Annotated in this window: 53 protein-coding genes, 1 tRNA gene and 1 pseudogene (2 of these 55 cut by a window edge); 26 read left to right on the forward strand and 29 right to left on the reverse strand. The window is 56.9% G+C overall.

The genetic code is table 11. From position 1 onward, the window contains the following. Both G359_RS00540 and G359_RS00545 read left to right on the forward strand, forming a co-directional pair. Positions 1-382, forward strand: the 3' end of a protein-coding gene (locus G359_RS00540) for a hypothetical protein (RefSeq protein WP_045834542.1). Its footprint begins 455 nt before the window's first position; 382 of the gene's 837 nt are visible here — the last part of the coding sequence; the start codon falls outside the window, past its left edge; the stop codon is at positions 380-382. An 86-nt stretch (positions 383-468) separates the two neighbouring features. Then, positions 469-807, forward strand: a complete 339-nt coding sequence (locus G359_RS00545) for a hypothetical protein (protein ID WP_045834543.1) — start codon at positions 469-471, stop codon at positions 805-807. 45 nt (positions 808-852) lie between these two features. Here the strand turns inward: G359_RS00545 and G359_RS20280 are convergent, their stop codons facing one another. Next, a complete protein-coding gene (locus tag G359_RS20280; RefSeq protein WP_156150630.1) occupies positions 853-1017 on the reverse strand; it encodes a hypothetical protein in 165 nt (54 codons plus the stop codon). A gap of 236 nt (positions 1018-1253) precedes the next feature. Between G359_RS20280 and G359_RS00555 the strand changes: the two genes are divergently transcribed. The 9 genes and pseudogenes from G359_RS00555 to G359_RS00600 all read left to right on the forward strand — a co-directional run bounded on the left by G359_RS00555 (position 1254) and on the right by G359_RS00600 (position 10689). Beyond that, positions 1254-1694, forward strand: coding sequence for a YeeE/YedE family protein (locus G359_RS00555; RefSeq protein ID WP_045834545.1), 441 nt, complete (start codon positions 1254-1256; stop codon positions 1692-1694). Continuing rightward, the gene (locus G359_RS00560) at positions 1694-2125 is read left to right on the forward strand and encodes a YeeE/YedE family protein (protein WP_045834546.1); all 432 of its coding nucleotides are present in this window, start codon (positions 1694-1696) and stop codon (positions 2123-2125) included. The genes G359_RS00555 and G359_RS00560 overlap by 1 nt, the downstream gene beginning before the upstream one ends. Before the next feature lie 328 nt (positions 2126-2453). After that, positions 2454-3035, forward strand: a complete 582-nt coding sequence (locus tag G359_RS00565) for a carboxymuconolactone decarboxylase family protein (RefSeq protein ID WP_045834547.1) — start codon at positions 2454-2456, stop codon at positions 3033-3035. Further along, entirely contained in the window at positions 3035-4135 is a 1101-nt protein-coding gene (locus tag G359_RS00570) for an acyl-CoA dehydrogenase family protein (protein ID WP_045834548.1), read from the forward strand. Before G359_RS00565 ends, G359_RS00570 begins: the two co-directional genes overlap by 1 nt. Next, the gene (locus tag G359_RS00575; protein ID WP_045834549.1) at positions 4132-4911 is read left to right on the forward strand and encodes an ABC transporter ATP-binding protein; all 780 of its coding nucleotides are present in this window, start codon (positions 4132-4134) and stop codon (positions 4909-4911) included. Before G359_RS00570 ends, G359_RS00575 begins: the two co-directional genes overlap by 4 nt. A 23-nt stretch (positions 4912-4934) precedes the next feature. Then, positions 4935-6119, forward strand: coding sequence for an ABC transporter substrate-binding protein (locus G359_RS00580; protein WP_045834550.1), 1185 nt, complete (start codon positions 4935-4937; stop codon positions 6117-6119). Continuing rightward, positions 6116-6943: an ABC transporter permease gene (locus G359_RS00585; RefSeq protein ID WP_082072747.1), complete on the forward strand. Its 828-nt coding sequence runs from the start codon at positions 6116-6118 to the stop codon at positions 6941-6943. Before G359_RS00580 ends, G359_RS00585 begins: the two co-directional genes overlap by 4 nt. 500 nt (positions 6944-7443) lie before the next feature. Next, positions 7444-8225, forward strand: a pseudogene (locus tag G359_RS00590) (alpha/beta fold hydrolase). Between the two features lie 1090 nt (positions 8226-9315). Beyond that, positions 9316-10689, forward strand: a complete 1374-nt coding sequence (locus G359_RS00600) for a porin (protein ID WP_045834552.1) — start codon at positions 9316-9318, stop codon at positions 10687-10689. A gap of 121 nt (positions 10690-10810) precedes the next feature. On the opposite strand, the gene G359_RS00605 is transcribed toward G359_RS00600, so the two are convergent. Next, complete coding sequence (locus tag G359_RS00605; RefSeq protein ID WP_045834553.1) at positions 10811-11098, reverse strand: hypothetical protein; 288 nt, start codon at positions 11096-11098, stop codon at positions 10811-10813. A gap of 334 nt (positions 11099-11432) precedes the next feature. Between G359_RS00605 and G359_RS00610 the strand changes: the two genes are divergently transcribed. After that, positions 11433-12437, forward strand: a complete 1005-nt coding sequence (locus G359_RS00610; protein WP_082073030.1) for a LysR substrate-binding domain-containing protein — start codon at positions 11433-11435, stop codon at positions 12435-12437. Positions 12438-12494: 57 nt separating this feature from the next. Here the strand turns inward: G359_RS00610 and G359_RS00615 are convergent, their stop codons facing one another. The 10 genes from G359_RS00615 to G359_RS21075 all read right to left on the reverse strand — a co-directional run bounded on the left by G359_RS00615 (position 12495) and on the right by G359_RS21075 (position 23336). Next, positions 12495-13448 carry a HEAT repeat domain-containing protein gene (locus G359_RS00615; protein WP_045834554.1) on the reverse strand — a complete coding sequence of 318 codons (954 nt, stop codon included), beginning with the start codon at positions 13446-13448 and terminating at the stop codon, positions 12495-12497. Between the two features lie 22 nt (positions 13449-13470). Further along, positions 13471-13704, reverse strand: a complete 234-nt coding sequence (locus G359_RS00620) for a 4Fe-4S dicluster domain-containing protein (protein WP_045834555.1) — start codon at positions 13702-13704, stop codon at positions 13471-13473. Positions 13705-13735: 31 nt separating this feature from the next. Next, positions 13736-15478, reverse strand: coding sequence for a fumarate reductase/succinate dehydrogenase flavoprotein subunit (locus G359_RS00625; RefSeq protein WP_045834556.1), 1743 nt, complete (start codon positions 15476-15478; stop codon positions 13736-13738). A gap of 148 nt (positions 15479-15626) precedes the next feature. Further along, the gene (locus G359_RS00630) at positions 15627-16484 is read right to left on the reverse strand and encodes an ABC transporter ATP-binding protein (protein ID WP_045834557.1); all 858 of its coding nucleotides are present in this window, start codon (positions 16482-16484) and stop codon (positions 15627-15629) included. After that, a complete protein-coding gene (locus G359_RS00635) occupies positions 16481-17278 on the reverse strand; it encodes an ABC transporter permease (RefSeq protein WP_082072748.1) in 798 nt (265 codons plus the stop codon). The genes G359_RS00630 and G359_RS00635 overlap by 4 nt, the downstream gene beginning before the upstream one ends. 11 nt (positions 17279-17289) lie before the next feature. Beyond that, positions 17290-18702: an ABC transporter substrate-binding protein gene (locus G359_RS00640; protein ID WP_045834559.1), complete on the reverse strand. Its 1413-nt coding sequence runs from the start codon at positions 18700-18702 to the stop codon at positions 17290-17292. 217 nt (positions 18703-18919) lie between these two features. Further along, the gene (locus G359_RS00645; protein ID WP_245279884.1) at positions 18920-19273 is read right to left on the reverse strand and encodes a hypothetical protein; all 354 of its coding nucleotides are present in this window, start codon (positions 19271-19273) and stop codon (positions 18920-18922) included. A gap of 31 nt (positions 19274-19304) precedes the next feature. Further along, the gene (locus G359_RS00650; protein ID WP_045834560.1) at positions 19305-21803 is read right to left on the reverse strand and encodes an EAL domain-containing protein; all 2499 of its coding nucleotides are present in this window, start codon (positions 21801-21803) and stop codon (positions 19305-19307) included. Between the two features lie 238 nt (positions 21804-22041). Then, positions 22042-22428: a hypothetical protein gene (locus tag G359_RS00655; RefSeq protein WP_156150631.1), complete on the reverse strand. Its 387-nt coding sequence runs from the start codon at positions 22426-22428 to the stop codon at positions 22042-22044. Between the two features lie 152 nt (positions 22429-22580). After that, entirely contained in the window at positions 22581-23336 is a 756-nt protein-coding gene (locus G359_RS21075; RefSeq protein ID WP_052699125.1) for a glycosyltransferase family 25 protein, read from the reverse strand. 435 nt (positions 23337-23771) lie between these two features. Here G359_RS21075 and G359_RS00665 point away from each other — a divergent pair, with 435 nt between their 5' ends. Both G359_RS00665 and G359_RS00670 read left to right on the forward strand, forming a co-directional pair. Further along, entirely contained in the window at positions 23772-26135 is a 2364-nt protein-coding gene (locus G359_RS00665) for an ATP-binding protein (protein WP_045834562.1), read from the forward strand. Between the two features lie 28 nt (positions 26136-26163). Further along, a complete protein-coding gene (locus G359_RS00670) occupies positions 26164-26832 on the forward strand; it encodes a response regulator (RefSeq protein WP_045834563.1) in 669 nt (222 codons plus the stop codon). 27 nt (positions 26833-26859) lie between these two features. Here the strand turns inward: G359_RS00670 and G359_RS00675 are convergent, their stop codons facing one another. Next, positions 26860-27291, reverse strand: coding sequence for a DNA-binding transcriptional response regulator (locus G359_RS00675; RefSeq protein ID WP_045834564.1), 432 nt, complete (start codon positions 27289-27291; stop codon positions 26860-26862). A gap of 238 nt (positions 27292-27529) precedes the next feature. On the opposite strand from G359_RS00675, the gene G359_RS00680 reads away from it, so the two are divergent. After that, positions 27530-28246 (forward strand): DUF1345 domain-containing protein, encoded by a 717-nt coding sequence (locus G359_RS00680; RefSeq protein ID WP_052699126.1) that lies wholly within the window; start codon positions 27530-27532, stop codon positions 28244-28246. 30 nt (positions 28247-28276) lie between these two features. On the opposite strand, the gene G359_RS00685 is transcribed toward G359_RS00680, so the two are convergent. After that, complete coding sequence (locus tag G359_RS00685) at positions 28277-29392, reverse strand: beta-ketoacyl-ACP synthase III (RefSeq protein WP_045837484.1); 1116 nt, start codon at positions 29390-29392, stop codon at positions 28277-28279. 346 nt (positions 29393-29738) lie between these two features. Between G359_RS00685 and G359_RS00690 the strand changes: the two genes are divergently transcribed. After that, positions 29739-30608 (forward strand): alpha/beta hydrolase, encoded by an 870-nt coding sequence (locus G359_RS00690; protein ID WP_045834565.1) that lies wholly within the window; start codon positions 29739-29741, stop codon positions 30606-30608. A 249-nt stretch (positions 30609-30857) separates the two neighbouring features. Here the strand turns inward: G359_RS00690 and G359_RS00695 are convergent, their stop codons facing one another. Next, positions 30858-31742, reverse strand: a complete 885-nt coding sequence (locus G359_RS00695) for an SDR family NAD(P)-dependent oxidoreductase (RefSeq protein WP_052699127.1) — start codon at positions 31740-31742, stop codon at positions 30858-30860. Positions 31743-32043: 301 nt separating this feature from the next. Between G359_RS00695 and G359_RS00700 the strand changes: the two genes are divergently transcribed. Then, entirely contained in the window at positions 32044-34335 is a 2292-nt protein-coding gene (locus G359_RS00700) for an ABC transporter substrate-binding protein (RefSeq protein WP_245279885.1), read from the forward strand. Between the two features lie 19 nt (positions 34336-34354). Here the strand turns inward: G359_RS00700 and G359_RS00705 are convergent, their stop codons facing one another. Continuing rightward, on the reverse strand, positions 34355-35278 hold the full coding sequence (locus tag G359_RS00705) for a LysR family transcriptional regulator (RefSeq protein WP_045834567.1): 924 nt from the start codon (positions 35276-35278) through the stop codon (positions 34355-34357). A gap of 272 nt (positions 35279-35550) precedes the next feature. Between G359_RS00705 and G359_RS00710 the strand changes: the two genes are divergently transcribed. The 4 genes from G359_RS00710 (at position 35551) to G359_RS19845 (ending at position 40785) form a co-directional block, all read left to right on the forward strand. Next, positions 35551-38739, forward strand: coding sequence for an efflux RND transporter permease subunit (locus G359_RS00710; RefSeq protein ID WP_045834568.1), 3189 nt, complete (start codon positions 35551-35553; stop codon positions 38737-38739). Beyond that, positions 38729-39943: an efflux RND transporter periplasmic adaptor subunit gene (locus tag G359_RS00715; protein WP_045834569.1), complete on the forward strand. Its 1215-nt coding sequence runs from the start codon at positions 38729-38731 to the stop codon at positions 39941-39943. The genes G359_RS00710 and G359_RS00715 overlap by 11 nt, the downstream gene beginning before the upstream one ends. A 97-nt stretch (positions 39944-40040) precedes the next feature. Continuing rightward, positions 40041-40364 carry a hypothetical protein gene (locus G359_RS00720; protein WP_156150632.1) on the forward strand — a complete coding sequence of 108 codons (324 nt, stop codon included), beginning with the start codon at positions 40041-40043 and terminating at the stop codon, positions 40362-40364. A 148-nt stretch (positions 40365-40512) separates the two neighbouring features. Then, positions 40513-40785, forward strand: a complete 273-nt coding sequence (locus tag G359_RS19845; protein WP_156150633.1) for a hypothetical protein — start codon at positions 40513-40515, stop codon at positions 40783-40785. Between the two features lie 58 nt (positions 40786-40843). Here the strand turns inward: G359_RS19845 and G359_RS00725 are convergent, their stop codons facing one another. Next, positions 40844-41191, reverse strand: coding sequence for a hypothetical protein (locus G359_RS00725; RefSeq protein ID WP_045834571.1), 348 nt, complete (start codon positions 41189-41191; stop codon positions 40844-40846). A gap of 133 nt (positions 41192-41324) precedes the next feature. Further along, a complete protein-coding gene (locus tag G359_RS00730; RefSeq protein ID WP_045834572.1) occupies positions 41325-41828 on the reverse strand; it encodes a hypothetical protein in 504 nt (167 codons plus the stop codon). A gap of 372 nt (positions 41829-42200) precedes the next feature. On the opposite strand from G359_RS00730, the gene G359_RS00735 reads away from it, so the two are divergent. Then, positions 42201-42386, forward strand: coding sequence for a hypothetical protein (locus G359_RS00735; RefSeq protein ID WP_045834573.1), 186 nt, complete (start codon positions 42201-42203; stop codon positions 42384-42386). A 420-nt stretch (positions 42387-42806) separates the two neighbouring features. Then, complete coding sequence (locus G359_RS00740) at positions 42807-43046, forward strand: hypothetical protein (protein ID WP_052699128.1); 240 nt, start codon at positions 42807-42809, stop codon at positions 43044-43046. 122 nt (positions 43047-43168) lie between these two features. Here the strand turns inward: G359_RS00740 and G359_RS00745 are convergent, their stop codons facing one another. The 3 genes from G359_RS00745 to G359_RS00755 form a co-directional block, all read right to left on the reverse strand. Continuing rightward, on the reverse strand, positions 43169-43441 hold the full coding sequence (locus G359_RS00745) for an NfeD family protein (protein WP_156150634.1): 273 nt from the start codon (positions 43439-43441) through the stop codon (positions 43169-43171). Continuing rightward, a complete protein-coding gene (locus G359_RS00750; protein WP_045834575.1) occupies positions 43438-44301 on the reverse strand; it encodes an SPFH domain-containing protein in 864 nt (287 codons plus the stop codon). Before G359_RS00750 ends, G359_RS00745 begins: the two co-directional genes overlap by 4 nt. A 723-nt stretch (positions 44302-45024) precedes the next feature. Beyond that, the gene (locus G359_RS00755; protein WP_045834576.1) at positions 45025-45279 is read right to left on the reverse strand and encodes a hypothetical protein; all 255 of its coding nucleotides are present in this window, start codon (positions 45277-45279) and stop codon (positions 45025-45027) included. Positions 45280-45838: 559 nt separating this feature from the next. On the opposite strand from G359_RS00755, the gene G359_RS19535 reads away from it, so the two are divergent. After that, on the forward strand, positions 45839-47131 hold the full coding sequence (locus tag G359_RS19535) for a tyrosine-type recombinase/integrase (protein ID WP_052699129.1): 1293 nt from the start codon (positions 45839-45841) through the stop codon (positions 47129-47131). Positions 47132-47136: 5 nt separating this feature from the next. Here G359_RS19535 and G359_RS00770 read toward each other — a convergent pair whose 3' ends face one another. Then, on the reverse strand, positions 47137-47544 hold the full coding sequence (locus G359_RS00770; protein ID WP_156150635.1) for a hypothetical protein: 408 nt from the start codon (positions 47542-47544) through the stop codon (positions 47137-47139). Positions 47545-48435: 891 nt separating this feature from the next. On the opposite strand from G359_RS00770, the gene G359_RS00775 reads away from it, so the two are divergent. Then, on the forward strand, positions 48436-49401 hold the full coding sequence (locus G359_RS00775) for a hypothetical protein (RefSeq protein ID WP_045834578.1): 966 nt from the start codon (positions 48436-48438) through the stop codon (positions 49399-49401). A 347-nt stretch (positions 49402-49748) separates the two neighbouring features. On the opposite strand, the gene G359_RS19540 is transcribed toward G359_RS00775, so the two are convergent. The 5 genes from G359_RS19540 to G359_RS00800 form a co-directional block, all read right to left on the reverse strand. After that, positions 49749-50678 (reverse strand): restriction endonuclease, encoded by a 930-nt coding sequence (locus tag G359_RS19540; RefSeq protein ID WP_197077512.1) that lies wholly within the window; start codon positions 50676-50678, stop codon positions 49749-49751. A gap of 140 nt (positions 50679-50818) precedes the next feature. Further along, positions 50819-51757, reverse strand: coding sequence for an MrcB family domain-containing protein (locus G359_RS00785; protein WP_052699131.1), 939 nt, complete (start codon positions 51755-51757; stop codon positions 50819-50821). A gap of 297 nt (positions 51758-52054) precedes the next feature. Continuing rightward, complete coding sequence (locus G359_RS00790) at positions 52055-52648, reverse strand: hypothetical protein (RefSeq protein WP_045834579.1); 594 nt, start codon at positions 52646-52648, stop codon at positions 52055-52057. Positions 52649-52650: 2 nt separating this feature from the next. Next, the gene (locus G359_RS00795; protein WP_045834580.1) at positions 52651-53709 is read right to left on the reverse strand and encodes a hypothetical protein; all 1059 of its coding nucleotides are present in this window, start codon (positions 53707-53709) and stop codon (positions 52651-52653) included. A 439-nt stretch (positions 53710-54148) separates the two neighbouring features. Continuing rightward, positions 54149-54224, reverse strand: a tRNA-Thr gene (locus G359_RS00800). 593 nt (positions 54225-54817) lie between these two features. Here G359_RS00800 and G359_RS00805 point away from each other — a divergent pair. Continuing rightward, entirely contained in the window at positions 54818-55552 is a 735-nt protein-coding gene (locus G359_RS00805; protein WP_045834581.1) for an outer membrane protein, read from the forward strand. Positions 55553-55572: 20 nt separating this feature from the next. Here the strand turns inward: G359_RS00805 and G359_RS00810 are convergent, their stop codons facing one another. Both G359_RS00810 and G359_RS00815 read right to left on the reverse strand, forming a co-directional pair. Continuing rightward, the gene (locus tag G359_RS00810) at positions 55573-57261 is read right to left on the reverse strand and encodes a heme biosynthesis protein HemY (protein ID WP_045834582.1); all 1689 of its coding nucleotides are present in this window, start codon (positions 57259-57261) and stop codon (positions 55573-55575) included. 20 nt (positions 57262-57281) lie between these two features. Further along, a protein-coding gene (locus tag G359_RS00815) for a COG4223 family protein (RefSeq protein ID WP_045837490.1) crosses the window boundary here: on the reverse strand, positions 57282-57671 show its 3' end. 1326 nt of this gene lie beyond the right edge of the window; 390 of the gene's 1716 nt are visible here — the last part of the coding sequence; its start codon lies off the right edge, out of view — the gene reads right to left on this strand; the stop codon is at positions 57282-57284.

A 57671-nucleotide genomic window follows, 5' to 3' on the forward strand; every position in this document is an offset into this window, starting at 1 on the left:
CGACGCCGATGTGCCGTTGACTCGTTCCGTCACGCGTCATCAGAAGGCCTATCAAAGGCATATGGACGAAATGAATGAGCTGTCGGCGCGGATGAGAGCCAAGCATCTCCGAATTTGCCGTGCGCTGGAACAGCTCGATACAGTTTCTGATGAGCTGTCTAGACGCATATTTTCGGAGCTGGTGCTCGCTGGCGCTCTCTACGAGCGTGTCGAAGAGTTGGAAGACCCAATCGAGTTCGCCTTAGATCAGTATGAAATCGCCAACACAAAGCTGTTCGAAGAAAAAAATGCAGCGAAAGAACAGAGAACAGCAATGATCGGACACTTTCTGGAAGCGGGAATCATTGTGCTGCTGCTTCTTCAGTTACCCTTTTTCAAATGATGTCTCGATCAGTCAAAAGCCTGCAGGCCGCCGTATCGCCAACAAAACAATAACCGGAAACGACAAATCGAGTGGGAGTTTTGCAGATGGTCATCAAGACTAGATTGCTCGGCTACGCGCTCGCCGTCACCTCAACGATCATGCTCTCGGCTCTCAATGATCAGATCCGACACGTCGTCGTTGCTGACGCACTTGCCGGCTGTCGCGACGATAATCGGAGTTGGGATGAATTGTCCTATGGGGCGCGACGGGCCTGGATGATGCTTGGCTATAATCGCAGCGTTTGGGATTCAAATGGATCGTCACGTTTGGAGACAGCAAATTGGTCTCAGCTATCTCCAAGACAAAGGCAGGCAGCCGCCGCACTCGGCTATACGCAGCAATCTTGGGATAACGACTGCGGAGCTGATATAGACACCGACTGAGCCCTCTTGTGGATCCATGCCGGGCCGGCGTTGATCGGAGAGCAGTCATCGATCTTCGTGATCGATGATGACGGACGACCACGCGATGAAGTGGTTCTGGTCCGGCACGATCGGTGGCTCATCATTCGAAATGCACTTCTCGCCACCCTTCGCGGAATTGGCCGTGGTGTTTGCGCCGCGAACGCATTTTCGGAAATTCCATTGAAACATCGAGCATCCCAGCCGAACCTCAGCAGGGAGCCGCTCAAGGTGACGGCCGGCCTCAAACAACTGTTCGTGGATAATTCCGCGCCCTTGAAGTAGAAAGAGCTCGGATCCTCGAGGCGACCGCGGACCTAATAGCTATCGAGCTGAAATCGATCTCGAAGCATTGGGGTGCAGCAAGCACTGCTTCCTTTGAAGATCGCCTTGCTGGTTGTCAGAAACGAGCATGAAGGGTTTCGAAATTGGCTATAGAGACTGAATTTACGCCTCTGGCGTCGAGTGCGGGCGGCGCGCTAATTGGCGTCTCCGCGGTGCTCCTCATGTATTCCAACGGGCGCATCGCAGGCATCAGCGGCATTGTAAAAAGGCTGATAGCGCCGGCAGCCGACAGCAAGCCCGAGCAGGCCTTGGCGTTTATCGTCGGGCTAATCTTAGCCCCCTTCGTTTGGACAGCGACGACCGGCAATGCGGTCGCGCAATCGGTATCGACAAATATTCCGCTTGCGGCAATCGCCGGGCTTCTTGTCGGGTTCGGTGCCGCCCTTGGCGGAGGCTGTACGAGCGGCCACGGCGTCTGCGGACTTTCGCGCTTCTCGAAGCGCTCCCTTGCAGCGACGATCGTGTTCATGACCGTAGGCGCACTCACCGTGTTCGTCGCACGCCACATCGTCGGAGGCGCCTGATGGGCATTCTCGTCAATCTCGCTGCGGGGCTACTTTTCGGCGTTGGACTTGTCATTTCGGGGATGGCCAATCCCGCAAAGGTGCTGAATTTTCTGGACGTCGCGGGAAGCTGGGACCCTAGTTTGGCCTTCGTAATGCTCGGCGCAATCGCCGTAACAGCCACGGGCTACCGGTACGTGCTTCAGCGCTCCAAGCCTCTTCTCGACCAGAGTTTTCATTTGCCTGTCCAGAACGAAATCGATCGCCCTCTCGTCATCGGCTCTGCGATCTTCGGGCTCGGCTGGGGGCTGATAGGCTTCTGCCCAGGTCCTGCGATTGCATCACTGGGACTCGCCGCAACTGGCACACTTGTGTTTGTTCCAACGATGCTGATCGGAATCGCTGCAGCAGCGATTGCCGGCAAGCGACCATCGAAAACCGAGAAAGCGTAACACCGGAAAAGCGCGGCTTCGTTCACGTCGACATTGTCGCCCATCTCCGGTTTTGACGCGAACCCGATGCCGCGCAGATCGCCGATGAGACTGGAGAACAGTCGCGGACAAGATGGTCCTGCATCAAAATCGAGATGGTTTGGCGGCTCTCCACTCCCAGTCAAAGCATTTCAATCCATCGGCCTCGCGCCAAGGGGTTAGATGACTGGAACGATCAAAATATAAGTTTCTGCTTTCCATTTCACATTTCCATCGTTGTCGAAATTGGCAGCAGTGACTAGTCAGCCAATCGTAATGATCCTTGCGCGAACGTTTCCAAGGAGTGTCGATGGCGCGACTTCCTCTCCGAACTCTTGATGATGCGCCTGATGCAGCTCAGCCGGCTCTGGCGGCGGCGGAGAAGGCAAACGGCTTTCTTCCCAACCTATTGCGACTTCTCGCGAATGCGCCGGTTGCCCTCGAAACGTATCTGACGGTTTCCAAAATCAACGCGCGCGCGAGCCTCAATCATGCGGAACGCGAGGCCGTGCAGATCACAGCCGCGGCCATACACGGTTGCGGATTCTGTGTAGCCGGTCATACGGCAATCGCAAAAAAGCAGGTGAAACTCGATGAGGGAACGGTCTCAGCGCTCCGCAATCTGAGACCGCTCGCAGACGGCAAGCTCGATGCCGTCGCCACATTCACCAAGGCTGTCATCACCCGTCGCGGCGCGGTTTCTGATGCTGAGCTTGCGAGTTTCCGCGCGGCTGGATTCGATGATGCCGCGGCTCTTGAGGTCGTGCTCGGAGTCAGTCTCGCGACCTTGTGCAATTTTGCTAATAATCTTGGACAGCCTGCGCTCAATCCCGAGCTTGAACCTTACCGTTGGGACGGAGCAGAGGTGTCGACAGCGCCTGCCAGCGTGTAATGGGCTCCGCGACACACCTCCAAGAGCAGCGCCAAAGTGGCCCTAGTTCGCTTGCAGCGTGGCTCGATAAGACCGCCGACGGCCTCGATACCGGGCATGAATCTCCCGACCAGGTTTTAACGGCCCTCGCCGACGCAGGTCTCGCACGCATCGGCGTTCCGAAGGAATTCGGCGGTGACGGCGGCGAACTCGTCGACGCCGTTGCAGCGATTACCGACGTCTCATCGCGATCCCTTGCTGCCGGTTTCGTGTTGTGGGGACACCGCACCTACATCGAGTATCTGTTGCAAAGTCCGAACGCAGCACTGCGCGAACGCTTGCTGCCCGACCTACTGAAAGGGTCTCTCGCCGGGGCAACGGGTCTTTCAAACGCAATGAAATTCCTGGAAGGGCTGGAGGAGCTTCAATTCGCAGCCCGACCTGTCGGCGACCGGCTGGTCCTCGGCGGCAAGCTGCCTTGGGTCACAAATCTCCGCTCTGACGCATTTCATGTCGCTGTCGCCGTGTCGCGTAACGATGGCCCACCCTTCATCGCCTCTCTGTCGTCCGATGACGATGGCCTTAAACGTTCAGACGATCTCGACCTCATCGGGCTGCGCTCAACCAATACTGCAGCGATCACAGCACATGACGTCGAAATCGGGCCCGATCGCGTGCTGCATCAGGATGCGGCCGCCTGGCTGCCCACGGTTCGACCCGCGTTTCTCGGCCTTCAATGCGGAATGTCTCTTGGCCTTGCCCAGCGCGCCATCGAAGAAGTGCGGAAGGCGACGGGAAGCGGCCGCGCTAGTCTCGCGGAAGCGCGCTCAGACCTTTTGACCGCTCTTGAACGCACGGAACAGGCGCTCTTCAACGGCCTCCAGCGGAACATATTTCACAGTGATGCGGCAGGGCTTTTCAGGATCAGAATCGCGCTTGCCGATACTGCCGCAACTGCCGTCGGCCTCGAACTCCAGGCCAGCGGCGGAAAAGCCTATATCAACGCCGAAGGTAACGGCTTCAGACGCCGATGGCGGGAAGCAGCGTTCATTCCGATCATCACACCAAGTCTCGTTCAGCTGAAGGCGGCCTTGGCGCGTCACGCGGCTGCTCCGACATGACTGCAGCCCAAGAACCCATTCTTTCGGCCTCAGGCTTATCGCTGCGCTATTCCGGCGCCGCGCATCCTGTTCTCGCAAACTTCGATCTCGCGTTGCGGCCGCGCGAGATCGTCACCGTCATTGGCCCAAGCGGAGCCGGCAAATCGAGCCTGTTGCGTGTACTCGGCGGAATAGAGGTGCCAACGTCCGGAGAAGTGCGGATGAACGGCGCACCGTTGCGCCATGTGCATCCCCGCGTTGCTATCGCATTTCAGAATCCAGGCCTCCTTCCGTGGCTTTCGCTTGAACGCAACGTCGCGTTCGGTCTCGACTTCAAGAGACAACCGAAACTCAACGCACTTGAACGTAGAGCGCGGGTAGATCGCGCCATCGCGGAAGTCGGGCTTGCACGCGCGAGACGCCTCCATCCCGCGGCTCTTTCAGGAGGCATGGCGCAACGCACTTCGCTCGCCCGCTGCCTCGCACGCCAACCGGAAGTTCTGCTGCTCGATGAGCCGTTTGGCGCGCTCGACGAGATCACGCGCGCCGACATGCAGCAGCTCCTCCTGAAGCTCGTCGACACCTTCGGAACGGCGGTCGTGCTCATAACGCACGACATAGACGAAGCCTTGCTTGTATCCGACCGCATCATCCTCCTTGGAGGATCGCCCGCTCGCGAGACGGGCCAGTGGCAGATCGATGTACCGCATCCGCGCGCCGACAGGCTGACGGAACTCGGTCAGATCCGCATCGAAATCGTGAAGGCACTGCGGCTGGCGACAGTCCGAAGTCATTGAACGTTAGCTTGGGGAGAAGATCCATGAACGAGGACTATTTCTCACGTCGCGACATACTAAGACTTTCTGCATTGCTGACCGCAGCCGGTGCGCTGCCGTTTCTCGATGCCTTCAACGGGCGCGCGCTGGCGGCCGATGAACCTTTGAAGATCGGCTATCTCCCGATCACGGATGCGACCCCCTTGCTCGTCGCACATGCTAATGGCCTCTTCGAAGCCGAAGGCATCAACGCCGAAAAGCCGGTGCTGTTCAGGAGCTGGGCACAGCTCGCTGAGGCTTTCATCGCGGGCCAAGTCAACACCGTGCACGTGCTGTCGCCGATTGCGGTCTGGGCGCGTTACAGCAGCAAGGTGCCAGCCAAAATCGTTGCCTGGAACCACACGGGGGGTTCAGCGCTGACTGTCGGCAAAGACATCCAATCCGTGAAGGATTTGGGTGGGAAGACGGTAGCCATTCCGTTCTGGTATTCGATCCACAACGTCGTCTTGCAGGAACTTCTGCGGGCAAACGGATTGACCCCCGTTACGAAGAAGGCGGCCCTCGCACCGAATGAGGTCGGACTCGTCATCCTGGCGCCGTCCGACATGGTGCCGGCGCTCGCGGCGAAGCAGATTGCCGGCTACACCGTTGCAGAACCCTTCAACGCCGCCGGCGAAGCTCTTGGCGTCGGCAAAGTCCTGCGCTTCACCAGTGACGTCTGGAAAGATCATGCCTGCTGCGTCGTGCTTCTGCACGAGCGCAATCTGAAGGAACGTCCCGAGTGGTCGCAGAAGGTCGTAAACGCCATCGTCAAGGCGCAGATCTGGACACGCGCCAATAGGTTGGAGACCGCAAAACTTCTATCGAAGGACGGCGCGAACAAATACACGCCCCACGCGGTTCCAGTATTGGAAAAAGTTCTGGCCCCGACTCAAGCCGACATTACTGGCTATCTCGCATCAGGTGCGATCGTCCACAAGGACTGGACCGATCAGCGGATCGATTTTCAGCCCTATCCCTATCCGAGCTACACGGAAGAACTCATCCGCTTCCTCAAGAAGACGCAGATCGAGGGCGACAGGAGCTTCCTGGACAACCTCGATCCGGCCTTCGCCGCAAAGGATCTTGTCGACGACAGCTTCGTGAAGACCGCGATCAACGCAAACGGTGGCCTCGCGGCCTTCGGCTTGCCAGACGGTTTCGAACGTAAGGAAGTGATCGTCACTTGAGCGACGCGGTTAGCAAACTTACCTTGTCCCACACCGATCCCTCTCGCGAAGGCGTAAAGCCTTCGCGCAGCAATCTTGTAAAGGCGAGACCGTTCCTCGGTGTGATTGGTCTCGCGATCCTCATCGGAGCCTGGTGGGCCTCGATCCACTTTCTGGCCGAGCCTGACGGGCTTGCCGAGCGTTTCTCTCCCTCGGCTACTTTTGCCAGCCTCGTTGCTCTGCTTACGAATTCCGATCTCCTCATTCACATCGAAGTCAGTCTCAAACGCATCTCTGTCGGATTGGGCCTGGCGCTCCTGATCGGCGTTCCCGTGGGTCTCATCGTCGGAATAAGCCGGACAGCGGAATCCGCCACTTCGATCTCCTTCCAGTTCCTGCGAATGATTTCACCGCTGTCGTGGATGCCTATCGCCGTCATGGCGCTCGGAGTCGGCGATTACCCAATCTATTTCCTTCTAACGTTCGCGGCAGTATGGCCCATACTGCTGAACACGTCGGCTGGCGTGCGCAGCCTCGATCCGGCGTGGCTCCAGCTTTCCAAGAGTCTTGCTGCCACTCCAACGGAGACCTTGCTTCACGTCATTCTTCCGGGTGTCCTCGGTCATGTCTTGACCGGAATTCGCCTCGCGATCGGCATCCTATGGATCGTGCTCGTACCCTGTGAAATGCTCGGCGTCTCCGCCGGTCTCGGCTACTTCATTCTCGATACTCGCGACCGCCTCGCCTATTCAGAGCTGACGGCCGTCGTCCTAGTCATCGGCTTTCTGGGCTTCCTACTGGATTGGGCAGCCCGCTCGCTGCACCGGGTCTGGTCGCCCGGATGAACAGCGGATCGCGCGCGTGGCGTCGATCAGCACCAGCCAGCCCCCGCGCGAGGGGAGCTTCGTACAATTCTCCACTCATCCCTCGCCTTCCCTTCCAGATGGATCTCCATGACGATCAGTCGTTATCGTCTAGGAAACGTTCGTCTTGCCAGTCTCGTCCGACTTCCAAAAGGTGTGCGTCATTTGCAGAGGTCCGACTTCTGGAAAAGCCGGAAGTAATATTGCCCAGAGATTAAGCGCAATTTTTCATCATATGGCGCACCCAGACATTGCAATTTGCGCTGGAGCGCACCGAGCGATTCCATCTAGAGCGCTTCTTCACTCAGCCTTTCGTATGATACTTCGAGCCAAACGTACGATACCTGCCCCAAGGGTCATTTCTTAAGTCACCTTGGGTTCGTTCGTTTTCACTCTGGAGGAATTCTATGAGCACTGTCACGACAAAAGACGGCGTCGAAATTTACTACAAGGATTGGGGTCCCAAGGATGCTCAGCCAATCATGTTCCATCATGGCTGGCCGCTATCGAGTGACGATTGGGACGCTCAATTGCTGTTCTTCGTTGCAAACGGCTTTCGTGTTGTTGCTCACGACCGTCGCGGCCATGGCCGCTCGAGCCAGGTCAGCGACGGCCATGACATGGATCATTATGCGGCAGACGCATCCGCCGTTGCCGAACATCTCGATCTGCGCAACGCCGTTCACATCGGTCATTCGACCGGCGGCGGCGAAGTTGCTCGCTATGTCGCCCGCTACGGACAGCCTCAGGGGCGCGTAGCCAAAGCCGTCCTCGTTAGCGCCGTTCCGCCGTTGATGGTAAAGACGCCTGCGAATCCTGGCGGCACGCCGATCGAAGTGTTCGACGGCTTCCGCCAAGCGCTCGCTGCCAATCGTGCGCAATTTTTCCTCGACGTTGCTTCGGGCCCCTTCTACGGCTTCAACCGTCCAGGCGCGAAGGTCTCGCAAGGCGTGATCGAAAATTGGTGGCGCCAAGGCATGATTGGTGGCGCCAAGGCATGATCGGAGGCGCCAAAGCGCACTATGAGGGCATCAAGGCCTTCTCAGAGACTGACCAGACGGAAGACCTCAAGTCGATCGACGTTCCGACGCTCGTCATGCACGGTGACGATGACCAGATCGTTCCGATTGACGATTCTTCGCTGCTTTCGGTGAAGCTATTGAAGAACGGCACGCTGAAGGTCTATCCGGGCTTCTCGCATGGCATGCTCACGGTCAATGCGGACGTGATCAATCAGGATCTGCTGGCCTTCGTGAAGGGCTAAACGATCGGCGGCTGACTTTAGGAGGGCGGCTCGTCTGCCCTCCTCGTTTTCAATCACCCTCGTAGCTCGCACCACGGCGCATGTTCGCGCCCCTGTCTATCAGACCCGCCGCTTAAAATTTGACCATTCGTTCTTCAGCCATGCTGTGCCCTTGGGGACGATGCTGCTGAATGCTGCAAATTTGCCCCTGAGTACACATCAGCCTGACACCATATTCACGCGCCGGGAAGCCGTATGGCCGCCGAGCAGAGGACCAAATTTCCGACCCTAAAGTTTCGGAGTTTCCCGCACACCGACGGGATCGCGACGGACTGTTCACCGATGGAGAACGCTCGGCCATTTCTTATCGAGCGTGCCCCCGTCTCGCCGAGAGCTTTATTACCGGCGCATTATTTGGGGTCGGCGACACGCTTGCACGAGCCTGCCTCAGCAATTGCTGCCGCAGCCGGAATTCTGCTGGTGCTGCTGGCACTGTCGGTCGAGTAGACGCAATCTTGGATGACTCGGAAATTCCACGGATCTGAGATGGGCCTTCTTGCCTTGAGCGACTCCCCCTTCGTTCATGCGGAGACCGATGAGTCGGAAAATGCGAAGCGAGCTTTTATCGTCGAGAGCAGATTTCACGTGTGCTTTTTGTGGCGGCGCCGCCACAACATTCTACTCAAATGCGCAACAGCATTCTCAGTGCACGGCAGACACCAACAACGCGTTGCGACCGAAAGCGATTTGCAATGCATGAAATCGAAACAAGATTTCCAACATAAGGATCGGCGGCGACGTTAAGCCAGAAAAACGCCGGCTTCGACATTCCGCTTTGATTGCTTCCGCAATATGGAAACCGCAGAAACCGCTGTCACGCCGTTATTCCACTTTTGGTTCTATAGAAAGAACCAGCGCATTCCTATGTGTTGGAATTAATCTCATTTCATATCCGATTTTGCCTCAGCTTTATTCACCCTCCATCGGGCCTACCCGGCGGTGATCGGCACTCAGGGGGAGGTGCCGCTCTAGCCGGCTGATCTCACCTCGCAACCGGGAGGTGGACGTCATGCGGCTCCGAGTAATCAGTTTTTACCTTGGAGGTATTGGAATGTTCGGGGGGACTTACAAACGAGCGGGCTTCGCAGCCGGCGTCGCTGCGGCGGGATTGGCGCTTGCAGGCACCGCGCCTGCGTCAGCTGCAGATCTTGGGGGCAATTGCTGCGCTGACCTCGAAGAACGCGTCGCTGAACTCGAGGCGACGACGGCCCGTAAGGGTAACCGCAAAGTGTCGCTCACGGTCTCGGGCTTCGTCAACGAAGCCCTCCTCGGCTGGGACGATGGACGCGAGCGCAACGCTTATGTCGTGACCAACGAAACGGCGCAGGATCGCGTACGCTTCCTCGGCCAGGCCGAAATTACAAAAGGCTGGACCGCAGGCTACCTGCTTGAACTCGGTCTGCGCGGTGCTCGCGAAGACCGCGTAAATCAAAATGGCCCAGGCAGCGATAATGGCGTCAGCGTTCGCCACAGCGCCTGGTACCTCGCCGGTAAAGAGTACGGCAAGGTTTGGGTTGGCCAAACGTCGGACGCGGCCGACGGCATCACCGAGATCAACCTCGCCAACACCAACCACTTCGCCTACTCGAACAGCTGGGGCAACACCTTCGGCGATGGTGGTTCCGGCTTCTTCGTTCGGCAAAAGAACGGAACGTTGAGCAGCGTGAAATACGGCCAGTTCGTTGCACCAGGTGCCCAGCAGGCGAACCCGGGTGAAGGCCACCGCTTCAACGTCGTCAAGTATGAATCGCCAACGATCGCCGGCTTCACCGCATCAGCCTCATGGGGCGAAGACGATATCTGGAACGTTGCCTTGCGATATGCAGGCGAGTATTCCGGCTTCAAGCTGGCCGGCGGCGTTGCATACACGCAGTCCAACGACGTCACGACCCCCGATCATGTCTCAGGGGTTCAGCGTGGCGTCGGAGACACGAGCGAGATCGGCCTTAGCGGATCGATTCTGCATGTTGAAACCGGCCTTTACGCATCCGGTGCATATGGCAGGCTTCATGACGCAGGCCTCGATAACCTCTATGGCCGCGACGTCGACGAAGAAACCAACTTCTGGACCCTCCAGGCTGGTATCGAACGCAAGTTCCTTCCGATCGGCAAGACGACGATCTTCGGTGAGTACTACCAGCTTGATCGTGGCGCCGGTTTTACGACGAGTTCCTCGACTAGCGTAAGCTCGAGACTCAACGTCTCCTCATTGTTCACTTCAGGAACGTGGTATGCCGACAACTCACAGATCCGCGGTTGGAGCATCGGCCTGAACCAAAACCTGAGCGAAGTGGTCGACCTCTACATCGATTACAAACACGTTCAGCTCGACGTCACTGGTGTCAACGCGACCGGAACGGCAACGGCCAAAGCGAACCTCGACGACATTCAGTTCATCACGGCTGGTGCACAGATCAAGTTTTGATCGCAAGAGGAATGGCCTCTTCACCCCGTCTAGGCCATTCGCTTGATGTGATCTAACGAGAGGGCCGCGTCTTCGACAGACGCGGCCCTCTCACTTTCTCAAAATATGCGCGGGCGCAAGTTCAGCTGCCGTTTTCGCGCATCGTATCCCAGAAATCGACGGTCGCCTCGCGGAGCGTGCCCTTGCAATCGCGACCGCAATCGATCGCGGTGCCGTGATGAAGAACGAGCTTCTTGCCCTCGCGCCCTGATCTCAGGCCAGCCGTGTAACAGCCATTTCCATATCGGCTGCACGCCGTCACTGATCCGTCGGGGCTATATGCATGAGCCCTTTGCCCGGCCGCGGCTGGGAGAGCACCGAGCGCCAAGAGCGCAAATGACACCGTGAAAGGGAGAAAATTCCGCTTCATTAGTCGCCTCCTTCGTTATCACTTTTTCTGCAAAGCTTATTACAAAGTAGGCACTAAGCAAATTCCAACAAGTGCAAAACTTCGGGAATACCCAAATCCAACATAGTGGTTGGAAATCTGATTTATCGTCTCATCAGATCGAGGCGCAACGCGAGCTTGTTTACACCTGATATTGCTTCGAAATTCCCCGAGCGAATATCAAAAGAAGAAGAAGTTCATTGGTTTAGACGGCAAAGATCATAACTTGTGACATGGGACCAATACCGAGATTGCAGACCATTCGTGATCGCCAGGGGTGGTGGCTGAGTGTGGCGGACGAAAAGCGCGAGGGGCGATGAACTTCCAACAGTTGCGAATTCTCCGAGAAACAATTCGGTACAAGTTCAATATAACGGACGTGGCGAATGCTATATTCGCCTCGCAGTCGGGCGTCAGCAAGCAGATCAGGGAGCTTGAGGAAGAGCTCGGATCTCCTCTCTTCGTCCGTCGCGGCAAGCGCCTTCTCGGCCTGACTGATCTCGGCGCCAACGTCGCCCGAATAGCGGAGCGCGTTCTCTTCGAAGCAGACAACATCAAGCAGGCCGCCGCGCAGTTTGCGATACAGGATCAAGGCGTTCTGCAGGTTGCGACGACGCATACGCAAGCACGCTACGCACTTCCCGACATCGTCGTGAAATTCAAGCAGAGCTTTCCCGGGGTTCGGCTCGACTTACGTCAGGCAAATCCGAAGGACATCGCCTCGCTCGTCCTCGCTGGCGACGCCGATATCGGAATAGCAACCGACGTTTTTGGTGACATCGACGAGATCCTCACATTTCCATTCTATGCGTGGAGTCACATCGTCGTAGCACCGGTCGGACACCCCTTGGTGGGCCGCAAAGCCGTTACTCTCAATGAACTTGCCCAGTATCCGATCATCACCTACGAAACCGGAATCACAGGGCGCCCGCGCATCGACGAAGCCTTCGAAAACGCCAACGTCATACCGCAAATTACGATGACCGCTCTCGATGCCGACGTCATCAAGGCATATGTCGCCTCTGGATTGGGCATCGGGTTTATCGCGCCCATGGCCTACGATGCCGCGCGCGATGCAGGACTACGCGTAATCGAATGCGCCGAGCCAATCGCGCCCAGCACGACAAGCCTCGCCATCCGCCGTGGACGCCTGCAGAGAGGTTATGTCTACCGGTTCATCGAGCTCTGCGCTCCGCATCTCACCGAAAACGATATTCGCGACGCCGAGTTGCTGACCGGCGACGAGCACCTGAAGCGCGGGCGTCCGTTCACACATACCGACCTGATTTACTGGAATCGTGATCAGGCCCTCACGGCCTGATGCGTTCCGCGAAAAACACTTGAGGGTTCCCAAGCAGACAGACCGGCGCCGGCTCTATCAATCGAGCCGGCTGAGCGCCCAACGCACGTTCTTTCGAACGTCGGCATCGATGTCGTCAGCAGCCTTTTCGAGATAAGGGCGGGCTTCGCTGGCTCTCAATTCTCCGAGTGCTGCGGCGGCTTCCTTGCGCATGTTAGGCTGGGGATGCGTGAGACTCTTGGCGATGGCGAGTGCGCCAGATCGAACCTTCAGCGCCGCCAAACTTCGAATGGCTTTGAGCCTGACTTGCCAGAACTCATCTTCGAGACTCGCAACAAGCGCGTCTTTGGCAGACGCACCACCGGGACTTCGGCCAAGCGCCTCCGCGGCTATCTCTCGGACCGACCATTCAGCGTCGCCAAGAGCGCGTGCAATCACGTCCGAGGACGACGGCGCCTGAGAGAACGCGAGGGCATTGATCGCCGCTCTTCGAACCGTCGCGTTGACATCGCCCGCAGCCGAGCGAAGCGCAGGAACGGATTCCTCCAGCTTCAAAAATCCGATCACACCCACGGCTTGTATGCGAACCGATGCATCGGGATATTGCAGGGCCTCCAGCGCAGGCTTCAATGCCTCCGGGCGCCTCAACTCCTTGAGCGCGCGCAACGCCGCTTCTTTGACGAAGGCCGACGCATGGTCGACGAAGGGCAGGATGACATCCGCGCTGCCCGGATCTTTGAGTTCCGCCAAACTTTCGGCAGCGGCTTGCGCAACGGCTGGCTCGGAGTCCGTCAACGCCTTGGTGAGAGCGTTCGCTGCCTCAACACCGTCGAATGATCCGAGTGCCGACGCCACCTGCTGGCGGATACCGGAATCAGGATCATTCAGTGCCGAGGAAAGCAAGTGGACAGCATCCGGCAATCCAGAATCAGCGAGCGCCAAAACTGCGACGCGACGTTCTCCCGCGTCGGTGGAACGCAGCGCCTCAGCAAGTTCATCCAGATCAGCGGTGTCTTCGAAAATGCCTGCCATCGCTTGCCGCGCACGCTCCCGATTATTTGAGAAGAAAAGGAATGTTCACTGTCAGCGCCGCCGTCGGGCAGTCGCACTGACATGGCAGGCAGTACCAGCATTCGTCGTAAGCCATGTATGCTTTATTCGTCATCTCGCTGATCCGCAGCACGTCAAGCGGACAGACGTCGACGCAAACAGTGCACCCCTTGTCTGCAATACACTTCTCGTTATCGACGACGACTGGAACGCTCGTCGGCGTATTTGCCAGCGGCATGATGAACTCCCTTGAAACTCCGATAAAGCGGCTAGGCCCGCGCTTCGATGCGCTGGCGGTAATAGATGTCCTTTTCGTCGTCTTCGATCGGAACGACGTAGGGATCAACGGCTCGCTTCTCACACGTCATCTGGCCATCGACCTTGCCGAGAAGCGTATGACAGAACCAATTCTCGTCGTCGCGCGCGGGATGATCGGTCCGCAAATGGTAGAGCCCCCAACGGCTCTCGGTCCTAAACAGCGAAGAACAAGCAGCCATATCGGCGCAATCCAGGATCGATGACGCTTCGAGCGCGCGCAGAAGTTCATGCGCATTTCGCGCGATCATCCCGGTCTCCAAATCTTCGCGAACCTCCGCGAAGCGCGATTGTGCCAACCGGTATTTCTGCGGCACCTTCGGAGGCTGCAGATAATCGTTCACGAAACGGCGTGTCTTGTATTCGATTTGGTTCGGCGGAATGCCATCCTCCCGCCGCGTCGGCGCCAACACGCGCTCCCTCTCGCGCGCCACATCCGCCGGATCGTAGGCGGCAAAGTCGATCTCTTTGGCGTAGTCGCTCGCGTGCTCGCCTGCAATTGATCCGTTGGTGAATGCGCCCAGCATGTAGCTATGCGGAACGCTCGCCATATCGCCGGCGGCGTAAAGGCCCGGAACCGTCGTTCTTGCGAATTCATCAACGAAAACGCCCGACGCGCTATGCCCCGAACAGAATCCGATTTCGGAAACGTGCATCTCGATCTTACCCTGGCGATAATCGGTTCCACGATTGGCGTGAAACTGACCGCGTGAGGGCCGCTCGACCTTGTGCAGAATGGACTCGATTTCGGAGATCGTATTCTCATGCAAATGATTGAGCTTGAGGAAGACCGGCCCCTTCCCCGACTGGAGCTCATTGTAGAACTCCAGCATCATCTGCCCTGACCAGTAATCGCATTCGATGAAACGGGCGTCCTCGTTGTTGACGGTGTACGCCCCGAACGGTCCGGCGACATAGGCGCAAGCCGGTCCATTGTAATCCTTGATCAGCGGATTGATCTGGAAGCACTCGAGGTTCGCGAGTTTTGCACCCGCGTGATAGGCCATCGCATATCCATCACCGGAATTGGCCGCGTTCTCGTAGGTGCCGAAGAGGTAACCCGACGCAGGAAGCCCGAGGCGGCCGGCAGCCCCCATGCAGAGAATGACGGCCTTCGCCTTGATGACGAGGAACTCAGCCGTGCGCGTGTTGACGGCGATTGCGCCCGCCACCCGTCCATCTTTGCCCTGAAGAAGCCTCGTCGCAATGTAGCGGTTTGAGATGAGAAGCTGCACGCGGCGCAGCTGCCGGTAGAGCGCCTTCTTCACCGTATCGCCATTCGGCATCGGAAGCACGTAGGTGCCGAGATGATGCACCTTCTTGACGTCGAAATCGCCGTTCTCGTTCTTCTGAAAACGAATGCCGAATTTATCGAGCTCTTGGATGATGGAGTAGCATTGCTCGGCGTACTTCAGGACGGCCTTCTGGTTGACGATGCCGTCGTTCGCAATCGTGATTTCTCTCGTATATTGCTCTGGCGTCGCGTGACCCGGGATGACGGCGTTGTTCAACCCGTCCATGCCCATGCTGATGGCACCGGAACGCTTGACGTTCGCCTTCTCGAGCAAAATTACCTTGGCATTCGGGTTCCTCATCTTGGCCTTCAGCGCCGCCATGGGCCCAGCTGTGCCGCCACCGATCACAAGGACGTCGCACTCAACCTCCGTGAGGCCATCGACGATCTTGTCCAAACTCATGAAATCCCCGCCGCTGATAAACCTCCGCCGCGATCGTCGTCCGACGCGCTGCTGAAGTATGCAGAATTGATTTTGAAACTTCTAAACGTCGCTTTGCGCGATGCCTTACCAAAAAAAACTGCGGTCGATATGCGATTACTTCATAAGGTCACGCGAGCTTGGTGCCCGCGCCTGCAGCTATTCCGAGTGGACTGAGTCGTTGCAGCGGATTGCTGTCCAGAGTAGAGCGCAAGAGGCCAAGGCAGTGCGCCTTGAGCTTCCCGAATTCCGGCGACGCCATGATCTCCGTCGGGCGAGGGCGCTCAAACGGGACTTTGATCACTTCGAGAATCCGGCCGGGACGCGGGCTCATGACGATAATCCGGTCGGCGAGAAACAATGCTTCGTCGATATCGTGCGTCACAAAAACGATGGTTGTCGGGACGTGTCGCCAAATCGCGAGCAACAGCTCTTGCATCATCAATCGCGTCAACGCGTCGAGCGCGCCAAACGGCTCGTCCATAAGTAGAAGACGGGGCCGGTTCACGAGCACGCGCGCAATTTCGACGCGCTGCTGCATACCGCCTGAAAGCTGCTTCGGATATCGATCGGCGAAGTCGCCCAGGCCCACGAGTTCGAGCATCTCGGTTGCCAGCCGCCTGCGCTCCGCCTTGCCGAAGCCCCGCATCTTCGGCCCGAACGCAACGTTATCGCGCGCCGATTTCCACGGAAAGAGAGTGTGATGTTGGAAAACGATACCGCGGTCGGGATGCGGTCCGCCGACACGCTCGGAGTCAACCTGTAGATTGCCCTTCGCGATTTCGATGTGCCCGGCGAGCGCGCCGAGGAGAGTAGACTTCCCGCAGCCCGAAGGTCCGAGGATGCACACGAACTCACCCGGCTCGATGGCGAAGCTGACGTCCTGCACGGCCTCGAACGCATCCGCTCCCCGCCCAAGTGTGATTGATACATGCTCGACATCGATGCGGCCGCCTTTGAACCGCACGTCGAGTTCACGACGGCTCATCGGCGCAATTCCTCCGGCGTATGCCACGGCGTCAACGCCGCTCCAATTCTCCGCAGGAGATAGCTGCTTCCCATTCCGAGAACCCCGATCAGCACCATGCCGACAACGATGTCGGCGTAGTTCTGCAGCGTGTAGGATTCCCATGTGAAATAGCCGATGCCGAATTGCCCGGAAATCATCTCGGCCGTGATGAGGCAAAACCAGGATGTACCCATGCCGACAGCAAGACCCGTGACGATGCTGGGCGCCGCGCCGGGCAAAATCACTTCCCGCAAGATTGCATTTCGCGTTCCGCCAAGGCTGCGCGCAGAAGCAACAAGACGCGGGTCGACATTTTCAACGCCGTGCACCGTGTTGAGCAGTATCGGAAACACCGCGCCTAGGAACGTAATGTAGATCATCGAAAGCTCGGACGAGGGAAACATCAGCACGGCCAGTGGAATCCAGGCAACCGCCGGTATCGGCCGCAGCAATTCGAGAGGCGGCGATAGGAGATCCGACGCCCGCCGCGATCGCCCGATGGCGAGACCGATTCCGATGCCGATCACGGCGGCAATCGCGTAACCGGAGAACACGCGCATCAGACTGGTCGTCACGTGAGCGAAGACCTTTGGCGATCTCGCGAATTCTATGGCGGCAGCAAAGACGTCGGTAGGCGGCGGGACATTGGCAAAAGTGATGATCCCGAGATTGATGTGAAAGACGGAAGCCGCCTGCCACGCAACGAGGCAGACGGCGACCGATATTGCTCTAACAATCCAACGACCGTAGGTCGCTTCGGATGACTGGGCCAAAATGATCGGCCTCAGTTGCTCGCGAGAACAGCGGCGCGCACGCCATTGAAGTCGAGCACTTTGCCGCCATTACTCTTGGCCCACGCCTCGGCATTTTCCTTGAGCAGGAAGGCAGAGACATCGCCATTATCGCCGCGCACAAACCACGACTTGGCGCCCAGCAGCTTGATGCCGCTCTCCCGGTCCTGTGCGTAGAAAACGCGGATCGCCTTGCCCTCGCCTTCGAACGCCTTGAGGGCCTTGAACGCGTTATTCGCTGTCGCATAGTGATGGACGAGCGGCTCGCCCTTTACCCAGATCTGCGCAACACGCTTCGGATCATTGATCTCTTCGCCGGTCAGCGCGTCCTTGGCCTTCAGCGGCGACTGATCATAATTCTTGAGTTGGGCATCATAATCGAGGCCTGCCTGCTTGAACGCTTCTCTGATATACCGATCCGAGATGAACGTGTTGAGGTCGAGACCCTGGTCGGTCTTCTTCAGAAGCTTCAGCGTATCGAGCGCCGTCGCGACGTCCTGACGGAACTCGGGCTTCCAGGTCTGGTCGCGCGTCTGCAATCCGAGCGGACCGTGGAACAGATAATCCACCTCGGCTTCAACGCCGGTCACCTTGGCAATCAACTCGCTATATTTCTCAGGCTCTGCGGCAACCAGGCGATCTGCTTCGATCGCTGCGCGGAGATATGCTACGACAATTTCCGGATATTTCTCAGCGTAAGCTGCGTCGACAAGCGCTCCGTGGAACGTCGGACCCGCCGCCTGCGATCCGTCAAGGATTTTGCGGGCGAAGCCGCGCCACGGAAAGAGTTCGGCGTACGGCACGAAATCGGCATGAGCATCGATCTTGTTAGCCTGCAATGCAGGTCCAGCCACTTCGGGAGCCTGGGTGATGATGGTGACATCCTTTTCCGAATCCCAGCCTTGCGCCTTTACAGCCCGAAGCAGGAGCGCGTGGGCGGTCGAAGCGAAGGGAACTGAGATTGTCTTACCCTTCAACTCTGAAAAAGACTGGATGGGAGAATCGGTCGGAACGACGACGCCGTTGCCGCTACCCTTCACACTGCCCTGAAGCACGGTGATGAAAATGCTTTTGCGGCCGGCTTTTTCATGAGCAACGCCGTTCAGCACGCCAGGAAATTCCGCCATGATGCCGAAATCCAGCTTGCCCGCGATCTGCTCATTGGTGATCGGCGCGCCGCTCGTGAAATTTTTCCACTGGATGTCGTAGGTCACGTCTTTGTACTTGCCGTCATGCGGCAGGTATTTCTCGAGTAGCTTTTCTTCGCGGATGATCAGGCCGCCCGTGGCGGTATTGATCGTGGCGTCCTGCGTACCGAGAGCGACACGGATCGTCTCGGCCTGAGCGGCCGAGGTGACGAAACCTGCCGTCATCATCAAGGTTGCGAGAAGCGAATGCAAACGCATGGTAGTCCCCCAATTCAAAAACCCGTCACGATCGCCCGTCGATGTATCGTCGGCGCTGTGCGAATTAGAAGGAACCTTGCAGGGGAAGCATATGACCAGTAAAGCGCTGATCGAAGCGTCAGTTAGACGGATTTCTGCTAAGAAATCCCAGCTTTTTATTGAGCGCATAACGCTGCTAGAGCAGCGCCCCTTCTCCTCCGTTGTTGCGGAGGCCTCATCAACATCGTAGGCGCAAATCTCGGCGGGAGTTGCCGTCGCCAATATTTATCGGCAGCTCGCAGCTGCTAAAAAAATTCGCTGAGAAACGCAGCCGCTTCGCACGCGCGGTCACTCTGATGGCAAGACTGACGAGCGGTGTTTGCCGAGCCAAGCCGGGCTTCTTCGCGAGCGCTTCGGCGGAAACGACGACGCCGCGCGCGATCAGGCCTTGCCCGCCCTCGTTCTCGCTTGCGAACACGAAAGCCGTGTCGCCTTCCGCGATCTGCTTGCCGCCATACATCATCTTTTGCGCGGCGAACACGAAAGTCTTCGCGCTTGCATCAGAAATCTCAGCTTTGATCGCGAACGCCATGCTGCTTCATGCTGCTTGTTGCGCTACCGCTTCAAACCGCGACTTGCTGCCCTGCGCTTTCCTGAAGGTCCAATAGAGAAGAAATTTCGATCGCCGGGCGAGGCTTGCTAAATAGATACCCTTGTACCTCCGTGCAACCTTCATGACGAAGCTGCGCAAGTTCCGCTTCCGTTTCGACGCCCTCGGCCGTCGTTGCCATGCCAAGGGCACTGCCGATGTTAGCAACAGCGCGCACGATGGCAATCGAATCCGGATTGGCGGAGAGGTCCTGTATGAACGACCGGTCGATCTTGATCTTGTCGAACGGGAATTTGCGCAAGTAACCGAGGCTTGAATAACCCGTGCCGAAGTCGTCCATCGAAATACGGACGCCGAGCGCACGCAGATCATTCAGCATCGCGATCGTCGCATCGGTATCGTGCAACATGACTGTTTCGGTGATTTCGAGCTCGAGCCGCTCGCCCGGCAACCCGGACTTACCCAATGCGCCGATAACCTGAAGCACAAGTCCGCTATTCTTGAACTGCAGCGGCGAGAGATTGACCGCCACCTTGATATGCGTCGGCCATGTCATCGCGTCGGTGCATGCACGGTTCAAGACCCAGTTGCCGATCGCTCCGATAAGGCCGATTTCTTCAGCGAGCGGAATGAAGTCGACGGGCGATACCATTCCGCGCCTCGGATGTTTCCAGCGGATGAGGGCTTCGCAGCCGCAGATCTCATTGGTCTCGAGGCGGATCAGAGGTTGATAGTAAAGTTCGAGCTCGTCATTTTCGATTGCCGCGCGGAGATCCAACTCTAGCGCGCGCCGCTCCTGCATTTTCGCATCCATGCCCGGCTCGAAGAAATGATAGGATCCGCGGCCGGCCTCCTTGGCCTTATACATGGCCATGTCGGCGTTTTTGATCAGCTGATCAGCAGTATTGCCGTCTCCCGGAGCCATCGCGATGCCGATGCTCACGCCGATGGCGACCTGGTGACCTTGAACCTCGAATGGCGCGCTCAACGCCGCGATGATGCGCTCGGCCAACATCGTGGCGCCAAGAGGCTGCTCAGAGTCGGCCTGGACGATTGCGAATTCGTCGCCGCCGAGTCGCGCCACGAGATCCTGCTTCCTCACACATCCGCGCAACCTGCCAGAAACCGCTTGCAGTAAGGCGTCGCCGACGGGGTGGCCGAGCGTATCGTTGACAGTTTTGAAGTGATCGAGATCGAGGCAGAGGATTGAAACGATCCTGCCGTGCCGAGTTCCCTTGAGTGCCGCTTCCATCACCTCGCGGAAGCGCAATCTGTTGGGGAGATCCGTCAGAGCATCATGATGGGCCATGTGGGCGATCTTGGCGTCGATCTCCCGCCGCTCCGTGATGTCCTCGTGGATCGCAACGGATCCGCCATCGAGCATCGGTTGATGCGAAATGGCGATGTACTGGCCGCCTGTCAGCTCATCGACAGTGTAGATAGGCTTTCGCTCGCGTACCGACGCGATCCGGTTCTCTATGGAGTAGCTTTCGGCCTGCGGAAAGCGCCCGTTAGCGCGGCGAGCCTGCAAGATCGTACGAAGCGACGTGCCAGGAACGGTATGCTCGGGTTTCAATTCGTAGAGTTCGGCATAACGGCGGTTGCAGATAATCAGATTTTGATCCGCGTCGAACATGCACAGCCCTTGCGGCAGGTTGTTGATCGCGGCATCGACGCGCGCGTATTGAACGGCCAGGGTTTCCTGCGCTGCCGCGAGCTTGGCGATCATCGATTGAAAGGCGCGCGCAAGCGTACCGATCTCATCGACCCGGAAGAGCGTTCGGTCTCCCTGTGGGAAAGACAGCGCACCGCCCTCGCGAATGCGCAACGCATTGGCGCTGAGCTGCCGCAAGGGACGGGCCACGGAATAGTGAGCAAACGTGAGCGCCAGCATGACGATCAGCAACGTGCCGGCCGCCAGCGCCGCGATGATGATACCCAGCTCCGCGGCTTGCTCATTCTGCGCTTCCGCAAGCGTATCTCGGGATTCTCCGCCGAGAATGTTCGTCAGCCGGTTCATCTGCGAAAGCGTGTCGTCGAGCGCGGCTTCGAAGCGGAGATTGAGAAGTCCATCCAACAAACGCTGTTTGTCGCCTGAGAGGATCGCATCACGGATCTGATTGGCTGTCGCTTCTACCTGCCGGAGCTTTTCGCGAATGACATCGCTATCGTGAGTGCGAGCCGGGAAGTAGCCGGAGACGGCGTGTAGCCACTGACGCACCGCGGCGATCTGATTGGCAGTCTCACCAATGGCTGCGCGTGCGGCCTCGGGTTCGGAAGCGGACATGCCTTTGTACGTCGCAAGACCGACATTGTTCAAAGCGGCCTTGGCTTCAGCCAGTGCGAGGCGAGCAGGCGCCACGCGCTCAACCATCGTCCGATTGACGTGATCGAGATTTTGCGCTCCTTGCAGAACGTACCAGTTGGCGAGCGCAGACAGCGCTCCCAGAGTGACGATGAGCACCGCCGCTTTCGCTGCAATGCCGATAGGAAGTGTGGTGCTCAATTTCATGGGACAAATGTACCGGTGGGTTCCCATCGGCAAATATTCGAAAAGAGTTTTTGATTTACTAACGCATTGAAAAAACGAACTAATTTCGCTGCGTCATGACGGTTTTATGACAGGCTACGGCGCCCTAGTGATGAGATTTGATGCGAGAAATGAACATAAGGCGCGTGCCGGCCCCAAGCAAAGCGACGCGCGCCTCTTGCTAAAGCTCAGCGCTCCCGCTGCGGCGCAAGACGCAAATCTATCGCGGCGTCATGTGGAAGGCGATGACGAGCAAGCTCGTCAGGATCGAAGAAAACAGTCCGGCGAATGCGCCAATCCAGAATGGCAATAATTCGTGCAGAAGCGAAGCGACGACAAAGCCAGCCAGGCTCCCTGCAAACGATGCGATCACAGCAAAGAATAAAACCGATATCGGCAATGCCTCTTCAAACTCTCCGATACCAATGCCCGCCTCAACGAGCGTATTGCGCGCCACCGCTCCCGCCACCGTGCCAGTCAGTCCCGACAGCACCGCGAGAAGAGCATTGGGATCCATCGCGTTGCCGAAGATCATTCCCGCCAGGGCTCCGACGATCGTGCCCACAATGAGGACCACCAGCAAGCTCACCGTCGTTATCCCAGCCACGTTCGAACCCTTCGGCGATGTGTTTCACGTGTCCTCGAAACGTAGCATCGAGAAGCGAAGCGCACGCGGCGATCACGCGGGAGGCGTCAAACGAGCCAAACAAACTGTAAAGACCCATCGGCAAATTTGAGCGGACTGAGAACAGCTCGCGGCTACGTCTCGGTCCTCCTCAGGGTACGAGACTCTTTAGTGCCAATCACCGCGATGCGCTGAGTCCCATCTAACCGCTTCCGGACGGAGTTGACCCAATTCATAAGTGTAGCCGCCCAGAAATTACGAAGTCCGACTTCCCTCATCGTCCAAATTTGTCCAGCAAGCATTTTGAGATTTGACGGCTCCCATCTGGGCCTAGGGCCCCCACGCCTAATCGTCGAAACGAGTGCCAGATTCTGTACTGCTATCGACGGAAACACCCCATAAATCTTCAAATTTTGCAGCCAGGAAAATCTATTATCGAGATCGTTTGGCCTTACGCGCGCCATCGGCGCGAGCCATTTTCTTGCCCCTCTATTGGACAGAGCGTAGGCCGCGGCATTGGCCGGTGGCCAAGTGAATCGAACCAGAGAATGTCCTGGAGCGATCTCTCCGATCCGAATGACCGACTTTTTTCCTTCGGAACATAAATATAGATAGTCCCAGTCATCCGGGACTGCAGCAACCGCACGCAACGCAATGCTAATGAAGTCTGGCTTGAGCTGCGCGTCGTCTTCGAGAACGATCGCGAAGGGCAGCCCTCGAGACACAACCATCTGCGCGGCCACGAGATGGCTCGCATAGCAACCGATCACGCCCGGACGCATTTCGCATTCCGCAGAGAATTCACTCCTGAGCCACTCGGGTACATCGCGGCCGTCAACGGCGGGAATTCGCTCGAATGCAAATCCGAGGTCCGCAGCCTGTTGCGTCATGATTGCAAACCGCCAGTACGTCCACTTTACGAAAAATTAAAGCTGGAGAGCGTGGCAAGTCGCTAAAAATAACGGGGCCCGACTTGGGGGGAAAGCCGGGCCCCTGCTATCGAAAGCGGCGCTTTGGGTGGGGTGAGGGACGGCGCTCGCTAACGACAAAGCGGATCCGCCTAACGTGAGAGACCAATGCCGATAGGGTCATGGATCCGCTTGGCAAATTAATGTTTGCGCCGATTGAATCATAGGCACCACTCAGCCCGGCGGTCTAAGGTCAATGACCATTCGCTAGGCCGGATGGCCTATTGCAGAACCACAACGGTTTGTCCGCAAGGGCCGCGTGGTTGCGCCCCTCGAGGGCGTCGGAAATCCTGCTTGAAATTCGACTAAATTAGGTTCGAGGCTAACTTGGCCTAGCGGAAGAAAAATAGAGATCCGATGCGCCGCGTTTCGTTGAAAGTTTTGATTGCAGCAGCGATCTCCGTCGTCTCGCTCCTGCTCACCATTGCCGTGTCCTATGTGATTGGACGCGATGCCGTGAGCAGACTTGAGCAGGAGATCGGACAGTCGCTCGCGCTGCTCGCCGAAGAAATGCAGGATAAGCTTGACCGCGCAATGTTCGAGCGAATTCAGTCGCTCGACAACATGGCCGCCATCGGCAAGATTTTACAGAAGACCGACACGCCCGAGGCATTGCGCGCCTCTCTCGAAAGATTTCAAAGTGCGTATTCGGATTATTCCTGGATCGGATTTGCCGATCTCAACGGTAACATCCTCAGCGCCACCCACGGCGAATACGAAGGACGCAACGTCAGCGATCAGCATTGGTTCAAGATGGGTCTGCAGGAACCCTACGTGGGCGACGTTAAGCTCCCGTCTGGGTCCGTTCCTTCGCGTCCTCCGCGAGCCGGACACGAGACGTCCGATTTCATCGATCTCGCCGTTCCGATCTCCGACGCGGAGTCGAACTTCGGTGTCCTTGGAGCAACCTTGAGCGCGGATTGGGCCGAAGAAGTGCGAGACACGCTTCTCGGCAGCATGAAAGCCGCAATACCCGCAGACGTCATCGTCCTCAACGAAGCGCGGCAGGTGCTCTTTGGTCCGGATAACATAACCGGAAAAACATTGGATCTTCCGAGTATACGGGCAGCGCGCCCGGGCAATGCGAGCTTTGCAGTAGAACGGTGGCCAGACCACACATCTTACGTAACGGGTTACTCAAAGAGCGACGGCTATCGATCCTATCCCGGCTTGCGCTGGATTGTTTTGGTCCGCGAGGATCAGAGGCTTGCGTTTGCACCCGTGCGAAGTCTGCAGACGAATATCTTGATCTGTGGTGGCATCGTCGCCGCCCTTGCGGCGCTCTTGGCTTGGATACTCGCAGGTAAGCTCTCTCGGCCACTCCTTCAGCTTGCCGATACGGCCGAGGGTCTGCGACGTGGCCAAAAGCTCGAATTTCCGCAGGTAGGCGGATACGAGGAGGCACGCATTCTGTCCAAATCTCTGCGCTCGCTCGTCAAGGAACTCGACGCACAAAGAACGTCACTAGCAGCCGCAAACCAATCGCTCGAAAGTCAGGTACGCGAACGAACGCAACGTCTCGCCGAGCAAAATATCGGTCTTGAGCGCGCGAAGGCCGATGCCGAGCTGGCGACCGAAGCCAAGTCTCGTTTTCTTGCTGCTGCTAGCCATGACCTGCGGCAGCCATTGCACGCTTTGACCCTATTTGCACGCGCGCTTGCACGCCGCGTCAGCGGCAACGAAGCGACGACGCTCGTCGCACAGATGGAAGAAGGCCTGCGCGGTCTGAAGGGCATGTTCGACGCGCTTCTCAACGTCTCGCGTCTCGATGCCAAGCTGATCGAGCCATCAAGGACATCCACTTCTGTCGCCGAAATCATCGAGCGGATTTCCGTCGGCTCGAAGATCGAGGCCGAGCAAAACGGATTGAAGTTTCTAAGCCGCTCGCCCGATTGGATCATCGAGACGGATGCTGCACTGCTCGAAACAATAATCCGAAATCTTGTTTCGAATGCCTTGAAATTTACAAAATACGGCGGCGTCATCCTCGCGGCTCGTGAACGCGGCGGGCAGCACGTGATCGATGTGTTCGACACCGGCCCAGGACTTCCCGACGAACACCGTGAAAGAATTTTCGAAGAATTCTCCCGCGCCGATCAACGCGCCTATGGCATCAATGATGGTCTCGGGCTCGGCCTTTCAATAGCGCGCCGCTATGCCGAACTCCTCAATATGAAAATCCTGGTTGCTTCACGCGCCGGACGCGGCTCCCGCTTCACAATCCTGCTGCCGCAAAGCGTTATGATCGACTCCGCACGCCGTCCCGCACCGGCGTCCAAGCCCGAAAGCCATATTTACGGCAAGAAAATACTCGTCCTCGATGATGATCCTCTCATCGTCGCCGCGCTGATGCGCGATCTCGAAGATCGGGGCAATCTTGCCTTTGGTTTCCAGTCGGTTGCCGGAGCCGAGGCGGCACTCGAAAAAGGTCTGACGATAGATGCTGCGGTCCTTGATTTCGATCTCAGAGGGACTGAGTCGGGCCTTGAATTCGTCAAACGCATGACAGCTAGGCTGAACACGGATATCCCGACCGTTATTCTTTCGGGCGGCACCGATTCTGCTACGCTAGCAATTCTGGCGAAGTCAGGGAGGCCGTGGTTGACGAAGCCGGCCGATCCCGAGCTTATCGCCGCGACGCTCAGTGCGCTTCTCAACGCACGCAAAGCTTCGCTAAAGAGCTCAACCGTTGAGTACGGAGCAAACGCAAGTGCCAGCTAATTTAGAAAAGACCAATTTAGAGAAAACGATGCCTGTTCCTCAACGTGACTCGGTCCTGGTAGCTGATGACCACGGACTTTACCGGTCGGGCTTCGGTTTTCTTCTCCGCGACCGAATGGGATTTCGATCGGTAATCGAAGCATCGTCGTTCGATTCGGCCCTTGATCGTCTGGCCGAAACGCCAAACGTCGAGCTCGCTCTTTTCGATCTTGCGATGCCGGGCATATCGGGTCCCGAGGGCCTGCGAGTGGTCAAGGAAACCTATCCATCCATTCGCGTCGCGATCGTTTCGGGCTCGGAAGAGCGCAACGACGTCGTCAAGGCCGTTGCGATGGGACTTAACGGTTACGTGCCGAAGTCGCTCCCGGACGACGAGATCGTCGGCGCCCTGAAGGATATTTTGGATGGTCGCGTTTTCGTGCCGCGGTTCATGACATCAGGAAACGCCGCATCGCCAACTGCGCGAACAGCCACCTTGGAACCACCTGCTGCAAAAGGGGACCCCGGCGGTGGAGCCACCAACAAAGCCATTTCACCGCGTCAACGCGATGTCCTGGACTGTGTCCGCCGGGGCCTTTCGAACAAAGAGATTGCGCGAGAACTGGATATCGCCGAAGGCACGGTGAAAATCCATCTTGCGGCTCTCTTTTCACATTTCGGCGCTCGCAACCGCACCGAACTTGCTACGCGGAGCTAAGCTCCCAACGCGACGTATCGAACCGCCTTACGGCAAAGCGGGCCCGAGATTGTGAACAAGCCATCGATGCAGAATGTCCGGATCAAACGGCTTGCCGACAACTGGGAACGGCGAAGAACCCCACGCCAGGTCTGCATGGCCCGTGGTAATAATCGTCGGAACCGCATGACCGATCGATGCAGCGAGGGCCAGAGCATCACGGATGCCGCGCATTTCGCCGTTGATTTCGATGTCCGTGATAATTGCAGAAACGTTATTCAGTCGATTGCCGAGCGCCTGAACAGCTTCGCGGCATGACCGGCCCGTGATGCAGGAGTATCCCCAGTCGTCAATCAGCATCGTCAACGCCATGGACGAACGATAATCGTCCTCGATGACGACGATCAACGGACGCGAACGAAGCGTCGCCGACGCCAGCGGGGCGAGACCTGTTGCCGTCGCTGGGGAAGTGCTAGACATCAGGGGGCCTCCGGTTTTACCGAACTTGCAGTGTAATCAGAGGCGTTTTTCGCGTTCGGGCCTAGTCAGCGGGAGGCTCTAGGCTTGTCGGTCTAGGCGACCGAGACCGTAAATCCGGCTGCTTTTAATGCCAAGTTCAGTAAGAACGTTTGTACCTTCCCGACTAAGCCCCATGATTTCGGACCCGGCCGGCGGTCAGCCAACTTTTCCGCATCAATTCCAGGACATTTAACCCCGCATGACCGATGCAGTCACGACCGCACAAAAACGCGCCAATTGGTATAATCCCAAGTCAATCGGCCGCTCGCTGGTCCTGCGGCCGCGCGTCTTGCTAGCCGCAGCAGTCGCCGCGCTCACGCTGTCCCTTTTACCCTCTTCCCTGCATGCGTCGGTTCGCGAGGCGATCGCCTGGTGCCTGAGCGGCGTCGCATACCTGGCGATGACTTTCAGAGTGATGAGCCAATGTCATTCCGACAGAATCCGCACGCGAGCCGCCCGCCAGGACGATAGTGGCATCGTTATTTTGGTGCTCGTGCTTCTCGCAATTTTTTCAAGCTTCGCGGCGATCTTCGGCTTGCTTTCCGCGGCCAAGGGAGCAACGAACGAGGAGAAGATTTTCTTCGTTGGCCTTGCGGCCGCAACGATCGTCATCTCGTGGCTCGTCACGCAGGTGACGTTTACGCTCCATTATGCGCACGAATACTACGCCCCTCGGCAGTTCTCCCAGCAGAGCAAAAAAATCGTCTATCCCCTGGCCTTCCCCAATGATCCGTCACCGGATTATTGGGATTTCTTCTATTTCGCGACGTCGTTTGGAGCGGGCTCCCAGACGTCCGACGTCTCGATTAACAGCAAGGAGATCCGGCGTTTGGCCATTCTCCACGCCATCGTGGCTTTCTTCTTCAACACGATGGTTCTCGCGCTTACGATAAACCTTGCGGCCAGCCTGGCCTGAGCGGAGCCCGCAATCGCCGAGATCTCGCGCCTAGCGCTTCTCGACGAACACCGTTCCCGCCGAATACCCGGCGCCGAACGAGCAAATGAGCCCGGTGTCGCCGCGCGCGAGATCGGCGCTCGCCGTGTGAAAGGCGATGATTGAGCCCGCCGAACTGGTATTGGCAAATGTATCGAGAATGATGACGTTCTCTTCCCGCGCAGGCTCGCGCTCGAGAACCTTTCGCCCGATCATCTCGTTCATGTTGATGTTCGCCTGATGCAGCCACATGCGCTTGAGCGCCCTATGATCGACCCCGATGTCGCGTGCATGCTCGATAATCATTTCGATGACCATTGGCACGACCTCGCGATAGACCTTGCGGCCTTCCTGCACGAAAAGCTTGTCAGGCGCACCGATGCCTTCCGGAGCACATCGATTTAGAAATCCGAAATTGTTCCGGATGTTGTTCGAAAACTGCGTCTTGAGACGCGTGCCGAGAATGTTCCATCCCCCGGCCGCCAGATCGGCATCGGTCAGAATGATGGCGGTCGCGACATCACCGAAAATGAAGTGGCTGTCGCGATCCCTGAAATTGAGATGACCCGAGCAGATTTCGGGATTGACCACGAGAACCGCCTTCACCGACCCGCCGGAAATGAAGTCGCTCGCGGTCTTGATGCCGAACGTCGCCGACGAGCAGGCGACATTCATGTCAAAAGCGAAGCCCGCGATCCCAAGGGCGTTCTGAACCTCGATCGCCATCGCCGGATAGGGACGTTGCATATTCGACGCCGCACAAATGACCGCGCCAATGTCGCGAATATCGCCACCCCAGTTCTCCAGTGCGTCACGCGCTGCATGAACGGCGAGCTCGGCCAAAACCGAAATTTCCTCGTTCGAGCGCTCAGGAATGACAGGACGCATCACCGCGGGATCGAGAATGCCGTCCTTGTCGACGACGTGCCGGGACCGAATACCCGATGCTTTCTCGATGAACTCCGACGACGATGGCAGCAGCGGCGCGACCTTCCCCGCCGCGATCGCGGCGGCGTTAACCGAGTTGAACTCGCGAACGTACGTATTGAAGGCCGAAACAAGTTCGTCGTTCGATATGCTGTTTGGCGGGACGTAAATCCCGGTTGCGGCGATGACGGGTTGATGCACGAGCGTTCCCAAATTCGTTTCGGCCCTGCTGTCCAGAGCCCATTTTTCTCAGATCGTCCTTAGCACGCGACCGCTTCCGCCGGCATTCGTGATGAGAGCCGTGCAACCGAAGAGCGATCGTTAACGAAGCGGCGAGCGACACGCGCCGACCTCCGCTTTCGCTCCCCTCTGCCATCAGATCGGACGTTTGTCGATGCCGACAGAGATTTCGCATCGCGACCGTGTTCCCGTTGGAACTCATCGCGCAGTGTTTCTCTGTGCAAGCCGCCGCCCTGTCGCCCGCGGAACAGCCCTCTGCCCACGCTCACCCTAAAGCTTCGTCTCGAAGACCAAGGGAGACGACGCCATGTCCGCAGAGATCACTCAGTTGAACAAGGAAACGACGTATCGCATCGCCGGCGGTAAGGTCGGCGTGTTGTTGATCCATGGTCTTTGCGGCACACCAGCCGAAATGCGCTTCGTCGCGATGGGTCTCGCACGGGCAGGCTACACGGTGCATTGCCCGACGCTCGCCGGACACGGCGCCACGCGCCGGGACATCATCAACACGACTTGGCAGGATTGGTACCTGAGCGCCGAAACGGCACTAGATGAAATTCGCAAAGACTGCGATACGGTCATCGTCGGCGGCCTTTGCCTCGGCAGCATCATCGGCCTCCATCTCGCAGCCAACAATCGCGACAAGGTTCAAGGTCTCGCGCTTTTTTCACCGGCGCTGTGGATCAACGGCTGGGCGATGCCCTGGTACACCAAACTTTTTTCGCTCGTCCGCGTGCGCTGGATGGCGAACTTGCTGCAGTTTCCCGATGCGGCATCGCTCGGTATCAAATGCCCGCGCGTGCGCGAGTTCGTACGCGCTGCTCTTGCAGCGTCCGACGGCTCCGGCCTCGGCACTGCAGGAACCCCTGGTGCTATGCTGCTGGAACATCACCGCATCGTATCGGCCGCAAAGAAGATCCTCGGCAAAATCGATCAACCGGTTCTCATCGTCCACTCCCGAGAGGACGACTACGCAAACCTGAACAATGCCGCCTACGTGCAAGCTAACCTCGGAGCGCCGGCCGATCTCGTGGTGCTGGAAGATAGCTATCACATGGTTACGCTCGATAAGGAGCGTCACGTAGTTGTCGAAAAAACCCGCTCGTTCGTGGAGCGTATTGCAGCGAGCGTCAGTGCGACGGTCGCGGGTGATGCCGAGGCCATGGAGGCCGCCTGATCGGAAGACATCTGACGATAGCAAAATGCGCTTTTCACGCCGCGCCGTCGTCACGTCGAATGCAGCGCGGCCACGCACCGGCCCATCGAGCTCGAAGGAGCCCGTTTAACCCGCTAAGCGCAGCCGCGTCGGGAACTCCAGATACGCGAAACCTCATTCCAGAGCCCATAGAGATTTAGCGCGAAATTGGTTGCCATAATACAAACATCCAAAAATATCGCGACGTGCGCATCCGAAATTAATGTCGGCTTAATTTTCTGGCCGCCGCAAAAGCCAATAAACAAGGGGCACCGTCAGGGTGTGCGGCAAAATCCTGAGCGCGAGATAGAAAAAGATGTTGGAAATCCCCGGCACGATAACACGATTGCCGAACATGAAGCCGCGAAAAGCACTGCGCGCGACACGATCGGCCGTCATTGACGGCAATACCCAGCGGTACAGCGACCGCCCGGCGCCCATGTCTTCGTGAAAAGCCGTATCGACGGGCCCCGGCAGAAGGACAGAGATTCTGACGCCCTGGCCGGAATACTCGCTCGCGACAGCTTCCGTCAGCGAGGCAACGTAAGCCTTGCTCGCGTAATAAGCGGCCTGGTTCGGTCCCGGCACATCAGCCCCAAGCGACGCGATGTTCAGCACACCTCCGCGTTGACGCGCCAGCATATCCGGGAGGACCGCGTGCATCAAACGCGTCACAGTCTCGACATTTATACCGATCAACCGCGAAAGATCCGCCCGCGAATGACTGAGGAATGATCCGGCCAATCCTGTTCCCGCATTACTGACGAGTACATCGAGATAGAGCCCGGCCTCGACGAGCCGCGCGTTGATCACTTCGAGTGCGTCGGGCAGGCTGACGTCGCACACAATCGCCGTGACGGTTGTGCCCTTCGATAACGTAAGGCCCCGCACGGCGGCGTCGAGCTTTGCCGCGTCACGTCCGACGATAACCGTATTGTGTCCGGCTTCGAGAAAGCGGCGAGCGAGAGCCAACCCAATGCCACTCGCCCCGCCGGTGATGAGGACGGCCGGCTTCAAATGCGCAACCGCTTGGCGGGCTGCCCGGACGTCTTGGGGATCGGCGGGTGACCACCACGGCCAAAATAACGAACGCCATGACGCCGTGCTTTTCTGCATGTTTTAAGTGAGACCCGTAACACTTTCCAAGATTGCAGCCGACCGTAGGGAAAGCAACCCCGGCTCGCAAGGAAGTTAACCACGAAACCCATGGGGCTGATCCCCTCCGCTTTTATAAATCGGACACAAAAAACAATTCACCAATTGCGGCGGCCGACCGCGAATGCGCCCCACACAAACCAAATTTTTCCCCTCTCTAACCTAAACCTTTATAAGCGCCCTGGGGACGAACGCGATCAGGCGCGGCGATAGGGGAATTCGAGCAACAATTTGTTGATCGTCGAAATAGCGGGTGGGAAACGTGACATCGTTTTTTTCGGAATCTTGGGCGAAAGCGCTTCGTCGTAAGCCGGTGCTGCACGCCGTTGCCGCTTTCGGCACAACTCTGGCGGCGGCCGGCATCTTCCCATCATCGATCGGGCACGCGACCGAAAAAGCGGAAGCGGCGCAGCGGCCACCCCTCGTGATGCAGGTCTTTGTCACCACAAGAAACGACGACTGCTATGACAACGGGCAATTGAAAGCTATCAAGCGCCTCACAACGCTCGCCCAGCACCGCATCAATCGCGAGGGCGGAATAGCCGGCCGCAAGATTGTCGTGAACATCCTCGACGATCAGCGTTCTCAAGAGAACACGACGGCAAACTTGGCGACTGCGATTGCCGATCCGCTGACGATTGCAATGATCGGCCTGTCGAACGCGACGCGCGCCAAAGCGGCCTTCGATGCGAACGGCAAAGATCTTAAAGCGAGTGGCATCCCATTCGTGTCGGACATCTCCGTGACCGACATCATAAGAGACTATCCGAACGTCTTCACGACACGCGCCGCCGAGGACGAGGAGCGCATGCCGGTTATTGCCGAATTCGTGAAGGAGTCGCATTTCGAGCGGCCCGCATTCATCGGCATTCAATCCCTGTTGGCGAGCACCAATCTCGGCGATAGCCTGAACAAGTATCTCGGCGGCCTTGCCGCCGACCAGCGTTTGAAACTCGTGGCGGACAAACTCGATCCCGGCGAAGTTGCCGCCGCGGTCGCCGATCTCAAATCCAAGAACGTCGGAATCGTTTTCTTGAGCGTCGGCGGCGACCGCATGAAAGACGTCGTGAAGCAGTTTCAGGACGCAGGCTTCACGCCACCGCTGTTCGTGACGGGCCGCATCGAGACACTGGCGGGTCAGGGCGCAGACGCCTACCCGAACGATGTCTATCAGCTTGCCTGGGACGGACTGCCGGACGTCTATAGCGAGAGACTGCGCGAGCTGATTTGGAGCACGGCGTCTCCTGCCCAATGGATCTTCGAGGGCAAGAAGAATGCTGGAGCTCCGGGCTGGAAGGACGGAACCTGCAAACCGCGAGATGAGGATATCCCACTCAACGCTCTCGATAATGACAACATGCGCGCCCTTTCCGTGGGCTCACAATACGCCGATATCGTCGGCCTGATCGCGGAGGCGGCACGCTCGGCGGAGGCCACCGCCGAAATACCCGACCTCCGCAAGCTGATCGTCCAGCAGCTGCAGACCGCTTATGCGTCCGGGCGCGGAATATTCAAGGGACGGTTCGACAATTGGTCGTTCCAGCCTGCATCTCGCGCCGCAGCCCGAACGCCGCTGATCCTCATGCTGCCGCACGGGCGAGGTCAAACACAGCTCGCTCCGTTGCAATTCCTGCATTTGCGCAATCAAAGTCTTCAGCGGATCGATACGCTTTATGCCGACATCGACCTCATTCACGCGGAGCGTATCGACGATACCGACAAGACGTTCTTCGCCGACTTTTATCTTTCGATGAACGATCGCGGCGGCGCATCAATCGAGCAGATCGAATTCGCGAACGCCTACCTCGAGCCGGGCTCGAACGATCGCCAGATAACCGTGCGCGCCCTGCACGACGGCAGTCAAAGTGCTGCCTACCCCGATCACATGAAGATCTATCAGGTGACGGGCAAGTTCGTGTATTCGCCGGATCTGAGAAACTATCCTTTCGATACGCAGCGTTTCGCGATCGATCTCAGGCCGAAGAACGGCGGCAACCCGTTTATCGTGCAACCGCCGCCGCAAAAAGTACGGGATCACGTAGTGACGGTCGATGGCTGGGACCCGAAGGACCAATATGTCGGATACGATCAGGACTTCGTGCGCACGGTCGACGCGCAAACACTCGAGCCAAGCGTGTTCCCCTTTTATAAGGCGAGCTTCGTGTGGCTGATGAAACGCGAAACAACGGATTACTTTCTCAGAGTCGTCGTGCCGTTGGGCTTCATCCTGATCATCGCGTATTTGTCGATTTTCATCTCGACGCATCACTTCGAGGCGATCGTGACGATACAGGTAACGGCGTTGCTCTCGGCAGTCGCGTTGTATCTCGCTCTACCGAAGCTCGACGCAAATACCGAAACGCTCTCGGACCAGATGTTCCTGTTCACATACCTGATGTTGAGCGTGATCATCGCCATTACGATCGCGCGCGAGAACAAACGGATCGAGCCGATCCGATGGTTGAGAAAAAGTCTCGTCTTCCTTCACATCATCGCGGTTCCAGCAGCGGTCGGGGCGATGGCCTACTACGTCTACCTTGCGAGCACCGCGTAACATCGCGGTCGCGTATCGCTCAGGAAAATATGCTTTCCGGCCGAACCTTTTTTAAGACTTCAGTGAAGGCTGCCACCGCCGGATTGCGAGACTGCGCCGCCCCCTCGCGCCCGCTGAATACAGCGGCTAACTCCCACTTAATGGCGGGCTTTCTGAGCGTCGTTATTCCGATCCTCGGCACAGTGGAACTCGCAGCCCGCGCTGTGACGAACGTGCCTGGTACGAGAGCAATTCCGAAACCACGCGCGACGAGATCGAGAAGGACCTGCACGTCGCCGACTTCCAGCGCCGTCTTGCGCGAAACGTTGATCGACGCGAACGCCCGATCGACGATACGCCGTGTTCCCTGATCGAGCTGAAAATCGACGAAAGTCTCGCCGGCGAGACTGTGAAGGGAAACGCATTGACGTTCGGCGAGCGGATGATCCAGGGGATGGGCCACGATCAGACGGTCGGATGCAATCGGCATCGAGACGATCTCGCGGTTCTTTTCATAAAGGGGAAGGAAAGCCAGATCGATGCTGCCGTCCTTCACCTTGCCCATCAGGTTCGCCGCTGTGCTGTGGCAAAGACGAATTTCGACGTCGGGGTGCAGCGCGTGGAATTCCCCGAGCAACAGCGGAAGGTCGAAAAAGGCATTGAGACTGGCACACGTCCCGAGGCTCAACGTTCCCCGCTCCAGACCATTGATCGCCGCGACCGCGCGCCGCGCGTCGTGGACACCCGCGATGATCTGAAGCGCTCTCTCGTAGAGAACGCGTCCTGCGATGGTCAGCTCGACCCGGCGCGTCGTCCGCACGAAAAGAGCAGCGCCCATTTCCTGCTCTAAAGCCCGAATAGAGGCTGAAAGCCCGGATTGAACAATATTCATTCTCCGGGCGGCCCGGGTGAAATGCTGCTCTTCCGCCGCAGCAACGAAATGTTCGAGTTGCTTGAGGTCCATGCCCACCCGGCGATTAATCTATATAATCGAACAATAGCATCCTAACATACTATTGGACAGATGAGCCGTGGACCCCCATTTGTGGCAATCGGGGCCATTCGTCGAGTCTCTTGGGCTGACGTGATGAATTGGCGACAGGTTTTAAGACCGTGCGCTTTCGTCACCCATCGAAGACGCGTTTCGACAGACGGAACCCAAAACTTCGTCAGTTTCAGGCTGGGGACGATAGCTGGTTCCAAATTTCTAGCCGGCGATGTGGAGATCTCTGAAGCATGGCTGCATTGGTGCGAATAGCGCTGCGGTCGCCGTACACGTTTGTCGTGTTGGCGTTGCTCATCCTGCTCACCGGCGGCTTGGCGGCTTTGCGCACGCCAATCGATATCTTCCCCGATATTCGTATCCCTGTCATCGCCACCGTTTGGCAATATACAGGCCTTCCCCCCGATGAGATGGCCGGCCGGATAACTACGCCGTTCGAGCGCGTCCTGACGACGACCGTCAACGACATCGAGCATATCGAGGCGAATTCGTATAACGGCATCGGCGTCGTCAAGATCTTCTTCCAGCCGGGCGCCGATATCCGCACTGCCAACGCGCAGGTGACGGCGGTATCGCAGACGCTGCTGAAGCAGCTGCCGCCCGGTTCGACGCCGCCGCTCATCCTCAACTACAGCGCCTCGACCGTGCCGATCGTGCAGCTGGCACTCGGCGGCGATGGTCTGACCGAACAGAACCTATCCGACCTCGCCATGAACATGATCCGGACGCGGCTCGTGACCGTGCCGGGGGCAGCCGTGCCCTACCCGTTCGGCGGCAAGACGCGGCAGATCCAGATCGATCTCGACGATACGGCCCTCCATGCAAAGGGCCTCTCTGCTCAAGACGTCTCGAACGCCTTCGCCGCGCAGAACCTGATCAATCCGGTCGGCACCCAAAAAATCGGCGGCACCGAATATACGATGCAGCTGAACAATGCGCCGTCCGACATCAACGCCTTGGGCGACTTGCCGATCAAAGCGGTCAACGGCGCGATGGTCTATATCCGCGACGTCGCCCACGTCCGCGACGGAAATCCTCCGCAACAGAACATCGTGCACGTCAACGGCAACCGCTCGGTGCTGCTGTCGGTCCTGAAAAACGGCGCGGTTTCCACACTCGCCATCATCCAAGGCATCAAGGACAAACTGCAGGAAATCAAACCCGGTCTGCCCGACGCGTTGACGATCTCGCTGCTCGGCGATCAGTCCGTCTTCGTCCGCGCCGCGGTTGAAAACGTCATCCACGAAGGCGTTCTCGCCGCCGCTTTGACGAGCGTGATGATCCTTCTTTTCTTGGGCAGCGTCCGTTCGACGATCATCATCGCGACCTCGATTCCGCTGGCCGTATTGGCCTCAGTGGCTATGCTTTCGGCGCTCGGAGAAACCCTGAACGTCATGACGCTCGGCGGCTTGGCGCTCGCCGTCGGCATTCTCGTCGACGAAGCAACGGTGACGATCGAAAACATCAACTACCATCTGGAACAGGGCAAGGACGTCGAGACCGCCATTCTCGACGGCGCCGATCAGATCGCGACACCCGCGTTCGTGTCGATGCTTTGCATATGTATCGTCTTCGTCCCGATGTTCTTCCTCGAAGGCGTCGCGCGGTTTCTGTTCGTTCCGATGGCCGAAGCCGTCGTATTTGCCATGGTTGCATCCTTCATCCTGTCGCGCACGCTCGTGCCGACCATGGCCAAGTATCTGTTGAAGCCACACGATCACGACGCGGCGACAAGGCCGACGCGCAATCCGTTCGCTCTGTTTCAGCGCGGCTTCGAGCATCGCTTCGAGAGAATGCGCATCGCCTATCATGACCTGCTCGAAAGCGCGCTGGCACATCGAACGATCGTCCTGATATTCGCGTTCGGATTTATCGCAGCATCGTTCTTGTTGACGCCCTACCTCGGCCGCAACTTCTTCCCTGCCGTCGATTCCGGCCAAATCCTGATGCATGTCCGGCTTGACGTCGGCACGCGCGTCGAGGAAAGCGCCCGGAAATTCGCGCAAATTCAAGATGCCATTCGCGAAGTCATAGCGCCGGAAGATCTGGCCGCCATGGTCGACAACATCGGCATGCCCGTCAGCGGCATCAACACGTCTTATAATAACACCGGCATGATCGGCCCGCAGGATGGCGATATCCAGGTGGCGCTGAACCACGGGCATCGCCCGACGCCCGAATATGTCAAAGAACTCCGCGACGAACTCCCGAAGCGCTTCCCCGGAGCCACCTTCTCGTTTCTGCCTGCCGATATCGTCAGTCAGATTTTGAATTTCGGCGCGCCGACGCCCATCGATCTCCAGATCAGAGGACCGAAGCTCGGCCCGAACTTCGACTATGCCGAAAAGATTTTACGGCAGATAAAGCTGATCCCGGGCGTAGCCGACGCGCGCATCCAGCAATCGCGAGAAAACCCGGGCTTCAAGGTGAACGTAGACCGCTCGCGCGCACAATACGTCGGCGTGACCGAGAAGGACGTCACCGCAAGCTTGAGCACGAGCCTCGCCGGAACAAGTCAGGTGAACCCCACTTACTGGCTCAACAAGAGCAACGGCGTCACCTATCCGATCGTGATCCAGACACCGCAGTACAAGATCGACTCGCTGAGGTCTCTGGAGAACATGCCGATCACCGCCGACGGCGCGCCGGCGCCTCAAATTCTCGGGGCAGTCGCAAGTGTCGAACGCACGACGAGTAACGCCGTCGTCTCGCAATACGACATCCAGTCCATGGTTCAGATCCTGACCACGACCGAAGGGCGTGACCTCGGCGCCGTCGCCGCCGACATCCAGAAAATCGTCGATGAAACCAAAGCGGATCTTCCCAAGGGCGCAACCGCCGTTCTCCTCGGGCAGGTACGGACAATGAACGGCGCCTATGCCGGAATGTTGTTCGGTCTCCTCGGCGCCATCGTGCTTATATACCTGCTGATTGTCGTGAACTTCCAATCCTGGGGCGATCCGCTCGTGATCATCATGGCGCTTCCGGCAGCTTTGGTCGGCATTGTCTGGATGCTATTCGTCACGGGCACGACACTGTCGGTACCCGCCTTGACCGGGGCAATCATGTGCATGGGCGTCGCAACCGCAAACGCCGTTCTGGTCGTCAGTTTCGCTCGCGAGCGCCTTGCTGAGCACGGCGATCCGATCCAAGCCGCGCTCGAGTCCGGCTACGTGCGTATCCGTCCCGTTCTGATGACGGCGCTCGCCATGGTGATCGGCATGGCGCCGATGGCATTGGGTCTCGGTGAAGGCGGCGAACAGAACGCCCCGCTTGGTCGCGCAGTCATTGGCGGACTTCTGTTCGCGACAGTAGCCACATTGTTCATTGTGCCAATCATTTTCAGTCTGATGCACCGGCGGAAGTCTGCCAGCTCATCGTCGCCGCAAGGTGCAGTCCCAGGAGAATTCCATGCTGCCTGAAAAGACCGCCGACAAGCCCCGGCGATCACGCTGGAAGACCCCGATCGTGGCCATCCTGTTTATCGGCGGCGCCGCTTTTCTTGCCTTCACCGGCATTACGAGCCGCGAGCAGAGCGTCGCGCAATTGAAGAACAAATCTGCCGTCCGCGCCGTCCCGACGGTCGCCGCCTCAGTGCCCGCCATTCAGCCGAGCATCGGCTTGCTCGACCTGCCGGGCCGCTTGGACGCCTACTATCAGGCGGCGCTTTTCGCGCGCGTGAGCGGCTACGTGGCGAGCCGCAACGCCGACATCGGCACGCACGTAAAAACGGGAGACGTTCTCGCGACGATCGATGCGCCCGATCTTGACCAGCAGCTGTCTCAGGCAGAGTCCGATCTGAATAACGCCAAGGCCAACGCCGCCCTGGCCGCCATCACAAATCAACGCTTCCAGGCGCTTTTGCCGAACAGCTACGTCACCCATCAGCAGGCCGACGAAAAGCAATCCGACCTCGAGTCGAAGAACGCGATGGTGAAGTCCGCGCAAGCCAACGTCGATCGGCTTAAGGCGCTCACCGCTTACAAGAGCATCGTCGCGCCATTCGACGGCATCGTGACCGTGCGCAACACCGACGTCGGGAACTTGATCAATACCGGCAGCTCGACCGGGTCGGAGATGTTTGTCGTCGCCGATGTCCATAAGCTTCGGCTCTACGTCAACGTCCCCCAGGCCTATGTCCCGATGATCCCGAACGGCACGGTCGGCGTGCTGACCGTCCCCGAGCGGCCCGGTAAAAAGTACGATGCCAAGGTTGAAGCCTCCTCTGGCGCGGTCGATGTCGCTTCCGGCACGACGCGCATGCAGCTCGTCGTCGATAATGCCGCCGGTGAACTCATGCCCGGCGCCTATGCCAGCGTTCATTTAACGGTCGGCAACAAGCACGACGTTTTGGTCATCCCGGCGAGCGCCGTCCTGTTCGATAAGGCAGGCTTACGCGTCGCGACCGTCGGCCCCGACGATAAGGTGCTCCTCAAGCAGATCACGATTGGCCGCGACATGGGCGCGACGATCGAGGTCGCCTCGGGCCTCTCTCCGGAAGACCGGGTGATCGAAAGCGCTCCCGACGGCATCGTCGATGGCGACCGCGTCAACGTCAAGGAACGGCCGAGTTCCTCGACGGCACCTTCGTCGTCAAATGGACCCACTCCGCCGAACAAAGGCTGACGCTGACTGATGCTTAAGAGCGCATGCCGATAGCGGGGAACACGGAAGTTGCGCCATGCGTTTCCCGCACATGGATCAACGGAAGGATCATGTCCCAATGAGGGTGAGAATTCTTGCCGGCGCCGCGCTGGCGGCTGCAATCCTTGTGAATTCACCTCTATTCGCCGAGCAATCGGTGAACGACATTCCGGCAAACGCTCCGGGCGGCGGAAAAAGCATCGAACCGGGCAAGGTTGGCCCAGGCAGCGAAAAGAATTCGCAGATTTCCCCAACGTCGCCGGCCGTTCCCGTCGAAAAGCAACCGCCGCCGGAGATCAGCCTGCCAGCCGATTCAAGCGCGGGAAGCAGTTCCGGAGAACAGGGCAACGGCCCCGAAGGCACGGCCCCGCCGCATGATCCTTCATCGCCTGGATTGCAATGAGGGGGCCCGCAGCAACCCCTCGCGATTTAATCAAATGAAGACCGTTGTTATGCGGCGGAATTTGCCAATTTCAGCGGTCTTCGTTGCATGCATGCCGAATACCGGCGACTGACTCAGGGATCAGACGAGCTAGGCGAGAGACCAGCGCATGTTGAAAGTTTTGGGCGTAGCAAGTTTTGTATTGGGCTTCGCAACCCTCGTACCGTCAGCGGATGCACACTGGCGTCACCACAATAACTGCTGTTTCAAGCTCGGCTACCACAGATACGGACCGCCATACGGCCCGCGCTTCGGCTTCTACACCTACGCCGGTGACCCATTCGCTCGCGACGACTATTACGATGGCCGTCGCTGCTACTACCTGCACCACCGAGATTTCTGCCGCGGACCTAAGCCGCTCGAATGGCTTCGCTTCCGCTAAGCCCCGTTACCCCCAGAAAAGCGAACCGGCGCCGCGATGTGCGGGCGCCGGCGCGAGATCACCAGGCCGGTACGCAAACCCGGCGCGGCCGGAAATCAAAGCCGTTGTCAAAATAGCAGTAGCTCGCCGGCACCGCGCGAACCCGAACAGGAACCGGTACGGCAACCGGGACCGCAACTGGAACCGGTACGGCGTAGACCGGATAGCGCGGCGGCGCGTAATAGCTGCCCGCTGGGTAAAAGCCATAAGCTGGATAGAAGCCCCATCCCAGGCGACGGCAATCGCGGCTCGGCGCGTTGTAGCCGTAGGGATCGAATACACACCGCCGATGGTGCGCTTCAGCCGAAGTTGCAACAGCACAACTCAAAGCTGCCGCAAGAACGGCCGCACACTTCTTATAGAACATGGAAGTCTCCCAGATGCACTCACGACCTGCACATTGGGAAGGAAGTTAGAACAAGCCGTTATTCACCGGCGGCCCGAGCGAAACTACGGTGAATAAACTCTTGCGTTTACTGGGCCGGACCTCAACAGCCCGGTCATTGATCGGGCGTCAGCCCTATCTGAGTCGCGAGAGCCTGGATGTCGTGAAGCGATCTCTGGTCAGCCTCAATGAGCTTCGGGAGCCGCTTCGTCATCTTGTCTTTCAAGTCGGCTGGGCAACCCGCAGGCAACTTCGCTAACGATTGGCCGACCTCTTCCTCGGCTTTTTTCTCGATCGCCGAGCGATCGATCTTCGTGTCGACGCACTCGTAGAGATTAGCGACGTAAGGGGTCGTCGCCTTGTAAAACCGCTCGAGCTTATCCGCTTCGGCGTTGAAACCGCAGCGACGCGCCAGCTGGATCTGCTCGAACTGGTCGGCGACTTGCGACCGCATGACGAGCGAAGTGCAAGCAAAGCCGGTCGCAATGCCGACCTGTTGCCTGCAGATTCCGAGCCGCATGTCGGCCTTCTGGATTTCATTGAGCGTGCAAGCGAGGGCGCCACTGCAAAACGCTGGAAAAAGGCCGAACGCAAGAACGGCGGTCACTTTCAAAGTCATGGGCTATCGCTCCCCCGAAGCAAAGACACGTGGCTGCTGCCGCGGCAGCAAACCGTAACAGACAGAATGTGGCGTGCGGAGTGCACCGAACTCCGATGTGACTTTATGCGCGTTCCCATGGCGCGCCCCCCATCCGGCGACCGGTTTCATACGCTTTTGGTTAGAAGTGTTACGGCCCGGTCACGTTTTGTCTCCTCGCCAAATGGTAGCCTCAATCCGAGTGTGTCGTGGACGCCGACGCGAGGAAACTGCGCGCAAACCCATATTAAAAACGCCGACAGGCGATAAAGATTTCTCGCGTTTTCACACTGCAGGAACTTGCGCGCAAATCGGGAGCAGCGCCTAGGGCTTTTCTAACGGGGAGAAGCCAACATGCAGAAATTCAAAGTCATCGTCTGGTGTGAAAACTGCCGGAACGACGCCGAAGGATGCTTCGGCGGCGGGTCCGAAACGATAGGTAGCGCGTTCGAGAGTTGGGACGACGCCCAAAGGGCGGCCGCTGAATACTGCGGGAACATGCCCTACAATTATCGTGTCGAGGAAGACGACGAGTACTAGCCCGCGCGGAGAACGCGCCTCGGCTCAAGCTAGACGCCCTGATCGATGGTCCGCTTCGGTGGCTCGACCATGCGATCTAGCGCACGTCCGATCGAAATCAACTCAAAAGCTCCGAGCCCCTGAGCGGACTCCGCGAGAGCCCAGATCCTGCGCAAAAGACAAAAGGCGGACATCCGAAGATGTCCGCCTCTTTTTTGGTACGCAAAACAATGTGGAGACAATGGTTTGAAAACCTTGACAAATCGTGACCGACACCCGGACCCTGCTTCGAGGAAAATCTGTTAAGAAAGCGTGCGTTCCTTGTGGGAGAATCCCAAAGAGTACAGCGCCGGGAATCCGATTCTGATTCCGTCGCATTGGGTGGGCATGATTCGGATCGCTGGTTGATCCGGGTCATCGCGGTAAGGGAATTCAATGCGCATGTACGGCTACACATCGGAAGAACTTCAGTCGTTCTATGGTGTTCTCGATCGCTTGGTGACTGAAGTTGCCGATCGTGAATTGCAGATCACAGTCTACGATATGATCCACCGGCTGTTCGAAGCCGCAGATAAGGGCATTCGGGAGCCCGAACGTCTACGCCAAGCCGTGCTCAGAGGTTGGGTTGCGCCCGAGGCGCTCATGGAAAGCGTTGAACTGCACCACTGGCGCGCCGCTTGAGGAACGGTTTGAACCCTGCGGGTCCCCAACAATCGAATTCTCGAATATTTCTGCGCGGCGGATAAGCGAATTCGCTTGCCCCCTTGCAAGGAAATGCGAGCAACTGATCGCAGTTTCGAGGTTCAATAGTCGTTTACGTCCTCGCGGGCAATTTTCACATCGCCTTTCGATCGAAAAGTTAAACGCAGCCCGATAAAGGCCGCCATCGCGACCAATGCAAAAATTAGAACATCTCGTTCTAGGTAGAAATTCTGAGATAGAAATTCCACCAGCGCGACGCTGAACAAGCCAATCGCGAGACTCAAGCAAATAAACACACCGGTTATCATCTCCAGCGCCAAGATCACGACGCCCAAGATGAGAGCCACCTCGTAAGGCTGGAGATTCATCGTCATTTGGAAACCAATCTGCTTGCGACAGACGATACCGACGACAGTGTCTCGAGTAAGTCTGACGGCAGCAGGATAATCTTCGCAGCAGGTTGCGACCCTAAAGTTTTTACAGCCTCTGCTTGGATTTTCTTGATATCGAAGTTTATCGCCGCTTCCCCGCCATTGTTAATTGCTTCTGCGATGGTCTTAACCGAATAGGCCTGAGCCTCTGCAAGAACGCGTTGGGCTTGCGCCTGTTGTTGCGCCGTGTAGAGCTCCGCATCAGCAGCGAGATTGGCGGCTTGCTTCTTGCCCTCTGCTTCGCGAACGAGAGCGCGACGCGTGCGTTCGGAATTCAATTGCAGCTGCATTGCCGCTCTTGTTTCGGCATCGACTTCGACGTCTAAGATTTCGACCCTCGTGAGAACGATGCCCCATTCCTCAGTAACGTGCTGTATCTCAGCCTCGATCGTGTCTGAAAGAACACGACGGTTCGACTGAACATCGTCGAGGTCTGAATTACCAATCGTGCTTCGAACAATGCCAGTGATGATGGTTTCGATTGCCTGGTCAATATTTTTGATTCGGTACCAAGCCCTAGAGGCATCCGTCACGCGATAGAGAATCGCGAGTTTGACTTCGATTTGAACGTTATCTTTCGTGATGCTCGGTACCGACTTCACCGGCAACTGACGTTCGAGAATATTTTCCTTGTGCGCGATGCGATCGAAAAAGGGCGTGACGATGTGAACGCCGGCACCCAAGGTTCGGCTATACCGTCCCATGCGTTCGACAAGCCAATTTTCCGTTTGGGGAACGATCTTCAAACTAAGAAAAATGACAAAAAGGCAAATAGCGAGAATCGCAAGAACGACAGTAGTCATCACTTCCCCCAGCCGAAACAGTCACACGATTTAATCTGAATATGTTCAGCGTGACAATATAGGGGACGCCAGGCGCGAAGCGGCTAAACTTGGAGAATGGAACCGTTCGACGCCGGGGGTAAGAGTTGACGGTATCAGAGCGAGATCAAATCCAGATTGGGAATTGGTGCGGCCAGCGCGACTGAGCTTCACTGCCGGAACGATGGCACTCTAGCTCACTAGCCAGGGAGTGGCTCACACGGAACAGCGAAAAGCTTGAACAGGTTTCCTTCGTGAACCGGTCTCAAAGGAGATTGAACATGAAGAAACTAATCTTGGTAACAGTGCTCGGCTCTCTCTTGACCGCGACGGCCGCATCAGCACAGGCGCCCGGTACAGGACGAGTGACACCCGAATATCCAAAAGCAAGATCGCCGGCCCCCGGTGTCACTCCTGGCGCTGTCGTTCCCGGCAGCGAGAACCAAAAGACCCGCATGCTGCCCACCTCACCAACCGGTCGTATGAAATCGCAAACACCTGGCGACCATCCAGCGTCAGGAAACAGTACTGGCGAGACAGGCACATCCAGACCGAATAACTGAGACACACCTCGAGGCCCATCGGAGGACTAGAGGCCTGACTGTGTGAAAGCGGCCTTCAGGTAGACCAAGGCATCTCGCGAAACTGCAAGCGTGAGGGATGTTTCAGCCATCTGACGGCCGCTTGGGTGCAGCGTGATGAGTTTCAGAGGCCCATCGCATGGTGGGCTTCTTCCATGTGCTTGACGCATCCATCCATGTCCTTGGCCTTCATCGCAGCCTTTGACATGGCGAGATAAGTTTTGGCTTCTTTTTTCTTCGCAGCGTCAGTCATCTTGTCGATCTGGAGCTTCATCTGCTGCATGTGCGCGTTGGTGCACCACTCCTTCGCTTTGTCCTGCGCGGATGCCGGGAGACAAGCGATCGCGATCACAAAAGCCGCTACAGTCACTCTGAACATGGATTTTATCCTTCTGTTCGGGATCTCCTCAAAACATCGCGACCATCTTGTGAGTTGCAGGCGCTTGCGAAGTTAATGCAGCGTGGAGCCGTGCCGGTTAGCGCTCGATAGAAAGTCCGGAACTTAATTCCCCAATCCGATTAGCAAAATGCGCAGCAATGCCACCTCGCAGAAGCGGCACAAACATTTGATTTTATTGGATTTAATGAGGTGGTGCCGCTTGCGTGACTCGAACACGCGACCCCGTCATTACGAATGACGTGCGAACCCACTTTTCACGTTTCTCATACACCGATCAATTTCGAATAAACACCACAGATTACGGGCAAAATCGCACCATTTCCTTGAGCGTTTCGGGTGGTATCAAATCGCAAATCGTGGTATTAAGGTGGTAGCAAAAGCTGCCGCCGTTTTGGTGTCCATCGCGCTCGCGTATCGGCGCTAAGCAACTGATTTATCTCGACAAATCGCTCGTCGTGGCACTAGCCGGGATTCTGTGCAGACTCGAAATGCGTGGCAAGCAATTGAACTAGAACAACAATTTAACGAATTGACCCCCATGGCGAAGCTCACAAGACAGGCCATTGAGAAGGCCTACCGAAGCAGAGTTGTTGCTACCCTTTGGGATGCGGATTTGAGGGGTTTTGCTTTTCGAATTTCGCCCAAGGGCAAGGCGTCTTGGCTGGTCAAGCGTCGTCTCGGAGAGGGAGGTCGCAACGCCAAGCAGATACTTTTCGTCTTCGGGGAATACCCGGTGATGGATCTAGATGCTGCACGAACAGAAGCCCTCAAGCTCATCGCATCAATTGCTGAAGGGGTGAACCCGCAGAACGACAAGCGGAGACTCAAGAACAAACAGCACGAGGCTTACGCCAACGGCAAACTGCGAGACGTGTTTCAGCTATGGTTTGAGAAGCACGCCAAGCCAGACACCAATCCACCCAAAGGCGCATACTGGTACGAGGTGCGCCGACGCTTCAATGTCGAGGTGATCCCAAAGCTTGGTAGCGAAACGCTTGTTGGGGACATCACGCGCAAAGACATCACCGCGCTAATCGACAACAAGGAACGCATCACAAAGTCAGGCGCTAGGCAGGTCTTCAATGCCATGCGTCCTTTCTTCAAGTGGTGTTTGTCTCGAGACATCATCCCGATTGACCCTATGGACAGCCTCACTCCGCCTGAACGCTATCAGGACCGGGACCGGGTGCTAACCGACAAGGAAATCGTTTTAGTTTGGTCTGCTGCCTCGGACTTGCCTTATCCGTGGGGGCCATATTTCAAGTTGCTACTGCTGACGCTTCAGCGTCGAGACGAAGTTGCTCAGCTTCCGTGGTCCGAACTTGATCTGGCTCGCAAGCATGAGTGGATTATTCCGGGATCACGAACAAAGAATGGGCGCGAACACCTCGTTCATCTGTCTGGTTGGGCAGTCAATCTATTCCATTCAATGGCCGACAAAGCTGGCACCACGTATTGCTTCACGACAAAGAAAGTTGGCGACCGAGAATTTCCGATATCAGGCTTCTCGAAAGCCAAGGCAGCTATCGATGCGAAAATCAAGAAGCTCAACGGCGGCAATCCTATACCGCCGTGGCGGGTGCACGATCTGCGTAGGACAGGAGCAACCGGCTTAGCAGGTCTCGGCATTGCTCCACACATAACAGAGCGTATTCTCAATCACATCTCTGGTCCAGCGGTTGGCGGACTCACCGGAATTTACCAGAGGTTTGAGTTCGTGGACGAAAGACGCGAAGCACTCAGGCGTTGGGCCAACCATATCAACGATTTGCTTCTCGAAGATATGCGAAGAGAACGGGAGGCGAATAACGTCGTGATTTTGCGAGCGTAGCAACATTAGCTCATGAGAGACTTTAGCGTTTGTGGCGCGACGAGTAGCAGCCAAAGAAAGACGAGAATTGCTTCAATTAAAACGAGCATTATGTAGGTGGAGATGACACTAGTTTTTTCTCGTCCAAAACCTCGATGATGAGGATACTTGTTGAAAAATTCCTCGTCAGACATCTTTTGCTCCGCAAGCAAGTTACGCCCAAAGCGGTAAGCAAATATTGGTCCGCCAAAGACAACCGCGAGTTTTCCAAGGCCTTTCACGATGTCCCCGAGCATTGAATCGAATTCGGCGCGACAATCCTCCATCCCGCAATAGCGATCATCAAGGTCTTCCGTATATCGTTGTGCGCTGGACTCGCTTGGTGCCAAGGAGAAAACGCACAAAACACTTAGGAGCAGAATGAGTGTGCGCATTGCTGTACCTCGCCAATTGGCCGAGGCGAAGTCTTGCGCGCCACGTGAGAAGTGAGTAGCGGTCTTTTCTGATGATCCCCGTTCACATGAAAGATGAAACGCAATCGGACGCTAAATTGAGGTGGTGTCTGCGGTATTCCCTGGAAAATACCAAATGGCCTCTAGATGACTCAAAATTGACCCGTGGCGCCCGTCTTTATGGACGGTATCTACCCCCCGAAGAAATGGGAAAACGGGCTGTACGACTCATTTTGAGTCAGCAAACGCTATTGCTAGGATGAGGGCAAGAAAAGACAGCCTTTCGGGGGGATTATGGCTCGAGCCGCTCTGAGTTCTGACGATCCGAGATTTTCGGTTGGCTTGCGCCTCGACTTGGGCCTGAGCACAGAGTTCGCTTCCGTCGTCCAAGGAATCGTTGCGGGCATTCATGAAACGTCATCCTTGCGAAACCGACGTGACGCCCTAGCCGCAACTACGTTGGCCACCGACATTGTCCTCGCCAATCTCCTCCGAGCCTTTCAAAGAAATAAGACACTTTATGTAGCTCTTTCGTTGAGTAGCAACTCGTACCCGAGAGGGCCGGGCAACCCTGCATCTGTCGGGTCCAGAGGTATCAGGCGCGTTGTCGAGTATCTCGCCAGTTCTCGACCTGCCTTGATACGGCTTCGACCGGGTGGCCAGTTTCGTGGCTCCGGTGGCGGCGTAATTGCTCGTCATTTTACGAGGATCCGAGCGACGGATCAGCTGATTGCCAAGTTCAATGGCGTCCTGACAGCGAGAGCTTCTGAGGGTGCACCTCGTGTTGAGGTTCACGGTCAGTCGGCGGCAAACTCGCGTTCATTCACGACCAAAGAACTTCCAATAATTCGATTGAAGTCAACTGATGGGAAGTTGATCAGTTTCTCCGATCGAGATGAAACGAAGCAGATGCACGCCCGGCTAAAAAAATACAATGAGTTCGTCAGTCTGCAGTGGATCGATCTACTGCTGCCAGACGAAGAATTTAAAACGGTCGTAGAGGGGCGCGTAGAAGAGGAACGCGAACTTACCGAAAAGACGGATCCTATTGTCGATCTACTCTTTCAACGTAAACTCTACAGAGTGTTCAACAACGGTCGTTTTGACCACGGTGGAAGGTTCTATGGAGGTTGGTGGCAGCATATTCCCTCCAAGTATCGCAAGTTTATAACGATCAATTGGACTCCCATTATCGAACTAGATTTTTCGAACATGCAAATAGCGATGCTGTACGCGATGGAAGGTCATGCCCTCGAAGGAGATGCGTACGCGCTAGACGGGGTCAGCGCAGAATATCGCAAGTTGATAAAGCGGACGCTGCTTGCCTTGATCAATGCTGAGGGACGGATCAAAGCGCCAGCCAGCAGAGAGCGGCCGCCGGGATGGACTTGGGCAGATCTCAAAGATGCGATCAAAGAAAAACACAGTAGGATCGCGAGTCACTTCGGATCAGGAATTGGTCGTCGACTCCAGCGCGTAGACTCAGACATCGCCGAGGATGTGATGATGTCGTTTATGGCTCGTGACGTCCTCGTGCTTCCTGTTCACGATAGTTTTCTCACGTTTCCGGGGCAGCGCGATGACTTAAAGACGGCGATGCAAACCGCTTATGTAGCTCGAATGGGTCAGAACATCGGAATAGACGCTGACCCCAGTTTCTTTGAAACCGAGCTGTCCCCGGATGCCATTGAGCTCGATAATGAGGGGGTAAGGCCGCTCTCGGATGCAATCGATGGATATGAAAGCTCATCGGACTACGTAGCTTACCGTAAAAGGAGGGCGGACTTTCTTGTCGGAAAGAGCGATGCCTGGAAGTTTCGATTCTACACTGGCGGCTGAAGTGTCATTAGTTATACGATCGGATTCCAATCAGGAAAAAAATGGGTGCTTCTGATATCGGTCATCAGCAGCAATGGCGCTTCACCAGGTACTCATTTGTAGGTCAAAGGAGGTCAGGCAAATAATGCATTACGAGCAGATGATGAGCTGTCAAATTGGTTCAATCATAACCAATTGATCTATATTGTCTTTTTTATTGTTTAAGATCCAACAGCCGAGTACCGGCTTCTTTGAAGTGAGTTCTTCTTCATCGCATAACCACCATCGATCGTCTTTGCTTCTAGCGATACGCTTCAACTATCAATTGATGGGACGACTAACCCAATACCTTCTAATGATAATACCCCTCATACTGGAACCAGACCGGGCTTCAGACCGAGCTGCTCGCGGAACTCTTCCGGAATTTCCGACCAGTGCTCAATTATTAAATCAACGAGCTGGCGACCATTGATCAGACCAATTCGAGGGAAGTTAGGGTCCAGCGCGATTTGGTGAGCAGATGCCTGATAGTCCGCTGTAGTGATGAATGCGCCTTGCCCATCGCGAGGTATGGATTGCCTTAGTTGCTTGACGACTGAGGCCTCAATCTTTCTTCCTAATTTATAGCGTTTCGCTTGCACGAATATCCTAACCTTTGCAAGACCCGAGACATTCAGCTCGCCCCTGGCGTCGACGCCTCCGTCTCCCACTTTTCCGGTTACTTCAGATCCTTCAAACCCTAGTGCCGCTAGAAGATGTCCCGTGAGGATTTCAAACTCTTTATCGTCGAGCTCAAGAATTTGGTTTAAGACGGTGCCATAAGGATCGTACGGCGAAGATTCCGAATTTGTGACCAGGCTCCCTTTTCCGATCGCAGCGACAAATTCGTCGTGCTGAGCAACCCGAAAGACAGTAAGAGACGAAGCCAAAGTTCGCTGAAGGGGGACTGAAAGCGTCGCGCGCGGCAAGGGCTTTTCCGTCCACCGCACTCGCAACCGATGAGGGAAAGGGCAATTTGGATCGCCAGCCTGGAAATAATACGCATTCGGATCGACCTGGGCCCAAAAAAGATTGTTAGAATCGGATCCCGGCGTAACGACAAAGTCGTCAGCGCGAATCTCAAATCGGAACCGAGCGATCTGTCCTACCTGCTGTCCCACAACTAAGTTGCTGTCGTTTGGATAGGCCGCTCGATAAAGGAGCAAAAGCTGTTCGCGGACCGTCACTCGCGACAAATCCTCTAGCTGATCCCACCCGATTGCAACGTAGCCACCTTGAATGAAGGCTTTGGTGTACATTCCAGATTCAGCGCGAACGCACCACACTTTGTTCATTTCAAATGCCCCAGTACGATAAATTCATCTGAAAACTCCTATTGAAGTCGTCCCCGGTAAACTCGGGAATAGTGCGTTACGCAGCGCACTCACCGTTAAATCAATTAGCGATCGAGGAGAAGCTTGAGTCCCGCAAGATTTGATGGATCATCTAGTCTATGGATCATCCGATGGCAGTTCGCGCAAAGCACCGCAAAATCCGTAGAAATGTTGTAAGCTACGGTTTCGCCTTCACTCAGTGTCGCTAGGGGTCGAAGATGGTGTGCTTCTATGAAACCTTCTCCGATTGCCCCGTACATGATTTTGAAATCGAAACGACATGCTTGACAGATTGTACCGTGAAATTGCTTCACCTCAGCACCAACCCTTGGATTGCGTTCAATCCTCAGGTGCATCTGGTAACGTCGAATTTCTAGTAGCTCGGTTTGCTTCTCACTTTCTTTCGGTGATCCTAACGGATCTAACTCTGGCGCCAAACCTCCCCGAAAAGTGAGGGCTAAGTAAGTTCTGGTTATTCGATGCAAATCGGCGACGAGTTCGCTTTCTTTCGGAAGGTCGTCTATTGGATAAGTGCGACCAAACACATGTCCTGCTTCATACGCACGAGGCAATGACAGTTTAGACCCCAATTCAATGACCTTCTGATCAAAGAGCTCAACGTGATCGGCGATTCGAGCGCGCATCAAGTCTGCTCTAGTCCGCAATACGCTTAACCCATTGCTCCCATATTCTTGAAGTACAGCTGTAGCCCCCTGATTGAGCGACAGAACAAGTTCTCCCCGGTCGGGGGCAAAAAGATAGACGACATAGTAGCCGGTCGTCGCACCCTCGGTAACGATGGGATCGAACACTCCTACCCAGGGAATAGCGGCCCAATTGCCTGCTCCGGCACTTGCCTTTATGGAAAGAAAAAAATCGCCCAATGAAAATTGGACGGAGTTTCTAAGTTCAGATCGAATGTATTTAGCTATCGGATGATCGGTGAACTTTTCCTCTCGGGCACGAATGAGACTTGTTCCGACCTTCAATAATTCTTCCCGCATGAGGGCTCCCTCGATCGTCGCGATCGCAGAATTTCTGCTAGCAAGATTCGCGAGGAAATTCCTGATGCCTTAGAGTACTCTTTCCTCCTGTAGAGGCCAGGACATCCTTCTTAGCTGACGCTCGCTCAACAGCGTGCTTCGCCGAAGAAGAACACGTGCTGAAGTTTCTCGCCCAGTTTGAAGGCGAGCTTATCGACCCGGATGAAGGGCCAAGGTGGCCTGGAAAGGTTCGTCGAAAATAGTTAGTGTTGGTCGCTTGATAAACTATCCACGTCATGGCTAGCCGTAAGCCATCACTCAGACCGAATCATCCTGAATGCGATCGCTCAGAAAATATATGCCGTAAAGCGAGACTATGAAGATGTTGGCGAGCAGCCAGAAAAAACAATACCTTCCTACGATCCATAAAAGTTTATAGCCGCAGGCATTACATTTCTCGTCACAAGCGGAGACGAAGAATTCGCAAAACGGCAAAGCAAATACTATCAAGAGCGCTATTGCAGATAGATATGCAAATAGATAGCAGACGAATTGCCTTCGGCTCACCATTTTAGGAACTAACCTACCGGCGTCGTTTGACCATCTCGACAGCTGTGCGGGTTCGCCTCGCAACGGTTGGTCTAGGAACTTACGTTCCATCGAGGCGACCGCCGCGAGAGCCGCAATAAAGAAAGCAGCGAGTAGCTCAAAAAACTTTGAAAACCTTTCGGCGAACTGCGTCGTCCCAAAAAAATCGGGATTGCCCAAGAGAAACCAGTGAATGAAAAATAGAATAGTGCCGAGGATGGTCGGAGCGACAATGTCGATGAATCTTTTGGATCTTAGCCAGCCGCTGCCTACCTCGACGAAAAGATAGTTGAACGGGCTTAGCAACTGTCTCAAGAACCACATATTTACGACTTCCAATTTTCGTCGTTCGCATGCACTTCTTGCATCTTCTTTATCACTTCCGGATTGCACTCACTTTCGCATTGCTCCAAAGGCTTTTCAAAGCCTTTGATTATTGCAGTGCGTGCGTAGAGCGTGCTGGCAGCCTCAAGTTTGTCCAGTGCGAAAGTTGGACTCGCACTACCTTTCCCTCCGTTTAAACCCTCAATATGAAACTGGACTTCATCGTATTTTTCTTCCCGTGCGAAGCCTGGAAGCCAATCATGAATCCACTTCAGGATCCTCTTCGGATCGCGTTCGTAATCGATCGATAGCGCGAGATCGCGTTTGACTTTCTTCACTCTCACATAATCATCTGGCCCGGCGAATTCGTTGTTGCGAGCAATCAGTGTTATGCTTGTCACGCGGCCATCGTGAATGTCTTTTTCTAAACTCTGCCCGGGATGATGCGCGAATTCGATACTTTCGTGAAACTTGACCCGACCAGGTTTTCCCAGGTTACGCTCGAATACTTTGCCGGCTCGCCTTGCCTCGCTACGCAACAGCGAATTCAGGAAGCGGGTGACGAGCGTTCTTGAAACGTTGGCGACTTTTTCAATCGTGACTCTGTGGCCACCTGATTTATCGGGCTCATGAGAAAATATTACGTGGCAGGAGTGTCCCGGCGCCTCATCCTTTCGAGGCTTGGCAATTCGTACCGCGCGTTCTTTTGAATGGACGAACGCCGGGCTTGAAATGCTTGTGTCGCCGCGCGTTATGAGCAAGATGGTCTGGTTATTTTCGCTGTCCTCTCGAAAGTCAGAAATATAAACAACGTCGCCGAGATCGTGATTTGTTATGCTTGCGGCGTCCGGTGTTAGTCCAACGGTGTCGTCGACTACGCCATCGCTGTCATTGAGGGCTGCGAATGCACGATCCGTCAGGTAAAGCCCCTTCAATATGTTCATCGTTTCAATAAAGGAAGTCTTCGGCGCATCTTCGGGGCGCATCAAAATCCTTGCACTGATAAGATAAACCGCACGTTCAAATTTCAGCGATGCCATTATTGCACCTTCGATTCGCATTTAATGCTTCAGCCTCGCTATCTTTTTGAGCACAAGCAATAGCGATGTTTTTTCCGTCCACTCCGATCGCTAACTTCCGAATTTCTGTCAGCGAGATTCGAGGTGCAATTCCTGAGGCCCTTGAGGCCCCGTCCCCCCTTCGTATGGGGTCCGACCTTTCAGCTACTCAGGATGTCCAGGGCTACGTTCTCAACAGGCGCACGCCTCAGGCTTATCGATCACCGGCTTTGTCGATTTATGCCGCTTTAGCTCAGCCGGTAGCGTGAGCGAGCGCAGCGAGCGAATGCGTAGTGAAGGAGCGCAGCGACTGAACGTCGAGCACGCGACCATTCGGATAGCGGGGAAGATCGCACCGGCGGAATTGTGGTATCAGGGTGGGATTAAATCGGTGTCCGTGGGATTCTTTTAGAGATACGGCGGAGCTAACCGATTGATTTAATGGTGCCGCTTGCGTGACTCGAACACGCGACCCCGTCATTACGAATGACGTGCTCTACCGGCTGAGCTAAAGCGGCATAATCGACAAAGCCGGTGACTGCTTGCCGATGACCGTGCGCGAAAATGCTTTCAGGCACACTCAAAGCACCGATTGCCCCCTGATCCTGGTTCGTGTGTCCAGCCGGGGCCGGGCAAACCTTGGAAGGCGCATCGCGCTTCGAGTTCGAGCGTCCTAGCGCACCCATCCCGACATCGCAAGATGCAAACGGTAGCGCCGGGCTCGATGGGGCATCAACGCGCTAATCTCCTGTTCTGAAAGCCTGATGTTGCGCTGTCAGAGGCAAAAACGCCGCACGGGCAACCGCCCGATGATTTGGGTCATGTCCGTCGTTGGTGCCTCGGCGCGAGGCCTCACCTCGAACCGGACGACGACGGATGCGTGCGGGCCTCCACCAAATCCGCCGCCGACGCCATCCACAAAGTGCTCGACGCGATTGTTGCTTTTTGCGCGCGCCTCTTCCTCTCACGTCCGCATTTTCAAATGCTTCTCCCGTTGCAGATTCAACGATGCACAGAAATGTCGCGAGTGATTCGCGGTTTAAGTTGTATGCGGAGCAATCGCGAGGCACCCCTAGGGCCAAGTACATATTGGCGTGAGGGATGTCTCGTCATGGTGAAAGTCTTTGGTATTGCAGCAGTTGCAGTGATTTTTAGCGCCGGAACGGCAGTTGCTGACCCCGGCGAATTCAACGGGTTCTACGTCGGCGGTATCGCAAGCGCAGTATTTGACAGTCCGAGCGCCACGCTCTTTGATGACCAGGTCGGCGGAGATCCTCCGCTTCATTCCGGCACCCGAGACCGCCCGACGTACGGTGTGAAGGGTGGCTACAATTTCCAGATCGACAGATACGTCCTAGGCGTCGAAGGCGACTGGTCGTGGGGCGTTGGAAAAACAGAAACCGCCATTCCCGATGACGGTGGCCCGGGCATCGACAGTGCCAGTGCGAGGCTCGAGAGCATCGGCTCCGTTCGCGGACGCCTCGGGTACGCATTCTTCGACAACGCGATGGTCTTCGGCACCGCCGGCATTGGCTGGGGCAACGCCGAATATACATTCAGGGACGCCGACGAAATCTCAGGAAGGGCGAGGTTCCACTCCGACGATATGGGAGCGGTCTACGGCGGCGGCTTCGAACTGCTCTTCGCTTACAACCTCGTCTTGACCGCCGAATATCTGCACTACGACTTCAGCAAGGACACTTTCATCGCCGATGCGCCCGCGTTGAATGGCGGATCGGACATCGCAACGAGGCTCGGCCCGATCGACACGCTTCGTGTGTCGCTCAGCTACAAGTTTGGTGGCGGCGAGAGCTATTACCAGGAGGAACCGCTCCCACTGAAATAGCATCATCCCAGCGATGGACCTTAATTGACCGTCCGAAAATTCCGCCGCGCTACGGGCTGTTCCAGCTCTGGCTCGGCGGGATCAGTCCCGGGATCGTCTGGCGCCCGAGGCGTAGCGAAAAACGTCGTATCAGGCTTCGCAACGGGCGACCGATCCGGCGACGGCCTCTTGATAACGGTAGCCGCATCGTCCGCCACAGGCAGAGGCCCCGCCGCGCCGTTGAAAGCTCCGTTGGGCTTCGCTGTTACGGTGACAGGTTCGGCCTCCACGACGTCGCTGTCAGACTGGGCGAGCTTGCTTTCAATATCGTCCGGACTGTTGACCTTTCCCAGCTCGGAGGGGCCGTCGTCGACCCTCCCTGCAACCGGCGCAATCGCGATCAGCTCGTTGATCTTGCTTGCGAGAATTTCGCTGCCCTTGCCGTCCGTCGTTTCAACGGGCACACGCCATTGGAAGGCATCGAGACGGCCATCGACCGGCGATGTCGGCTCCCAATGATCGGAAATGACGCCGTCGGCCATCCAGGCCGGATCGCGCGCCGCATGCATCGCCCGCGCCAGCCATTCGCGCACGCGACCCTTCTCGCCGTTTTCACCTGCCTCGATGCGCGCCATCAACATGGCGACGCGCTGTGTCAGGCGATCTGCCAGCAGCGGTTCGAGTGCGCGCCGCGCCTCGTCATACATCCGCGCTTCAGTAGCCGTCGTAGCAACCGCGATGGGACTTTCGATCGAATGCGGATTGAGCGCCGCAAGCTGCCGCACGCGGTCGAGCCTGTCGCGCGTGCTGTCGCCGATACGTGCATGGGCGTAGGTCGACGCGAGATCGGGATGCGGAGATTTCGTCCACGTCTTCTGAAGAACCTTCGCGGCCTTGGCTGTGTTGCCGCGCGACGCAAGAATGCGTCCTGCGACCACGGCCGCCGGCACGAGATCCGGCGCAAGCGCGTGCGCTTCGAGCGCCCATGCGAGCGCCTTGTCCGGAGCATCATCCTCGATCTCGACTGCCTTCGCCGTTAGCAGAACGGCGCGCTTGCGATCGAACGCCGCCTTCGCGATGTGGCCGCTCTTCTTGGCGTGATCGAGTGTCGCGAGCGCACCCGGCCAATCCTTTTGCTTGCACTGCTGCTCGAAGAGCGCGGTCGACGACCATCCGAGCTTTGGATTGGCTTTGAGCGCGCGCGCTGCGAATTGCCGGGCTGCTTCGCCCGCACCCTCACGCTGTGCTTCGAGGAAAAGACCGCGAAGCCCGAGTTGCTCAGTTTCCGGCGAAGCGAGCATAGCTTCATAAATGCGGCGCGCCGCCGCCCGATCACCCGCAAGCTCAGCCGACTGCGCCCGCAACAGATGCGTCAACGGCTCGTGCGGGAGTGTCTTTCTCGCCTGAAGGGCGAAACGTGAAGCAAGTGCGCTGTCGCCCGCGCCGATCGCGATCAAGCCACCAGAGAGGGCGTCGAGCCCTTTCTTCTGCCGCTGCCGCAACAAACGATGGCCGAGAGCAGCCGGACTGTTCCACAGCGCCCTGAAGACCGACCACAGGAACACCAGCGTCGCCACGGCAGCCGCCAGAATGACGACCGCGCGAAAGACCGACGTCTCGATATCATACCCCTGCCAGGCGATCTGCAGCGTGCCGGGCTTGTCCGCGAGCCAGGCGAGGCCGGAGGCGATGAGGGCGATCGTAAGCAGATAGACGACGAGGCGCACCATGACGCAAACCCTTTGAATGATTAAGGCGACGGCTTCGCCGTCTGCTGAGAGCCGGTCGCAATCGATGATTTGAGTTGGGATTCGAGACCGGCCAGCGCAGTATCGACACTGACCCGCGCCGCGACTTTATCGAGAAATGGCCGCGCCGCTTCCTGCGCCTTTGGCGAAAGCTCCTTTGCGGCCTCCAGAACATCGGGCAAACGCCCGTCGTTCAACGCGACCTGCATGCGCCCGACGATAGCCTCGGTGCTCTTGTCGTCTGCCTTCAAATCTACACGGCGGACGCGAACAACCGATTTTGCGCCGGCCCAGAGCCGATCGACGACGGTCGCATTCTCGGGCTCCGCGTCAGCATCGATAGCGTTGTCGGCGGCAGTTCTGAAATCTTTGTTGAGTTCTGCGAGCGAGGG

Origin of the sequence: Hyphomicrobium sp. 99, from assembly GCF_000384335.2 — a bacterium.
GTDB lineage: Bacteria > Pseudomonadota > Alphaproteobacteria > Rhizobiales > Hyphomicrobiaceae > Hyphomicrobium_B.

What these genes read in the sequence shown, in the direction of transcription:
- G359_RS00605 (WP_045834553.1), bottom strand. Translation starts at nt 11,098, where the DNA reads ATGAAGCGGAATTTTCTCCCTTTCACGGTGTCATTTGCGCTCTTGGCG.
- G359_RS00680 (WP_052699126.1), top strand. Translation starts at nt 27,530, where the DNA reads ATGACCGATGCAGTCACGACCGCACAAAAACGCGCCAATTGGTATAAT.
- G359_RS00565 (WP_045834547.1), top strand. Translation starts at nt 2,454, where the DNA reads ATGGCGCGACTTCCTCTCCGAACTCTTGATGATGCGCCTGATGCAGCT.
- G359_RS00770 (WP_156150635.1), bottom strand. Translation starts at nt 47,544, where the DNA reads ATGCGCACACTCATTCTGCTCCTAAGTGTTTTGTGCGTTTTCTCCTTG.
- G359_RS00575 (WP_045834549.1), top strand. Translation starts at nt 4,132, where the DNA reads ATGACTGCAGCCCAAGAACCCATTCTTTCGGCCTCAGGCTTATCGCTG.
- G359_RS00545 (WP_045834543.1), top strand. Translation starts at nt 469, where the DNA reads ATGGTCATCAAGACTAGATTGCTCGGCTACGCGCTCGCCGTCACCTCA.
- G359_RS00745 (WP_156150634.1), bottom strand. Translation starts at nt 43,441, where the DNA reads ATGACGATGAATCTCCAGCCTTACGAGGTGGCTCTCATCTTGGGCGTC.
- G359_RS00710 (WP_045834568.1), top strand. Translation starts at nt 35,551, where the DNA reads ATGGCTGCATTGGTGCGAATAGCGCTGCGGTCGCCGTACACGTTTGTC.
- G359_RS19845 (WP_156150633.1), top strand. Translation starts at nt 40,513, where the DNA reads ATGTTGAAAGTTTTGGGCGTAGCAAGTTTTGTATTGGGCTTCGCAACC.
- G359_RS00570 (WP_045834548.1), top strand. Translation starts at nt 3,035, where the DNA reads ATGGGCTCCGCGACACACCTCCAAGAGCAGCGCCAAAGTGGCCCTAGT.
- G359_RS00790 (WP_045834579.1), bottom strand. Translation starts at nt 52,648, where the DNA reads ATGTGGTTCTTGAGACAGTTGCTAAGCCCGTTCAACTATCTTTTCGTC.
- G359_RS00730 (WP_045834572.1), bottom strand. Translation starts at nt 41,828, where the DNA reads ATGACTTTGAAAGTGACCGCCGTTCTTGCGTTCGGCCTTTTTCCAGCG.
- G359_RS00715 (WP_045834569.1), top strand. Translation starts at nt 38,729, where the DNA reads ATGCTGCCTGAAAAGACCGCCGACAAGCCCCGGCGATCACGCTGGAAG.
- G359_RS00695 (WP_052699127.1), bottom strand. Translation starts at nt 31,742, where the DNA reads ATGCAGAAAAGCACGGCGTCATGGCGTTCGTTATTTTGGCCGTGGTGG.
- G359_RS00795 (WP_045834580.1), bottom strand. Translation starts at nt 53,709, where the DNA reads ATGCGAATCGAAGGTGCAATAATGGCATCGCTGAAATTTGAACGTGCG.
- G359_RS00785 (WP_052699131.1), bottom strand. Translation starts at nt 51,757, where the DNA reads ATGCGGGAAGAATTATTGAAGGTCGGAACAAGTCTCATTCGTGCCCGA.
- G359_RS00610 (WP_082073030.1), top strand. Translation starts at nt 11,433, where the DNA reads ATGAACTTCCAACAGTTGCGAATTCTCCGAGAAACAATTCGGTACAAG.
- G359_RS00560 (WP_045834546.1), top strand. Translation starts at nt 1,694, where the DNA reads ATGGGCATTCTCGTCAATCTCGCTGCGGGGCTACTTTTCGGCGTTGGA.
- G359_RS00580 (WP_045834550.1), top strand. Translation starts at nt 4,935, where the DNA reads ATGAACGAGGACTATTTCTCACGTCGCGACATACTAAGACTTTCTGCA.
- G359_RS00755 (WP_045834576.1), bottom strand. Translation starts at nt 45,279, where the DNA reads ATGTTCAGAGTGACTGTAGCGGCTTTTGTGATCGCGATCGCTTGTCTC.
- G359_RS00630 (WP_045834557.1), bottom strand. Translation starts at nt 16,484, where the DNA reads ATGAGCCGTCGTGAACTCGACGTGCGGTTCAAAGGCGGCCGCATCGAT.
- G359_RS00625 (WP_045834556.1), bottom strand. Translation starts at nt 15,478, where the DNA reads ATGAGTTTGGACAAGATCGTCGATGGCCTCACGGAGGTTGAGTGCGAC.
- G359_RS00705 (WP_045834567.1), bottom strand. Translation starts at nt 35,278, where the DNA reads ATGGACCTCAAGCAACTCGAACATTTCGTTGCTGCGGCGGAAGAGCAG.
- G359_RS00675 (WP_045834564.1), bottom strand. Translation starts at nt 27,291, where the DNA reads ATGTCTAGCACTTCCCCAGCGACGGCAACAGGTCTCGCCCCGCTGGCG.
- G359_RS00600 (WP_045834552.1), top strand. Translation starts at nt 9,316, where the DNA reads ATGTTCGGGGGGACTTACAAACGAGCGGGCTTCGCAGCCGGCGTCGCT.
- G359_RS00650 (WP_045834560.1), bottom strand. Translation starts at nt 21,803, where the DNA reads ATGAAATTGAGCACCACACTTCCTATCGGCATTGCAGCGAAAGCGGCG.
- G359_RS00720 (WP_156150632.1), top strand. Translation starts at nt 40,041, where the DNA reads ATGAGGGTGAGAATTCTTGCCGGCGCCGCGCTGGCGGCTGCAATCCTT.
- G359_RS00690 (WP_045834565.1), top strand. Translation starts at nt 29,739, where the DNA reads ATGTCCGCAGAGATCACTCAGTTGAACAAGGAAACGACGTATCGCATC.
- G359_RS00640 (WP_045834559.1), bottom strand. Translation starts at nt 18,702, where the DNA reads ATGCGTTTGCATTCGCTTCTCGCAACCTTGATGATGACGGCAGGTTTC.
- G359_RS00645 (WP_245279884.1), bottom strand. Translation starts at nt 19,273, where the DNA reads ATGGCGTTCGCGATCAAAGCTGAGATTTCTGATGCAAGCGCGAAGACT.
- G359_RS00735 (WP_045834573.1), top strand. Translation starts at nt 42,201, where the DNA reads ATGCAGAAATTCAAAGTCATCGTCTGGTGTGAAAACTGCCGGAACGAC.
- G359_RS00750 (WP_045834575.1), bottom strand. Translation starts at nt 44,301, where the DNA reads ATGACTACTGTCGTTCTTGCGATTCTCGCTATTTGCCTTTTTGTCATT.
- G359_RS21075 (WP_052699125.1), bottom strand. Translation starts at nt 23,336, where the DNA reads ATGACGCAACAGGCTGCGGACCTCGGATTTGCATTCGAGCGAATTCCC.
- G359_RS00670 (WP_045834563.1), top strand. Translation starts at nt 26,164, where the DNA reads ATGCCTGTTCCTCAACGTGACTCGGTCCTGGTAGCTGATGACCACGGA.
- G359_RS19535 (WP_052699129.1), top strand. Translation starts at nt 45,839, where the DNA reads ATGGCGAAGCTCACAAGACAGGCCATTGAGAAGGCCTACCGAAGCAGA.
- G359_RS19540 (WP_197077512.1), bottom strand. Translation starts at nt 50,678, where the DNA reads ATGTACACCAAAGCCTTCATTCAAGGTGGCTACGTTGCAATCGGGTGG.
- G359_RS00805 (WP_045834581.1), top strand. Translation starts at nt 54,818, where the DNA reads ATGGTGAAAGTCTTTGGTATTGCAGCAGTTGCAGTGATTTTTAGCGCC.
- G359_RS00665 (WP_045834562.1), top strand. Translation starts at nt 23,772, where the DNA reads ATGCGCCGCGTTTCGTTGAAAGTTTTGATTGCAGCAGCGATCTCCGTC.
- G359_RS00810 (WP_045834582.1), bottom strand. Translation starts at nt 57,261, where the DNA reads ATGGTGCGCCTCGTCGTCTATCTGCTTACGATCGCCCTCATCGCCTCC.
- G359_RS00615 (WP_045834554.1), bottom strand. Translation starts at nt 13,448, where the DNA reads ATGGCAGGCATTTTCGAAGACACCGCTGATCTGGATGAACTTGCTGAG.
- G359_RS20280 (WP_156150630.1), bottom strand. Translation starts at nt 1,017, where the DNA reads ATGTTTCAATGGAATTTCCGAAAATGCGTTCGCGGCGCAAACACCACG.
- G359_RS00740 (WP_052699128.1), top strand. Translation starts at nt 42,807, where the DNA reads ATGTACGGCTACACATCGGAAGAACTTCAGTCGTTCTATGGTGTTCTC.
- G359_RS00620 (WP_045834555.1), bottom strand. Translation starts at nt 13,704, where the DNA reads ATGCCGCTGGCAAATACGCCGACGAGCGTTCCAGTCGTCGTCGATAAC.
- G359_RS00725 (WP_045834571.1), bottom strand. Translation starts at nt 41,191, where the DNA reads ATGTTCTATAAGAAGTGTGCGGCCGTTCTTGCGGCAGCTTTGAGTTGT.